Annotated in this window: 52 protein-coding genes, 1 rRNA gene, 5 pseudogenes and 1 riboswitch (1 of these 59 only partly in view); of the genes and pseudogenes, 36 read left to right on the plus strand and 22 right to left on the minus strand. The window is 71.2% G+C overall.

From position 1 onward, the window contains the following. The first annotated feature begins 115 nt into the window (after window positions 1–115). From rrf to B073_RS0124775, 11 genes are all read left to right on the plus strand, one after another. Window positions 116–232 (plus strand): 5S ribosomal RNA (gene rrf, locus B073_RS0124720). Window positions 233–382: 150 nt separating this feature from the next. Next, window positions 383–991: a CDP-alcohol phosphatidyltransferase family protein gene (locus B073_RS0124725; protein ID WP_018540767.1), complete on the plus strand. Its 609-nt coding sequence runs from the start codon at window positions 383–385 to the stop codon at window positions 989–991. Window positions 992–1,109: 118 nt separating this feature from the next. Then, the gene (locus B073_RS0124730) at window positions 1,110–3,605 is read left to right on the plus strand and encodes a mannose-1-phosphate guanyltransferase (RefSeq protein WP_026247698.1); all 2,496 of its coding nucleotides are present in this window, start codon (window positions 1,110–1,112) and stop codon (window positions 3,603–3,605) included. A gap of 77 nt (window positions 3,606–3,682) precedes the next feature. Then, complete coding sequence (locus B073_RS0124735; RefSeq protein WP_199788190.1) at window positions 3,683–4,615, plus strand: DUF881 domain-containing protein; 933 nt, start codon at window positions 3,683–3,685, stop codon at window positions 4,613–4,615. Next, a complete protein-coding gene (locus B073_RS0124740) occupies window positions 4,612–4,944 on the plus strand; it encodes a small basic family protein (RefSeq protein ID WP_016578706.1) in 333 nt (110 codons plus the stop codon). The genes B073_RS0124735 and B073_RS0124740 overlap by 4 nt, the downstream gene beginning before the upstream one ends. Before the next feature lie 5 nt (window positions 4,945–4,949). Continuing rightward, a complete protein-coding gene (locus tag B073_RS41020) occupies window positions 4,950–5,936 on the plus strand; it encodes a DUF881 domain-containing protein (protein ID WP_199788191.1) in 987 nt (328 codons plus the stop codon). A 118-nt stretch (window positions 5,937–6,054) separates the two neighbouring features. Next, a complete protein-coding gene (locus B073_RS44360; RefSeq protein ID WP_234025170.1) occupies window positions 6,055–6,903 on the plus strand; it encodes an FHA domain-containing protein in 849 nt (282 codons plus the stop codon). A gap of 16 nt (window positions 6,904–6,919) precedes the next feature. Further along, complete coding sequence (locus B073_RS0124760) at window positions 6,920–7,669, plus strand: MerR family transcriptional regulator (RefSeq protein ID WP_026247699.1); 750 nt, start codon at window positions 6,920–6,922, stop codon at window positions 7,667–7,669. Window positions 7,670–7,722: 53 nt separating this feature from the next. Continuing rightward, complete coding sequence (locus B073_RS0124765; RefSeq protein WP_016571419.1) at window positions 7,723–8,193, plus strand: bifunctional nuclease family protein; 471 nt, start codon at window positions 7,723–7,725, stop codon at window positions 8,191–8,193. Window positions 8,194–8,377: 184 nt separating this feature from the next. After that, window positions 8,378–8,983, plus strand: a complete 606-nt coding sequence (locus B073_RS0124770) for a MerR family transcriptional regulator (RefSeq protein WP_037812651.1) — start codon at window positions 8,378–8,380, stop codon at window positions 8,981–8,983. Window positions 8,984–9,051: 68 nt separating this feature from the next. Continuing rightward, window positions 9,052–10,491 carry a DNA polymerase IV gene (locus tag B073_RS0124775; RefSeq protein ID WP_026247700.1) on the plus strand — a complete coding sequence of 480 codons (1,440 nt, stop codon included), beginning with the start codon at window positions 9,052–9,054 and terminating at the stop codon, window positions 10,489–10,491. Here B073_RS0124775 and B073_RS0124780 read toward each other — a convergent pair. Next, complete coding sequence (locus B073_RS0124780) at window positions 10,401–10,796, minus strand: PRC-barrel domain-containing protein (protein ID WP_199788197.1); 396 nt, start codon at window positions 10,794–10,796, stop codon at window positions 10,401–10,403. The two genes, B073_RS0124775 and B073_RS0124780, sit on opposite strands and share 91 nt — an antisense overlap. Window positions 10,797–10,898: 102 nt before the next feature. Further along, window positions 10,899–10,996: riboswitch (glycine riboswitch) on the plus strand. A 188-nt stretch (window positions 10,997–11,184) separates the two neighbouring features. Here B073_RS0124780 and gcvP point away from each other — a divergent pair. Continuing rightward, window positions 11,185–14,070 (plus strand): aminomethyl-transferring glycine dehydrogenase, encoded by a 2,886-nt coding sequence (gene gcvP, locus B073_RS0124785; protein ID WP_018540777.1) that lies wholly within the window; start codon window positions 11,185–11,187, stop codon window positions 14,068–14,070. Window positions 14,071–14,161: 91 nt separating this feature from the next. Here the strand turns inward: gcvP and B073_RS0124790 are convergent, their stop codons facing one another. After that, on the minus strand, window positions 14,162–14,368 hold the full coding sequence (locus B073_RS0124790; RefSeq protein ID WP_018540778.1) for a DUF5999 family protein: 207 nt from the start codon (window positions 14,366–14,368) through the stop codon (window positions 14,162–14,164). Window positions 14,369–14,715: 347 nt separating this feature from the next. Next, window positions 14,716–15,300 (minus strand): hypothetical protein, encoded by a 585-nt coding sequence (locus B073_RS0124795; protein WP_018540779.1) that lies wholly within the window; start codon window positions 15,298–15,300, stop codon window positions 14,716–14,718. 562 nt (window positions 15,301–15,862) lie between these two features. Here B073_RS0124795 and B073_RS0124800 point away from each other — a divergent pair. Then, complete coding sequence (locus B073_RS0124800) at window positions 15,863–17,419, plus strand: glutamate--cysteine ligase (RefSeq protein ID WP_018540780.1); 1,557 nt, start codon at window positions 15,863–15,865, stop codon at window positions 17,417–17,419. A 66-nt stretch (window positions 17,420–17,485) separates the two neighbouring features. Here the strand turns inward: B073_RS0124800 and B073_RS41025 are convergent. Continuing rightward, window positions 17,486–19,012 (minus strand): annotated as a pseudogene (locus B073_RS41025) (substrate-binding domain-containing protein); the annotation flags it as partial. A gap of 187 nt (window positions 19,013–19,199) precedes the next feature. On the opposite strand from B073_RS41025, the gene B073_RS0124810 reads away from it, so the two are divergent. Continuing rightward, window positions 19,200–20,042, plus strand: coding sequence for a CPBP family intramembrane glutamic endopeptidase (locus B073_RS0124810; RefSeq protein WP_420706456.1), 843 nt, complete (start codon window positions 19,200–19,202; stop codon window positions 20,040–20,042). A 69-nt stretch (window positions 20,043–20,111) separates the two neighbouring features. On the opposite strand, the gene B073_RS0124815 is transcribed toward B073_RS0124810, so the two are convergent. Continuing rightward, the gene (locus B073_RS0124815; RefSeq protein WP_018540784.1) at window positions 20,112–20,933 is read right to left on the minus strand and encodes a PhzF family phenazine biosynthesis protein; all 822 of its coding nucleotides are present in this window, start codon (window positions 20,931–20,933) and stop codon (window positions 20,112–20,114) included. A gap of 307 nt (window positions 20,934–21,240) precedes the next feature. On the opposite strand from B073_RS0124815, the gene B073_RS0124820 reads away from it, so the two are divergent. Continuing rightward, a complete protein-coding gene (locus B073_RS0124820; protein ID WP_018540785.1) occupies window positions 21,241–21,867 on the plus strand; it encodes a PadR family transcriptional regulator in 627 nt (208 codons plus the stop codon). 54 nt (window positions 21,868–21,921) lie between these two features. Here B073_RS0124820 and B073_RS0124825 read toward each other — a convergent pair whose 3' ends face one another. Further along, complete coding sequence (locus tag B073_RS0124825; protein WP_018540786.1) at window positions 21,922–22,350, minus strand: SRPBCC family protein; 429 nt, start codon at window positions 22,348–22,350, stop codon at window positions 21,922–21,924. Window positions 22,351–22,653: 303 nt separating this feature from the next. Here B073_RS0124825 and B073_RS0124830 point away from each other — a divergent pair, with 303 nt between their 5' ends. The 3 genes from B073_RS0124830 (at window position 22,654) to B073_RS0124840 (ending at window position 25,598) form a co-directional block, all read left to right on the plus strand. Continuing rightward, window positions 22,654–23,187, plus strand: coding sequence for a Clp protease N-terminal domain-containing protein (locus B073_RS0124830; RefSeq protein WP_018540787.1), 534 nt, complete (start codon window positions 22,654–22,656; stop codon window positions 23,185–23,187). A 99-nt stretch (window positions 23,188–23,286) separates the two neighbouring features. Continuing rightward, window positions 23,287–24,420, plus strand: a complete 1,134-nt coding sequence (locus B073_RS41030; RefSeq protein WP_018540788.1) for an EamA family transporter — start codon at window positions 23,287–23,289, stop codon at window positions 24,418–24,420. Between the two features lie 206 nt (window positions 24,421–24,626). Then, window positions 24,627–25,598 carry a DMT family transporter gene (locus B073_RS0124840; protein ID WP_018540789.1) on the plus strand — a complete coding sequence of 324 codons (972 nt, stop codon included), beginning with the start codon at window positions 24,627–24,629 and terminating at the stop codon, window positions 25,596–25,598. A 64-nt stretch (window positions 25,599–25,662) separates the two neighbouring features. Here the strand turns inward: B073_RS0124840 and B073_RS0124845 are convergent, their stop codons facing one another. Beyond that, a complete protein-coding gene (locus B073_RS0124845) occupies window positions 25,663–26,397 on the minus strand; it encodes a hypothetical protein (protein ID WP_018540790.1) in 735 nt (244 codons plus the stop codon). A gap of 213 nt (window positions 26,398–26,610) precedes the next feature. Here B073_RS0124845 and B073_RS0124850 point away from each other — a divergent pair, with 213 nt between their 5' ends. Next, window positions 26,611–27,249: a TetR/AcrR family transcriptional regulator gene (locus B073_RS0124850; protein ID WP_026247702.1), complete on the plus strand. Its 639-nt coding sequence runs from the start codon at window positions 26,611–26,613 to the stop codon at window positions 27,247–27,249. A gap of 48 nt (window positions 27,250–27,297) precedes the next feature. Here the strand turns inward: B073_RS0124850 and B073_RS0124855 are convergent, their stop codons facing one another. From B073_RS0124855 to B073_RS0124865, 3 genes are all read right to left on the minus strand, one after another. Continuing rightward, a complete protein-coding gene (locus tag B073_RS0124855; RefSeq protein ID WP_018540792.1) occupies window positions 27,298–27,918 on the minus strand; it encodes a helix-turn-helix domain-containing protein in 621 nt (206 codons plus the stop codon). 121 nt (window positions 27,919–28,039) lie between these two features. Further along, on the minus strand, window positions 28,040–28,729 hold the full coding sequence (locus B073_RS0124860) for an FMN-binding negative transcriptional regulator (RefSeq protein WP_018540793.1): 690 nt from the start codon (window positions 28,727–28,729) through the stop codon (window positions 28,040–28,042). Between the two features lie 9 nt (window positions 28,730–28,738). Then, window positions 28,739–29,407 (minus strand): pyridoxamine 5'-phosphate oxidase family protein, encoded by a 669-nt coding sequence (locus B073_RS0124865; RefSeq protein WP_018540794.1) that lies wholly within the window; start codon window positions 29,405–29,407, stop codon window positions 28,739–28,741. 35 nt (window positions 29,408–29,442) lie between these two features. Here B073_RS0124865 and B073_RS0124870 point away from each other — a divergent pair, with 35 nt between their 5' ends. Next, complete coding sequence (locus tag B073_RS0124870; RefSeq protein ID WP_026247703.1) at window positions 29,443–30,780, plus strand: aminotransferase class I/II-fold pyridoxal phosphate-dependent enzyme; 1,338 nt, start codon at window positions 29,443–29,445, stop codon at window positions 30,778–30,780. A gap of 251 nt (window positions 30,781–31,031) precedes the next feature. On the opposite strand, the gene B073_RS0124875 is transcribed toward B073_RS0124870, so the two are convergent. Then, complete coding sequence (locus tag B073_RS0124875) at window positions 31,032–32,039, minus strand: DMT family transporter (RefSeq protein WP_018540796.1); 1,008 nt, start codon at window positions 32,037–32,039, stop codon at window positions 31,032–31,034. 75 nt (window positions 32,040–32,114) lie between these two features. Between B073_RS0124875 and B073_RS0124880 the strand changes: the two genes are divergently transcribed. Further along, window positions 32,115–33,044: a LysR family transcriptional regulator gene (locus B073_RS0124880; protein WP_018540797.1), complete on the plus strand. Its 930-nt coding sequence runs from the start codon at window positions 32,115–32,117 to the stop codon at window positions 33,042–33,044. Window positions 33,045–33,077: 33 nt separating this feature from the next. On the opposite strand, the pseudogene B073_RS49355 reads toward B073_RS0124880, so the two are convergent. From B073_RS49355 to B073_RS0124905, 6 genes and pseudogenes are all read right to left on the minus strand, one after another. Beyond that, window positions 33,078–33,263 (minus strand): annotated as a pseudogene (locus B073_RS49355) (hypothetical protein); the annotation flags it as partial. Window positions 33,264–33,354: 91 nt separating this feature from the next. Continuing rightward, window positions 33,355–33,816, minus strand: coding sequence for a tetratricopeptide repeat protein (locus B073_RS0124885; protein ID WP_018540798.1), 462 nt, complete (start codon window positions 33,814–33,816; stop codon window positions 33,355–33,357). Then, complete coding sequence (locus tag B073_RS0124890; RefSeq protein WP_018540799.1) at window positions 33,813–35,015, minus strand: hypothetical protein; 1,203 nt, start codon at window positions 35,013–35,015, stop codon at window positions 33,813–33,815. Before B073_RS0124890 ends, B073_RS0124885 begins: the two co-directional genes overlap by 4 nt. Window positions 35,016–35,592: 577 nt before the next feature. After that, window positions 35,593–37,014, minus strand: coding sequence for a carboxyl transferase domain-containing protein (locus tag B073_RS0124895; protein ID WP_078508169.1), 1,422 nt, complete (start codon window positions 37,012–37,014; stop codon window positions 35,593–35,595). After that, entirely contained in the window at window positions 37,007–38,524 is a 1,518-nt protein-coding gene (locus B073_RS0124900) for an acyl-CoA synthetase (RefSeq protein ID WP_018540801.1), read from the minus strand. The genes B073_RS0124895 and B073_RS0124900 overlap by 8 nt, the downstream gene beginning before the upstream one ends. Window positions 38,525–38,729: 205 nt before the next feature. Further along, window positions 38,730–39,161 carry a pyridoxamine 5'-phosphate oxidase family protein gene (locus B073_RS0124905; protein ID WP_018540802.1) on the minus strand — a complete coding sequence of 144 codons (432 nt, stop codon included), beginning with the start codon at window positions 39,159–39,161 and terminating at the stop codon, window positions 38,730–38,732. Window positions 39,162–39,520: 359 nt separating this feature from the next. On the opposite strand from B073_RS0124905, the gene B073_RS0124910 reads away from it, so the two are divergent. Beyond that, window positions 39,521–40,165 carry a cysteine hydrolase gene (locus B073_RS0124910; protein WP_018540803.1) on the plus strand — a complete coding sequence of 215 codons (645 nt, stop codon included), beginning with the start codon at window positions 39,521–39,523 and terminating at the stop codon, window positions 40,163–40,165. Window positions 40,166–40,189: 24 nt separating this feature from the next. Here B073_RS0124910 and B073_RS0124915 read toward each other — a convergent pair whose 3' ends face one another. Continuing rightward, window positions 40,190–42,523: a prolyl oligopeptidase family serine peptidase gene (locus B073_RS0124915; RefSeq protein ID WP_018540804.1), complete on the minus strand. Its 2,334-nt coding sequence runs from the start codon at window positions 42,521–42,523 to the stop codon at window positions 40,190–40,192. 595 nt (window positions 42,524–43,118) lie between these two features. Then, window positions 43,119–43,958 (minus strand): NAD(P)H-binding protein, encoded by an 840-nt coding sequence (locus tag B073_RS0124920; protein WP_018540805.1) that lies wholly within the window; start codon window positions 43,956–43,958, stop codon window positions 43,119–43,121. 138 nt (window positions 43,959–44,096) lie between these two features. Between B073_RS0124920 and B073_RS0124925 the strand changes: the two genes are divergently transcribed. Continuing rightward, a complete protein-coding gene (locus B073_RS0124925; RefSeq protein WP_018540806.1) occupies window positions 44,097–44,927 on the plus strand; it encodes a helix-turn-helix domain-containing protein in 831 nt (276 codons plus the stop codon). Here B073_RS0124925 and B073_RS49360 read toward each other — a convergent pair. Further along, a complete protein-coding gene (locus tag B073_RS49360) occupies window positions 44,828–45,217 on the minus strand; it encodes a TetR family transcriptional regulator (RefSeq protein WP_420706459.1) in 390 nt (129 codons plus the stop codon). The two genes, B073_RS0124925 and B073_RS49360, sit on opposite strands and share 100 nt — an antisense overlap. On the opposite strand from B073_RS49360, the gene B073_RS49365 reads away from it, so the two are divergent. The 7 genes and pseudogenes from B073_RS49365 to B073_RS0124955 all read left to right on the plus strand — a co-directional run bounded on the left by B073_RS49365 (window position 45,138) and on the right by B073_RS0124955 (window position 49,747). Then, window positions 45,138–45,521 (plus strand): hypothetical protein, encoded by a 384-nt coding sequence (locus B073_RS49365; protein WP_420706463.1) that lies wholly within the window; start codon window positions 45,138–45,140, stop codon window positions 45,519–45,521. The genes B073_RS49360 and B073_RS49365 overlap by 80 nt on opposite strands. Before the next feature lie 34 nt (window positions 45,522–45,555). Continuing rightward, on the plus strand, window positions 45,556–46,800 hold the full coding sequence (locus B073_RS0124935) for an erythromycin esterase family protein (protein ID WP_018540808.1): 1,245 nt from the start codon (window positions 45,556–45,558) through the stop codon (window positions 46,798–46,800). 195 nt (window positions 46,801–46,995) lie between these two features. After that, window positions 46,996–47,106 (plus strand): annotated as a pseudogene (locus B073_RS49370) (hypothetical protein); the annotation flags it as partial. A 140-nt stretch (window positions 47,107–47,246) separates the two neighbouring features. After that, window positions 47,247–47,660: a lyase family protein gene (locus B073_RS49375; protein WP_018540809.1), complete on the plus strand. Its 414-nt coding sequence runs from the start codon at window positions 47,247–47,249 to the stop codon at window positions 47,658–47,660. A gap of 70 nt (window positions 47,661–47,730) precedes the next feature. Then, window positions 47,731–48,111, plus strand: a complete 381-nt coding sequence (locus B073_RS0124945; RefSeq protein ID WP_018540810.1) for a VOC family protein — start codon at window positions 47,731–47,733, stop codon at window positions 48,109–48,111. 48 nt (window positions 48,112–48,159) lie between these two features. Beyond that, window positions 48,160–48,741 carry a GNAT family N-acetyltransferase gene (locus B073_RS0124950; protein ID WP_018540811.1) on the plus strand — a complete coding sequence of 194 codons (582 nt, stop codon included), beginning with the start codon at window positions 48,160–48,162 and terminating at the stop codon, window positions 48,739–48,741. A gap of 97 nt (window positions 48,742–48,838) precedes the next feature. Further along, window positions 48,839–49,747 (plus strand): alpha/beta fold hydrolase, encoded by a 909-nt coding sequence (locus B073_RS0124955; protein WP_018540812.1) that lies wholly within the window; start codon window positions 48,839–48,841, stop codon window positions 49,745–49,747. Between the two features lie 36 nt (window positions 49,748–49,783). Here the strand turns inward: B073_RS0124955 and B073_RS0124960 are convergent, their stop codons facing one another. Further along, window positions 49,784–51,604: a protein kinase domain-containing protein gene (locus tag B073_RS0124960; protein WP_018540813.1), complete on the minus strand. Its 1,821-nt coding sequence runs from the start codon at window positions 51,602–51,604 to the stop codon at window positions 49,784–49,786. Window positions 51,605–51,881: 277 nt separating this feature from the next. Between B073_RS0124960 and B073_RS0124965 the strand changes: the two genes are divergently transcribed. The 3 genes from B073_RS0124965 to secY all read left to right on the plus strand — a co-directional run bounded on the left by B073_RS0124965 (window position 51,882) and on the right by secY (window position 54,340). Next, window positions 51,882–52,388: a SigE family RNA polymerase sigma factor gene (locus B073_RS0124965; protein ID WP_018540814.1), complete on the plus strand. Its 507-nt coding sequence runs from the start codon at window positions 51,882–51,884 to the stop codon at window positions 52,386–52,388. 13 nt (window positions 52,389–52,401) lie between these two features. Beyond that, the gene (locus B073_RS41035; protein WP_018540815.1) at window positions 52,402–52,800 is read left to right on the plus strand and encodes a hypothetical protein; all 399 of its coding nucleotides are present in this window, start codon (window positions 52,402–52,404) and stop codon (window positions 52,798–52,800) included. A gap of 229 nt (window positions 52,801–53,029) precedes the next feature. Beyond that, window positions 53,030–54,340 carry a preprotein translocase subunit SecY gene (secY, locus tag B073_RS0124975; protein WP_026247708.1) on the plus strand — a complete coding sequence of 437 codons (1,311 nt, stop codon included), beginning with the start codon at window positions 53,030–53,032 and terminating at the stop codon, window positions 54,338–54,340. Between the two features lie 188 nt (window positions 54,341–54,528). Here secY and B073_RS0124980 read toward each other — a convergent pair whose 3' ends face one another. Next, the gene (locus B073_RS0124980; RefSeq protein WP_018540817.1) at window positions 54,529–55,056 is read right to left on the minus strand and encodes a DinB family protein; all 528 of its coding nucleotides are present in this window, start codon (window positions 55,054–55,056) and stop codon (window positions 54,529–54,531) included. Between the two features lie 177 nt (window positions 55,057–55,233). On the opposite strand from B073_RS0124980, the pseudogene B073_RS48155 reads away from it, so the two are divergent. The 3 genes and pseudogenes from B073_RS48155 to B073_RS0124990 all read left to right on the plus strand — a co-directional run. Then, window positions 55,234–55,467 (plus strand): annotated as a pseudogene (locus B073_RS48155) (IS5/IS1182 family transposase); the annotation flags it as partial. Continuing rightward, window positions 55,446–55,613 (plus strand): annotated as a pseudogene (locus B073_RS41040) (TerD family protein); the annotation flags it as partial. The pseudogenes B073_RS48155 and B073_RS41040, both read left to right, overlap by 22 nt. Before the next feature lie 99 nt (window positions 55,614–55,712). Then, a protein-coding gene (locus tag B073_RS0124990) for a DUF475 domain-containing protein (RefSeq protein ID WP_018540819.1) crosses the window boundary here: on the plus strand, window positions 55,713–56,211 show its 5' portion. It continues 650 nt past the right edge of the window; only the first 499 of its 1,149 coding nucleotides appear in the window; it begins with the start codon at window positions 55,713–55,715; its stop codon lies off the right edge, out of view.

Raw genomic sequence — 56,211 nt, forward strand, 5'->3', positions numbered from 1 at the left:
GGTGTGGAGTTGACTGGTACTAATAGGCCGAGGGCTTGTCCTCAGTTGCTCGCGTCCACTGTGTTGGTTCTGAAGCCATGAACAGACCAACGGTTGTTCTAAAGTTTCATAGTGTTTCGGTGGTTATAGCGTTAGGGAAACGCCCGGTTACATTCCGAACCCGGAAGCTAAGCCTTTCAGCGCCGATGGTACTGCAGGGGGGACCCTGTGGGAGAGTAGGACGCCGCCGAACTAATTTTGATAAAGCCTCGTTCCCCGAGTTTCGACTCGGGGAACGAGGCTTTTTTGCGTTGTGGTACGGGGACCCGTGGCGCCGCAGGGCCGGCGGGCCAGGTAAAGTCAGAGGCATCATCGGCATATTTTTCCCACAGGAGGCTTCCGCGTGGAGGTCCAGGAGACGCGGATCCAGACAGATCGCGTCCTCACCATCCCGAATATTCTGAGCATGGCGCGCCTGGTCGGTGTGCCGCTGTTCCTGTGGCTGATCCTCTGGCCGGAATTCGGCGGCCCGAAGGCCGATGGCTGGGCGCTGCTCGTCCTCGCGCTGAGCGGGGTCAGCGATTACCTCGACGGCAAGCTCGCCCGGCGCTGGAACCAGATCAGCAGCCTCGGCCGGATCCTCGACCCGGCCGCCGACCGCCTCTACATCCTCTCCACCCTCGTCGGCCTGACCTGGCGGGACATCCTGCCGATCTGGCTCACCGCGGCGCTGCTCGCCCGCGAGCTGATGTTGCTGATCGCGGTCGGCCTCCTCGGACGCCACGGATACGGGCCTCCCCAGGTGAACTTCCTGGGCAAAGCGGCTACGTTCAACTTGATGTACGCCTTCCCGTTGCTGCTGCTCAGTGACGGAAGTGGCTGGCTTCACACACTCGCTGCTATTTTCGGATGGGCGTTCGCCGGGTGGGGTACAGCGCTGTACTGGTGGGCAGGGATCCTCTACGTGGTCCAGGTCCGCCGGATCATCAGGGCGGACGCCACGGCCGACTGAGCTCGCCGAATCGGCAGATCGTGCCAAGGCCCAGCGCCCGCGCGGGGGGAGAAAAGTGGGCGCTCTGGACAAGTGAAGTCGGCAAGACCGTCGTCTCTTCGAGGAGGACGCTTCCGACATGAAGGCCGTTGTGATGGCCGGCGGCGAAGGAACACGCCTTCGCCCCATGACGTCCAGCATGCCCAAGCCGCTGCTCCCGGTGGCCAATCGGCCGATCATGGAGCATGTGCTGCGGCTGTTGAAAAGGCATGGTCTCAGCGAGACCGTCGTGACCGTGCAATTTCTGGCCTCGCTCGTCCGGAACTATTTCGGCGACGGCGAAGAGCTGGGGATGGAGCTCACCTACGCCAACGAGGAAAAGCCACTCGGCACCGCCGGGAGCGTGAAGAACGCCGAAGAGGCCCTCAGAGACGATGCCTTCCTGGTCATCTCCGGTGACGCCCTCACCGACTTCGACCTCACCGATCTCATCCGCTTCCACAAGGAAAAGGGCGCCCTCGTCACCGTTTGCCTGACGAGGGTGCCCAATCCGTTGGAATTCGGCATCACCATCGTCGACGAGGGCGGACGGGTCGAGCGTTTTCTGGAGAAGCCCACCTGGGGGCAGGTCTTCTCGGACACCGTGAACACCGGTATCTATGTGATGGAGCCGGAGGTCTTCGACTACGTCGAGGCGGATGTTCCGGTGGACTGGTCCGGGGACGTCTTTCCGCAGTTGATGAAGGACGGAAAGCCCATCTACGGCTATGTCGCCGAGGGCTACTGGGAGGACGTCGGCACGCACGAAAGCTATGTGAAGGCCCAGGCCGATGTGCTCGAGGGCAAGGTCGACGTCGATATCGACGGCTTCGAGATCTCGCCGGGCGTATGGGTCGCCGAAGGCGCCGAGGTGCACCCGGACGCAGTGCTGCGCGGGCCGTTGTACATCGGCGACTACGCCAAGGTCGAGGCGGATGTGGAGATCCGCGAGCACACCGTCGTCGGCTCCAACGTCGTGGTCAAGAGCGGTGCGTTCCTGCACCGGGCAGTGGTGCACGACAACGTCTATATCGGGCAGCAGAGCAATCTGCGCGGCTGTGTGATCGGCAAGAACACCGACATCATGCGCGCGGCGCGGATCGAGGACGGCGCGGTCATCGGCGACGAGTGCCTGATCGGCGAGGAGTCGATCGTCCAGGGCAATGTGCGGGTCTATCCCTTCAAGACGATCGAGGCCGGTGCGTTCGTCAACACCTCCGTCATCTGGGAGTCCCGCGGCCAGGCGCACCTGTTCGGGGCGCGCGGGGTGTCGGGGATCCTCAATGTCGAGATCACTCCCGAACTCGCCGTGCGGCTCGCCGGCGCGTATGCCACCACGCTGAAGAAGGGGGCCACGGTCACCACGGCGCGCGACCACTCGCGCGGTGCCCGGGCCCTGAAGCGGGCGGTGATCTCCGCGCTCCAGGCGAGTGCCATCGATGTCCGCGACCTGGAGAACGTACCGCTGCCCGTCGCCCGGCAGCAGACCGCCCGGGGCAGCGCCGGCGGGATCATGGTCCGGACCACGCCGGGGGTGCCGGACTCCGTCGACATCATGTTCTTCGACGAGCGTGGCGCCGACCTCTCGCAGGGCGGTCAGCGCAAGCTCGACCGCGTCTACGCCCGGCAGGAGTACCGGCGGGCCTTCCCCGGCGAGATCGGCGATCTCCACTTCCCGTCCAGCGTGTTCGACTCCTATACGGGAGCGATGCTGCGGGCCGTGGACACCACCGGCATCAGCGACTCCGGTCTCAAGGTCGTCGTGGACGCGTCGAACGGCAGCGCCGGTCTGGTGCTGCCCAGCCTCCTGGGCCGGCTCGGCGTGGACTCGCTGACCATCAACCCCGGTCTGGACGAGGCCCGGCCGACCGAGACCGCCGACGCCCGGCGGGCCGGCCTGGTCCGGCTGGGCGAGATCGTGGCGTCGGCCCGGGCCGCGTTCGGCGTGCGGTTCGACCCCGTCGGCGAGCGGCTCTCCCTGGTGGACGAGCGCGGCCGGATCATCGAGGACGACCGGGCGTTGCTGGTGATGCTGGACCTCGTCGCGGCCGAGCGGCGCAGCGGCCGGGTGGCGCTGCCGGTGACCACGACCCGGATCGCCGAGCAGGTGGCGGCGTACCACGGCACGCAGGTCGAGTGGACGACGACGTCTCCGGACGATCTGACCCGGGTGGGACGGTCGGACGGCACGGTGTTCGGCGGTGACGGCCTGGGCGGCTTCATCATCCCGGAGTTCAGCAGCGTCTTCGACGGCGCGGCCGCGTTCGTCCGGCTGATCGGCCTGGTGGCCCGTACGCAGCTCACGCTCAGCCAGATCGACGCGCGGATTCCGCGGGCGCACGTCCAGCGGCGGGATCTGGCGACGCCGTGGGCGGTCAAGGGGCTGGTGATGCGGCACGTGGTGGAGGCCGCCGGCGACCGCGATGTGGACACCACCGACGGCGTACGGATCGTGGAGGCCGACGGGCGCTGGGTGCTGGTGCTGCCCGATCCGGCCGAGGCGGTCACCCATCTCTGGGCGGAGGGCCCGGACGACGCCTCGGTCCAGCAGCTGCTGGACGAGTGGGCGGCCGTGGTGGACAGCGCCGGCCGCTGACCGACGACCCCGCCGGCGTGCCCCCAGAGGGGTGCGCCGGTGGGGCCATTGGGAGACCGCGTCGCCGACATGGGACGATGTGCGGCATGTCGCAGCAGCGCCCCGTTCGGAGCAGCCCCCACCCTTCGGCCGCGCGCCCGGATGCTTCGATGTCGCTGCTGACCAACGTGATGGACCACAGCCTCGACGACGGGTACGCCGAGGCCGCCGCGCGGAAGTCCGAGGCGGGCGTCGGTGGTCTGCCGCGCACGCTCCGGGCGAAGTTGGGGCTGGCGGCGGGTCTGGTGCTGGCGGCGCTGGTGGTGACCGTGGGGGCGGCGCAGGCGCGGGTCTCGGCGCCCACGCTGGCCAAGGAGCGCGAGGAGCTGATCAACCGCATCCAGAAGGGCACCGCCGAGGCCGACACCCAGCAGCAGCGGGTGGACGCGGCCCGGGACGAGGTGGACCGGATGCAGCGCGAGGCACTGAAGCAGCACGGTGACGGCAAGGCCGACCTGCTGGCGCTGCTGGCCGGTTCGACCCAGGTGTCCGGGCCGGGCGTGAAGCTCGTGGTGGACGACGCCAAGGGGGCGGAGGCCGGCACCGGAGGTCCGCGCGAGAGCAGTGACTTCTCGGACACCGGGCGGGTGCGCGACCGTGACCTGCAGCGGGTGGTCAACGGCCTGTGGGCGTCCGGTGCGGAGGCCATCTCCGTCAATGGGCAGCGGCTTACGTCCCTGTCGGCGATCAGAGCGGCGGGAGACGCCATACTGGTCGACAACAAGCCGCTGGTGCCGCCTTATACGGTGCTGGCGGTGGGGGACGGGCAGAGGTTGAGCACCGGGTTCCAGGACAGCGCCGACGGCCAGTATCTGCACGTGCTGCAGGAGAACTACGGCGTACGCGCCAGGATTTCCGTGGAGAGCGAGGTCACGCTGCCGCCCGCGCCCAGTTTGACCGTACGTACCGCAAAGCCGAAGGCCGGTGCCGCGAAGGCGGACGGCGCCGACACAGGGAAGGGCACATCGTGATCGCCGTACTGGGCCTCATCGTGGGAGTCGTGGTCGGAATCGTCGTCCGACCCGTGGTGCCGACGGTGGTCGAGCCCTACTTGCCGATCGCTGTCGTCGCTGCGCTTGACGCCGTGTTCGGTGGTCTGCGGGCGATGTTGGACGGCATCTTCGACGACAAGGTCTTCGTCGTCTCCTTCCTGTCGAACGTCGTGGTCGCCGCTCTGATCGTCTTCCTCGGCGACAAGCTGGGTGTCGGCGCCCAACTCTCCACCGGCGTCGTGGTGGTGCTCGGTATCCGCATCTTCTCCAACGCTGCCGCGATCCGCCGGCACGTGTTCCGGGCGTGAGGCCGATGGCAGCGGACGGGACCCCGGAGCCGGAGCGCACTCCGGACGAGCGGCCGGAGGCCGGCCCGGCGCGGGAAGGCGGTGCGGACCACCCCGCGGGGCGGCGGCCGATGCCGCCGGAGGCACCTCATCGGCCGGGGTATACGGAGCAGCGCGCCGCAGGCTCGGATGCCGAGCGCGAGGAGCAGGAAGCAGGACAGAAGCGGACCGAACCGGCGGTTGGTGATGGTTCGGGCGCGACGGCGGACGGGGAGTCGGCGGCGCCGGCTCGATTGACCGGTCGGCAGCGGCTGCGGGCCAGTCTGTGGCCGCCGCGGCTGACCCGGGCTCAACTGATCGTCGCGTTGCTCCTGTTCATTCTCGGCCTCGGCCTCGCGATTCAGGTACGTTCCACAAGTGACAGCAGTGCGCTGCGGGGTGCACGCCAAGAGGACTTGGTGCGCATTCTGGACGAACTAGACAATCGCTCCCAGCGGTTGACGGGTGAGCAGCGGCGCCTGGAGGGACAGAAGACCGAGTTGGAGAACAGCTCGGACCAAGCCGAGGAGGCCCGTAAGCAGACCGTGGAGAAGGAACAGCAGCTGGGCGTGCTGGCCGGTACCGTCGCGGCGCAAGGCCCCGGCATCAACCTGACCATCGACGACCCCCACCACTCCGTGGAGGCGGACAAACTGCTGGACACCATCCAGGAACTGCGGGCGGCCGGAGCCGAGGCGATCCAGGTGAACGACGTGCGCGTGGTCGCGAGCACCTCCCTCTCGGATCTCCGGGGCGGGGTGCAGATCGACGGCAAGCGCGTCACGCAGCCGTACCGCTTCAAGGTCATCGGCAAGCCGGAGGACCTGGAGCCGGCGCTCAACATCCCTGGCGGAGTGGTCCAGACACTGGAAAAGGAGCAGGCCAAGGTGTCTGTGGCCCGTGAACAGAAGATCGTTGTGGACGCCTTGCGACAGGCGAAGCGGCCTGACTACGCTCGGTCGTCATCCCGGTGAGGCGTCTACGTATGGTGATGGCCCGGCGAGGGCATGAGGTAGCGGGGGGTCGACGCACCGTGCGTGTGGTGTGTGGTGGAAACTGTCTGAAGGCCACGGACGTTCACAGGATGTCCGGATCGGCCGGTGTGTGCATCGAGGGTTCGTCCTGCCCCACGGGCGGGTCTGTGTCGTACAAGGGGAATCGCCCGTGAAGTTGTTTGGAAAGCTGTTCGGCAAGAGCGCGCGCAAGGAAGGCGACGGCGGCTCCGCACGGCACCGTGCGCCGCGCCGGCCGGAGGAGGACGCCGCGGCCGGTGACCGTCCGCTGTTCCGTGATGAGGTGGGCGGTCCGTCCGGGGGGCATGGCGCGGGTTCTGTTGACCCTTCCGGTGCCGGCCGCATAGGTTCCCAGGAACCATCAGCCGCACACACGGGTGGAGGGTCGACCTTGCCGGTTTGTACGAGGTGCGGGCACCGGAACGCCGAGGCGAGCCGGTTCTGCTCCAACTGCGGCGCGCCGCTGCGCGCGGGCGCCCAGCCCGAGCGGGCCTCCGAGACGACCTCGACGATCTCCATCTCGGGGATCGAGGCGTACGACGCGGAGACCACCGGGCAGAATTTGTCGCCGGCGCTCTCCCCGGAGGCCCAGGCGGCCGTCGACGCCCTTCCGCTGGGCTCGGCCCTGCTGGTCGTCCGCCGGGGCCCGAACGCCGGCAGCCGCTTCCTCCTGGACGGCGAGCTGACGACGGCGGGCCGGCACCCGCAGGGCGACATCTTCCTCGACGACGTGACGGTCTCCCGTAGCCACGTGGAGTTCCGCCGCGGTGCGGACGGCCGCTTCACGGTCACCGACGTCGGCAGCCTGAACGGCACCTACGTCAACCGCGAGCCGATCGACTCCGTCGTCCTCTCCAACGGCGACGAGGTGCAGATCGGCAAGTACCGGATGGTCTTCTACGCCAGCCAGCGAGGCGTCGGCATCTGACCGCCAGGGAAGGCATATGCGCCATACACCGACAGGTGGTGCCGGCTCGTCCGGCACCACCTCCTCGGATCGCAAACCGATGAGCATCGGCACGGTGCTCGGGGTTCTGCGCGAGGAGTTCCCCGAGGTCACCATCTCCAAGATCCGGTTCCTGGAGGCCGAGGGGCTGATCGAGCCGCAGCGCACGCCTTCCGGATACCGCAAGTTCACCGCCGAGGACGTCGAGCGGCTGGCGAACGTGCTGCGGATGCAGCGGGACCACTACCTCCCCTTGAAGGTCATCAGGGACCATCTCGACGCCCTGGAGCGCGGTGAGCAGGTCTCGCTGCCGGCGCCGGCAGCGCCGTCGCGGGATCTCGTCGAGGGTGTGTCCGAGGTGGACGGGGAGCGCCCGACGGCCTCCCGGATCGGCCGGGCGGAGCTGCTGGCGGCCGCCGAGGTCGACGAGGCGGCGCTCGCCGAATGGGAGTCCTACGGACTCATCGTCCCCCACGAGGACGGGGGATACGACATCGAAGCGGTGGCCGTCGCCAAACTCGTGGCGGACCTCGGCGGTTTCGGACTGGAGCCGCGGCACCTGCGGGCCGTGAAGGCGGCCGCGGAGCGCGAGGCGGGGCTCGTCGAACAGGTCGTTGCACCCCTTCGGCGGCACCGGAACCCACAGACCCGGGCCCATGCCGAGGCCACCGCCACGGAGCTGGCCACGCTGTCGGTGCGGCTGCACGCGGCCCTGCTGCAGAGCGCCCTGCGAGTCCGGGTGCCGTGACCAAACGAGTGCCCGACTACCCAAACCGACCGAGCACGGCCTAGGGTTGCTGTGTGAACGAGCTCGACGTCGTGGGTGTCCGGGTGGAGATGCCTTCCAGCCAACCGATCGTGCTGCTGCGGGAGGTGGGAGGCGACCGCTACCTGCCCATTTGGATCGGGCCGGGCGAGGCCACCGCCATCGCGTTCGCCCAGCAGGGCATGGTCCCCGCCAGGCCGCTGACGCACGACCTCTTCAAGGACGTGCTGGAGGCCGTGGGGCAGGAGTTGACGCAGGTCAGGATCACGGATCTGCGCGAAGGCGTCTTCTACGCGGAACTGGTCTTCGCCAGCGGTGTCGAGGTCAGTGCCCGGCCGTCCGATGCGATAGCGCTGGCGTTGCGCACCGGGACCCCGATCTTCGGTACCGACGGTGTGCTGGACGACGCGGGGATCGCCATTCCGGACGAGCAGGAGGACGAGGTGGAGAAGTTCCGCGAGTTCCTCGACCAGATCTCGCCGGAGGACTTCGGCACCAATCAGTGATCGGCCAGGCAACCGCCTGTTTCCAGCCAACCTGTGATCCCTTCCCCGTGGCAAGTCACGAGAAACCACTCGTAGGGTGATTATCACTCGGCGTGGCGAGCGCGGCGATCGTTGACGCACCCCGAGTGACTGCATACCGTCGATATGGCAGGTCCCGTCCGGGACGTGGAGGACGGAGGGCGGCGTGGCAATCACCGGCGACGGTACGGCGGCGGAAGGGGCATTGCCGCTCCACAGGGGCGCGGCGGCGAACCGCAGCCCGGTACAGGCCGCTGCGATGTCGGGGGAGCGCGAGCCGGACAGCGTCGGCTACCGCGGACCGACCGCCTGCGCGGCGGCGGGCATCACCTACCGACAGCTGGACTACTGGGCACGCACGGGGCTCGTGGAGCCCAGCATCCGGCCGGCCTACGGATCCGGCACCCAGCGGCTCTACAGCTTCCGGGACGTCGTCGTCCTGAAGATCGTCAAGCGGCTGCTGGACACCGGGGTGTCGCTGCAGAACATCCGCACCGCCGTCCAGCACCTGCGGGCGCGGGGCCTGGACGATCTGACGCGGATGACGCTGATGAGCGACGGCGCGACGGTCTACGAGTGCACCTCGCCCGACCAGGTCGTGGACCTGCTCCAGGGCGGCCAGGGCGTCTTCGGCATCGCGGTCGGTGTGGTGTGGCGGGACGTGGAGGGCTCGCTGTCACAGCTCCACGGGGAGCGGGTGGACACCGGCGAGACGTTGGTCGGGAAGAACCCGCACGACGAGCTGGCGCGGCGGCGCAACCGGGCCGGCTGACGGTCGACGGGCGGTTCCCGGCCCGGGGGTCGGGCCGATTGTCAGTGGTGTGCGGCAGCATCAGTGGTGTGAGACGTGCGCCGACGATCCTGCATCTGGACATGGATGCGTTCTATGCGGCCGCCGAGCAGGCGGCCAAACCGAGCCTGCGGGGAAAGCCCGTGGTCGTCGGCGGGATCGGGCCGCGCGGTGTGGTCGCCACCGCCTCGTACGAGGCGCGGGTCTTCGGGGTGCGCTCGGCGATGCCGACGGCGCAGGCGCGCCGGCTGTGCCCCAACGCCGCCTATCTCAGTCCCCGGTTCACGCTGTACCGCCAAGTGAGTGATGCGGTGATGGAGCTGCTGCGGGCGCTCTCGCCGCTCGTGGAGCCGCTGAGTCTGGACGAAGCCTTTGTGGATCTTGAGGCGGGCGGGGTGCCGGCGGAGACGGCCGCGGCGCGGGCCGTGGGGGAGCAGCTGCGGCGGGACATCAGGGCGGTCACCGGGCTGACGGGGTCGGTGGGGCTGGCCGGCGCCAAGATGCTCGCCAAGATCGCGTCCGAGGCGGCGAAACCGGACGGTCTGGTGGTGATCGAGCCCGGTACCGAGCGGGAGCTGCTGGGGCCCATGCCGGTGCGGACGCTGCCCGGGGTCGGGCCGGCGACGGCCGAGGCGCTGCGCCGGGCCGGGATCCACACCGTCGCGGAGACCGCGGAGGCCGGCGAGGCCGAGCTGGTGCGGCTGCTGGGCAAGGCGCACGGCACCGGGCTGTACGCGATGGCGCTCGGCCAGGACGAGCGGCCGGTGGTGGCCGAGCGGGACGCGAAATCGGTGTCGGTGGAGGACACCTTCGAGGTCGATCTCACCGACCGGACGCGGGTGCGGATCGAGGTGCTGCGGCTGGCCGACCGCTGCGTCCAGCGGCTGCGGGCGGCCGGGCGGTCCGGGCGCACGGTGGTGATCAAGGTGCGCAACTACGACTTCTCCACGCTGACCCGGTCCGAGACGTTGCGCGGGCCCACCGACGACCCGGCCGTCATCAGAGAGGCCGCCGTGCGGCTGCTGGAGACGGTGGACACCACGGGCGGGGTGCGCCTCCTGGGCGTGGGGGTGAGCGGGCTGGCCGACTTCACACAGGAGGATCTCTTCGCCCAGATGGCCATGGAGCGGGAGACGGAGGAGGTGGGCGGGGTGGTGGAGCCGGAAGGGGAGACGGCGGGGGAGCCCGAGGCCGTCGTCGAGCTGCCGCGGCGCTGGTATCCGGGGCTGGACGTGGTCCACGAGGAGTTCGGCGCCGGATGGGTGCAGGGCAGTGGCGTGGGGCGGGTGACCGTACGGTTCGAGACGCCGTGGTCCGCACCGGGGCGGGTGCGGACCTTCGTCGTCGACGATCCGGCGCTGCGGCCCGGCGAGCCGCTGTCGCTGCTGGGCGGACCGGATCAGTCGTCCGCGCCGGCGATCCGCCCGAAGTCCGAGTCAGCGGGGGGCGCGGCGGATTCCGCGGCCGGTGCGGAGATATCGAGGCGGTAGTGGTGGTAGAGCTGGAGCTCCTGCTCGGGGGAGAGGTGCCGGCCGACGCCGAAATCCGGGGCATCCTTGATCAGCTTGCGGTCATAGGGGATGTGCAGGCAGTCGCCGACCATCTTGCTCGGCTCCAGGGGGACGAACGCATCCCTGCTGAACAGGCCGGTGCGGACGGCCGCCCACTCCGGTTCGCCCGTCGCGTCGTCGAGGTAGACCTCGTCGACGGTCCCTATTTTCGTGCCGTTCCGGTCGAACGCTTTGCGGCCGATGAGGCTCCGGGGATCGATATCGGCTTGCACGGTCCCTCCAATTGGTCGCAACTGCCTTGTGACAACAACGAAACGGCACATTTCATGCCTCGGCCACTCGAAGGATCGTTCCGGCGGTGCGCTGGTAGGCTGGCGAATGGCCGTCGACCCCATGCGGGAGAGTCCTTTGTCGTTCGCGACCAGGGCGCCGAAGGAGCAAATCCTCCCCGGAATCTCTCAGGCACACGTACCGCATGGACGAGGTCACTCTGGAAAGCAGGGCGGGCCACGGACAGGCACCATGCCGGAACCCCTCCTCACCGACGGTGAAAGCCGGACCGCGGTCGCGGGCCGGTGAAGCTCTCAGGTTGAGATGACAGAGGGGGAGGCCGTCCGGGCACCAGCGCCGTGGTGCCCCTCGTAGGTCGCACTGACCAGGAGGCCCCCGCAGATGACCACCCACCGCATCTCGCTGACCGAGCTGGAGCGCGGCATCCCGTTCGAGGACCGGCACATCGGCCCCGACGCCGAGGCCCAGGCCAAGATGCTCGCGCAGCTCGGCTTCGGATCACTGGACGAGCTCACCGCCACCGCCGTCCCCGACGTGATCAAGAGCGCCGAGGCGCTGGGCCTGCCGCAGGGCCGCACCGAGGCCGAGGTCCTGGCGGAGCTGCGCGCGCTCGCCGACCGCAACCAGGTCCTGTCGTCCATGATCGGACTCGGCTACTACGGCACGTTCACCCCGCCGGTGATCCTGCGCAACGTCATGGAGAACCCGTCCTGGTACACGGCCTACACGCCCTACCAGCCGGAGATCTCGCAGGGCCGCCTGGAGGCGCTGCTGAACTTCCAGACCGTCGTCGCCGACCTGACCGGACTGCCCACCTCCGGTGCCTCCCTCCTGGACGAGGGCACCGCCGCCGCCGAGGCGATGGCGCTCTCCCGCCGGGTCGGCAAGGTCAAGCAGGGCGTCTTCCTGGTCGACGCCGACTGCCTGCCGCAGACCATCGCCGTCCTTGAGACCCGCGCCGAGCCGACCGGTGTGGAGGTCGTGGTCGCCGACCTCGCCGACGGCATCCCGGACGAGGTCGCCGAGCGCGGCGTCTTCGGTGTGCTGCTCCAGTACCCGGGCGCCTCCGGCGCCGTGCGCGACCCGCGGGCCGTCATCGAGCGGGCCCACGAGCTGGGCGCGATCGTCACGATCGCCGCCGACCTGCTGGCGCTGACCCTGCTCACCTCGCCCGGTGAGCTCGGCGCGGACATCGCGGTCGGCACCAGCCAGCGCTTCGGCGTCCCGATGGGCTTCGGCGGCCCGCACGCCGGCTACATGGCCGTCCGCGAGCAGTACGCCCGCAGCCTGCCCGGCCGCCTGGTCGGTGTCTCCGTCGACGCCGACGGCAACAAGGCGTACCGCCTGGCGCTGCAGACCCGCGAACAGCACATCCGCCGCGAGAAGGCCACCAGCAACATCTGCACCGCGCAGGTGCTCCTCGCCGTGATGGCCGGCATGTACGCCGTCTACCACGGCCCCGAGGGGCTGCGGACCATCGCCCAGCGCACCCACCGCTACGCCGCGATCCTCGCCGAGGGCCTGAAGGCCGGCGGCGTCGAGATCGTCCACGACGCCTACTTCGACACCGTCACCGCCCGGGTGCCCGGCCGGGCCACCGAAGTCGTCGCCGCGGCCCGTGAGGCCGGCATCAACCTCCGTCAGGTCGACGCCGACCTCGTCGGCATCGCCTGCGACGAGACCACCGGACGGGCCCAGCTGGCCGGCGTCTGGGGCGCCTTCGGGGTCCAGGGGGACATCGAGGCCCTGGACGCGGCAGTCGCCGACACCCTTCCGCAGCCGCTGCTGCGCACCGACGACTACCTCGCCCACCCGGTCTTCCGCCGGCACCGCTCCGAGACCGCGATGCTGCGCTACCTGCGCACCCTCGCCGACAAGGACTACGCGCTGGACCGAGGCATGATCCCGCTCGGCTCCTGCACGATGAAGCTGAACGCCACCACCGAGATGGAGCCGGTCACCTGGCCCGAGTTCGGCCAGCTGCACCCCTTCGCCCCGGCCGACCAGGCCCAGGGCTACCTCACGCTCATCCGGGAGCTGGAGGAGCGGCTCGCCGCGATCACCGGCTACGACAAGGTGTCCCTCCAGCCCAACGCCGGCTCCCAGGGCGAACTGGCCGGTCTGCTCGCCGTCCGCGCCTACCACCGCGCCAACGGGGACGAGCAGCGCACCGTCTGCCTGATCCCGTCGTCGGCGCACGGCACCAACGCCGCCAGCGCCGTGATGGCGGGTATGAAGGTCGTCGTCGTCAAGACCGGCGAGGACGGCGAGGTCGACAGCGACGACCTGCACGCCAAGATCGAGAAGCACCGCGACGAGCTGGCCGTCCTGATGGTCACCTACCCGTCCACCCACGGCGTGTTCGAGGAGCACATCACCCAGATCTGCGCGGCGGTGCACGACGCCGGCGGCCAGGTCTACGTGGACGGCGCCAACCTCAACGCGCTGGTCGGCCTGGCCGAGCCCGGGAAGTTCGGCGGCGATGTCTCGCACCTGAACCTGCACAAGACGTTCTGCATCCCGCACGGCGGCGGTGGCCCCGGCGTCGGCCCGGTGGCCGTCCGCGCCCACCTGGCGCCCTACCTGCCCAACCACCCGCTGCAGCCCACCGCGGGCCCGGAGAGCGGCGTCGGGCCGATCTCCGCCGCCCCCTGGGGCTCCGCGGGCATCCTGCCGATCTCGTGGACGTACGTCCGCCTGATGGGCGGCGAGGGCCTCAAGCGCGCCACCCAGGTCGCGGTGCTCGGCGCGAACTACATCGCCAAGCGCCTGGAGCCGCACTACCCGGTGCTCTACACCGGGCCCGGCGGGCTGGTCGCCCACGAGTGCATCATCGACGTCCGGCCGCTGACCAAGGCGACCGGTGTGAGCATCGACGATGTCGCCAAGCGGCTCATCGACTACGGCTTCCACGCGCCGACGATGTCCTTCCCCGTGGCCGGCACGCTGATGATCGAGCCGACCGAGAGCGAGGACCTCACCGAGCTGGACCGCTTCTGCGACGCGATGATCGCCATCCGCGCCGAGATCGAGAAGGTCGGCTCGGGGGAGTGGGACAAGGACGACAACCCGCTGCGCAACGCCCCGCACACCGCGGCCGCGCTCGGCGGCGAGTGGAACCGCCCGTACAGCCGCGAGGAGGCCGTCTTCCCGGCGGGCGTCCAGGCCGCGGAGAAGTACTGGCCGCCGGTGCGCCGCATCGACGGTGCCTTCGGCGACCGCAATCTCGTCTGCTCCTGCCCGCCGCTGGACGAGTACGACGCCTGATCATCGCTAGCCGCCGGTGACCGGTGGCAACATCAAGGGCCCTCGGCCGATGCGCCGGGGGCCCTGGTGTACGTGCCGGGCGATCGCTGGATCACGCGGCGGCGGTCACCCGTGGCGTGCCGACCGGCCGGTGCGGGGCGATGACCTGCCCGTCCGGCAGCAGCTCACCGGTGTCCTCGAAGAGCAGGATGCCGTTGCACAGCAGGCTCCAGCCCTGCTCCGGGTGGTGCGCCACCAGGTGGGCGGCCTCCCGGTCGCTGGAGTCGGCTGACGGGCAGGGTGGTTGATGCAGGCACATGGAAGTTGTCTTTCGCTGCGGAGTGGTGAACGTCGCACGGCTCGACGAAGTGGTCATGGCCGTTCCCCCGTTTCATGTCGGTTCCAGTCTTGCCCTACGGACGGGAATCCGCAGGGATTTCGCAGCAGCGGTGCACACTCGATACGGACGTGTCACCCGTGCGGGCGGTTGCTCCCAAGTCGGCGTGTGACCCCGGGGGTTGACGCACTACCGGCGCACGGGGCGGACGGCGCCGTGCGCCCCGCGGCCGGGGAGGCCAGGGGGCGCACGGTTGCAGGGCGGTCGCGTGGTGGTCGGCGTCCTCCTGTTCGGGCCGGTGGGAGCGGCGTCGGCGCTGGTCGGGGCGGTCAGGCCGGTTCGCGGAGCAGTGGCGCCGGGCCCAGGCGCCGGGCGAGGCGGGGCAGCAGGTCGGCGAGCCGCTGCGGGAGGTAGGAGGCGATCCCGGGCGGGGCGGGCGCCAGCGGCACCAGGAGGTCACCGTCGGCCGGCATGCCGTCCGCGCCGTCCGCAGTGAGGTCGTGGTGCAGCCACAGGGTCAGCATGTACAGCTCAGGGACGGACAGCAGGCGGGGCTGGTAGGGCGCGGCGAGCGACTCGGCCTGCTGCAGGGCCCGTTCCGTCGCGGCGACATAAGGGCCGTCGCAGAAGTGCGAGAACGCCCAGCCGTCGGCGGTGAGCCGGGCCTCGGCGGCGGCCACGGCGCGCTCGCCGCCGCGGATCAGGAACCGCCAGCCCACGAGGCGGGTGCGGGGCGGGCCGGCCTGGCTGACGTCGTCCCACACGTGTACGGGCAGCGGGTGGTCGGGGCTCAGCGGCCCCTGATGGGTGCGGAGCGCGGAGGCCGGGGCCTCGCGGACCGCGGTGGGGGAGCCGAGGGCGCTGAGAACGCTGCGCAGGGCGGGCGCAGGGGCGGGAGGAACGTGCAGCGGCATGGCGGGTCGCCTCTCACTCAGGAGACACGGTGGAGCGTGGCAGTGCGGACGGCGCTGTCTGCGGGCGGGTCAGAGCCTGGCTGACCGGCCTGCGGACCGGTGGGTCGGACGCAGTGCCGGGGCACCGGTGGAACACCGCCATGCGGGGCGCCAAATCTCTGCCTCGTCAGCGAAGTTTATACGACAGTTGTTCTGGAAGTGTTTCGGCTACTCGCCTTGCGGATTTCCGGCAAGGCGGAATCCGGTCCGCTGTCCGGGGTGATTTTCGCCGCTTTGTGCGGGAATTGGAAGGCGCCACCTCGCCATTTATCCGTGAAACGGTCGGCCAGAACCCGTCGGTGTTTTTTACGAGCGGAAAGCGGACGGTGCCGGTCGGCTGGATATGCCTGCGGAAAATGCCCCGCAAGGCTCCTCTCCGAGCGTAGCGCTACCGGCACGCCCCTGACGCGTTATCGATCAGATTGCCGGGGCATCATCGACCGTAGCCCGTACGCCAGGGGCGCCGGGGCGGCGCCCACCAGCCCGTGCTCCGCGAGCAGTTCACCTGAGGAGGGACCCGCCGATGGGGGAGAAGGTCGCCGCGGCCGGGAACGACCTGGCGGACCGGGAGCGTTATCGAAGAAAGCTGTACGACTGTCTGGAGGGATTGCAGCGGCTGCTGGCGGAGAAGCGGTTCGACCGTCCCAAGAATCTCATGGGTCTGGAGATCGAGCTCAATCTCGCGGGCGCCGACGGCCTCCCTCGCATGCTGAACTCCGAGGTCCTCGAAAGGATCGCCAGCGGCGATTTCCAGACCGAACTCGCCCAGTGCAATCTCGAGGTCAACATCACTCCGCACCGATTGTCCGGACGCGTTCTCGACCAACTCACCGAGGAACTGCGCACCGGACTCGGCTATGCCGAGAGAAAAGCCCGGGAAGTCGCCGCCCGCATCGTCATGATCGGCATCCTGCCCACCCTGCACGCCGACGACCTCACCGTTGCCAGCCTCTCCGCCAACGATCGCTACGTCCTCCTCAACGAGCAGATGCGGGCCGCCCGCGGCGAGGACTTCGCCATCGACATCCAGGGCGTCGAGCACCTCGTCACCCGCTCGCCCTCGATCGCCCCCGAGGCCGCCTGCACCTCCGTCCAGCTGCACCTCCAGGTGACGCCCGGCCGGTTCGCCGCCGTCTGGAACGCGGCCCAGGCGATCGCCGCCGTCCAGATAGCCGTCGGCGCCAACGCCCCCTTCTTCTTCGGCCGGGAACTGTGGCGCGAGTCGCGGCCACCGGTCTTCCAGCAGGCCACCGACACCCGCGCGCCGGAACTCCAGGCCCAGGGCGTGCGCCCGCGCACCTGGTTCGGCGAGCGCTGGGTGGACTCCGCCTATGACCTCTTCGAGGAGAACCTGCGCTTCTTCCCGCCGCTGCTGCCGCTGTGCGGGCCGCAGGACCCGCTGCGCGTCCTCGACGAGGGCGGCGTGCCCGACCTCGCCGAAATGGTGCTCCACAACGGCACGATCTACCGCTGGAACCGCCCCGTCTACGCGGTCGCCGAGGGCGTCCCCCACCTCCGCGTCGAGAACCGTGTCCTGCCGGCCGGCCCCACCGTCGCCGACGTCATCGCCAACACCGCCTTCTACTACGGTCTGGTCCGCGCCCTGGCCGAACAACCCCGCCCCGTGTGGACCCGGCTCCCGTTCAGCGCCGCAGCCGCCAACTTCGACACCGCCTGCCGACACGGCATCGACGCCACCCTCCGCTGGCCCCGGCCCGGCCGCGCCGGCGGCCTCACCGAGCTGCCCGCCGTCCGCCTCGTCCGGCAGGAACTGCTGCCGCTGGCGGCCGCCGGGCTGGACGCCTGGGGCGTCGAACCGGCCGACCGCGACCACTACCTGGGCATCATCGAGGCCCGCTGCGCACGCCGGGTCAACGGGGCCTCCTGGCAGGCCGGGGCCTTCCACCAGGCGCTGCGCCAGGGGCTGTCCCGGGACGCCGCGCTGGCCGCGATGACCCGGCGGTACAGCGAGCTGATGCACACCGGGGAACCGGTGCACACCTGGCCGGTGCCGTGGGCGCCCGGCGCGGTCGTCGTCCCGGCGCAGCGGCGCAGCGCGGCCGGGGGCACCGTGTCGTGACGGGCGCCGCGCAGCGCCTGCGACCGGCTCCCGTTCACCGGCTGGCCCCGTGCCCGTCCACCGGGGACCGTGCCGGCCCGCCGCCATGACGGCCTCGAGGATCACCTCGTGGATCTGGGACGGGTCGTCGACCCGGTGCGCGGAGCCGCCGGTCGGGGCCACGATGCGACCCGGCGCCGCCTGGTCCGTGTGCGGGCCGATCCCGGCGGCGATCAGCGGGACCGGCCGCTCGGGTACGTCGCGGACGCCCGCTGACAGGCGGCCAGGGTGGTGTCGTAGAGGCCGGTTGCGCCCCGTGGCACCGGGGTCAGTGCGCCGAGGGCGGCGGAGAGTTCGTCGCGGTGGGTGCCGCCGGCCGCGCCGCGTCGCCAAGCCGGCCGGTCGGCGTCAGCTCTGCGTAGTCCCGGTCGGCGGCGAGGCGTCCACGGCAGTGGTGGTCCGGGTGCTCTGCACCGTGACGGTCCACCTGCCCAGCAGCGCCTGGAGTTCCTTGGCCGGCGGCGGATCGGCGGGGGCGGCGGCGTACGGCTGCGGAGCGCGGGCACCGGCCTGGCCGGCCAGGCGCGCGTCGGCGCGGCCGTCACCGGCCCGGAAGCCGTGGTCGCGCAGGGTCCGCTGCCCAGGGGTGTCGTCCAGCAGGGTCAGGAAGCGGTTGGCGGCGCGGCTCTCGTCGGCGGACAGGGAGTCCTGGTCGACCAGGGTGTACGGGTAGGTGAGCTGCGCGGTGCCGTCCGTCGGGTAGAAGAGGTCCAGCGCGGGACTGCCGTCCGCTTGGATGTTGTGGGCGTACGCGGCCTGTTCGGAGAGGACAAGCGCCTGGTTGCGGCGCGGATTGTCCCGTTCGGCGCCGGAGTCGTCGCGCGGCAGGGTGGACAGGGCCTGGGCGTCGCCGTCGGTTGTCCGCTCGTTGAGCAGTTTGGCGGTGGCGGCGGTGCGGGCGGCGGCGTCGTCCCCGCTACCGGCCTCCTTGTGGCCGGCGGCGGCGATACGGGCCAGGGCGAGCAGCCCGGTGGCGCTGCGCGCCGGGTCGGCGATGCCCAGGCGTAAGGCGCTGCCGGAGGTCGCGGCCCGGGTCAGCGTGGTCCAGGAGTACGTCCTCCCTGGCCAGCCGAGGGCCTTGGCGGCACTGTGGACCGCGCCCAGCGCGATCGGCGAGGAGGCGAGCGTGCTCACGGAGGTCAAGGAAGAGCCCCGTTCGTCGGTGACCCGGTCCACCCACAGGTCCGAGTCGGGCACCCACACCTGGAACTCCGGGTCGGCCGGCCGCTGCGCGAGCGAGTCGGCGACCTCGGAGGACGGCTGCGCATTGACCGTGACGTCCAGGCACTTGCCGTCGGTGCGGACCCCGTCCTCCCGGGCGCGGTCCGCCACCGCGGTCAGCGCCGGCGCCATGTCGGGCGAGGCGACGACTTTCAGCCGCACGGAGTCGCCGTCGCACGGCGTGCCGAAGGGGAGTCCGCCGCGCAGTGCCACGACCGAGCCGGCGGCGACCACCACGACGACGGCGGTGGCCAGGACGAGCGCCCGGCGGCGGGCGCGGGGGGACCCCGTGGGCCGTGGTGCGGAGTCGTCGGGCAAGCTGTGACGTCCCATGCGGTAGCGCCCCTCCTGATCTCGGAGGTTCGGAACCCGGACCTCCATCGGGATCGATGCGGACGGGAACACCCCACGAGGAGGGCGCCCGTTGCCGGCCTGTCGCGAGCGATCTTCGTACCTGCTTTCGAGACCCTAGCGGGGCGGCGGCGGTGCAGAGGCGGTATTGCGGAAGTGGAGGAACCTTTTGCAGTCGGAAACAAGTCCCTTGGGGAACACGGGCGTTCCGGGCGCGGGGAACGGCTCGGGGCGGCTCGCCGGGGCGGCCGGTGAGCCCGCCCGCGGCATGCTGCGGAACGAGACGCTGATCGTCCTGGCGCTGTCCCTGGGGGCCAGCGCGGTCTCCGCGCTGATCAGCTTCATCGGTTCGCTGACGAAACCCGGCGGCCTCGCGCACCAGGCGGCGACGCTCAACGCCTCGCGCGCCCCCGGCCGGCCGTGGCTGGATCTCGCCTGGCAGCTGTTCGGGATCGCAACGGCGTTGGTGCCGGTCGTGCTGGTGGCCCATCTGCTGCTGCGGGAACGCGCCGGTGGGCTGCGCGCGATCGGCTTCGACCGGCGGCGGCCCTGCTTCGACCTGGGGCTGGGCACCGGGCTGGCCGCCGCCATCGGGGGCAGCGGACTGCTGCTCTACCTGGGCGCGCGGGCGGCCGGGTTCAATCTGACGGTGGTGCCCGAGGCGTTGCCCGACGTGTGGTGGAAGCTCCCGGTACTGATCGTCTCCGCGGTGCAGAACGCCGTCCTGGAGGAGGTCATCGTCGTCGGGTATCTGCTGCGCAGGCTGGGACAACTGGGATGGGCGCCGTGGGCCGCGGTGGCGGCCAGTTCGGTGCTGCGCGGCTCGTACCACCTCTACCAGGGCGTCGGCGGCTTCTTCGGCAACATGGTGATGGGCGTGGTCTTCGCCCTGGTGTACCGGCGCTGGCGCCGGGTGGGACCCCTGGTCGCCGCGCACGCACTGATCGACATCGTGGCGTTCCTGGGGTACGCACTGCTCGCGGGGCGGGTGTCCTGGCTGCCCACGATGTGAGCGGCGCGGTGACGGCGGTGCGGGGCGGGTGGCCTGGTGGCCCCCGCCCCGCACCGCGTCCGGGTGCCGTCAGGGGGTGGCGAGCAGCTCGCCGTCGATGACGGTCACCGCCGAGCCGGTCAGCAGCGTGCGGTCGCCGCACAGCGTGGTCCGCACGAGGCCGGTCCGCGCACCACCCTGGAGGCCGACCAGGGTGTCGCGGCCCAGGCGAGCGGACCAGAAGGGAGCGAGGGCGGTGTGGGCGCTCCCGGTGACCGGGTCCTCGCCGATGCCCACGGAGGGGAAGAAACCGCGGGAGACGAAGTCGTAGGCGCCGTCGGGGTCTTCGGCCGGGGCAGTGACGATCACGCCCCGCGAGCGGTACCCGGCCAGCAGGGCGATGTCGGGCGACAGGTCCCGTACGGACTTCTCGTCGGCCAGCTCGACCAGCAGGTCGCCGATGTCCGGCCCGGTGTCGTGGCAGGAGCGGATCTCGGCGCCGAGTGCCCGGGCGACGGCGTCCGGCACGTCCGTGGGCGTCAGCGGGGAGGTGGGGAAGTCCATGGTGATCGAGCCGCCCTCGTCGGCGGTGGTGATCAGCACGCCGCTGCGGGTGCGGAAGCGGACGGGGCCGGTGGCCGTGCCCGTTGTGTGCAGCACGTGCGCGGTGGCCAGGGTGGCATGCCCGCACATGTTCACCTCGGCGGCCGGGGTGAGCCAGCGCAGCGCCCAGTCGGCGTCGCCGCCCGGCGGGAGCGGGTGCGCGAAGGCGGTCTCGGAGAGATTGACCTCGGTGGCGACGTGCTGGAGCCACGCGTCCTCGGGGAACGCGTCGGCATCCAGCAGTACGACCCCGGCGGGGTTGCCGGCGAACGGGCGCTCGGCGAAGGCGTCGACGATGCGGATCCTCATGGCCGGGCAGCGTAGGCCGGCCACAAGGCCACCCACCAAGGCCAATCCCGAGAAATTGGACCTGCGGAGGCGCGGCTCGGGCGGGCCATTGGGCCGTACGCCGCCGCGCTGCTCGCCAAGTGCGCTGAGGCGTAAGCCGGTTGAGGCGCGTCGTGATCCGGGCGGGGCCGACGAAGGAAGCAAAGAAGTCGCGAGAAGCCCCTTGCTAGCCGAACGCTCTCGATATATCGTTGAGGCATCGCGATCGATCAACGATGGCGAGCGATAGCAGTGTGTGCGTGAGCACCGATGACGAGAGGAGGACGCCATGCGTTCCCACGGATTCGAGTACGGGCCCGAGCGCGGGCGTGAGCAGTTCGGTCCCGGTCGCCACGGCGGCCGCGGGGAGTTCGGCGGCGGTTTCGAGCGGCGCCGGGCCGCCTTCGGCGGTTTCGGCCCACCCTTCGGGGGGCCGCCCTTCGGCGGTGGCCGGGGGCGCGGCGGGCCGCGCGGCCGGGCCCGGCGCGGCGATGTGCGCGCCTCGATACTGGCGCTGCTCAAAGACCGTCCCATGCACGGTTACGAGATGATCCAGGAGATCGCCGAGCGCAGCGGCGGGGCGTGGAAGCCCAGCCCCGGCTCGGTCTATCCCACCCTCCAACTGCTGGAGGACGAGGGGCTGATCACCAGTGCCAGCGAAGGCGGCAAGAAGCTGTTCTCGCTGACCGACGCCGGGCGCGAGGAGGCCGACAGCGGCTCCGACGCCCCTTGGGAGGACGCCGGCCGCGGCGTCGACTGGGAGGCCATGAACGAGATACGGAAGGCGGGCGGCGGCCTGGTCGAGGCGTTCCGCCAGGTATGGGCCACCGGCAGTCCCGAGCAGCGGGAGAAGGCCATGGCGGTGGTCAACAAGGCCCGCAAGGAGCTGTATCTGATCCTCGCCGAGGAGGACTGACGCGGGCAGGCCGGGGCGGCGGTGCGACGGCGCGCGGTCGCCCCGGCCGGCGGCTCAGGTCACCAGGCCGGCGAGCTTGCGCAGGGACTCGTCCAGCGCGGCGCTCGCCGAGTCCTTGAGCTTGGCCGCCATCAGGGAGACCGCGGCGCCGGTGAAGGTGCCGTCGATCCGGACCGCGGTCGCCTCGCCGTCGGGCGTCAGTCGATAGCGCATGCCGAGGCTGACGCCCATCGGGCCCTTGCCCTTGACGGCGAGCAGCCGCCCCGGCTCCAGCTCCTGCACGGTCCAGATCACCTCCGCCGGGAAGCCCATCAGCCTCATTTTCTCCTCGTAGGCCGCGCCCACCTGGAGGGGCTGGGGGCCGCCGTGCGGGAAGCCGGTGTGGGTGGCGTTCCACTGTCCGTAGGAGTCGAAGTCGGTCAGCCGAGCCCAGACCTTCTCGGCCGGTGCCTCGATCCGGGTCTGGGCGGTGACATCGGCCATGCGAGCACCCCTTCGGGGACGGTGTCCTGGCTGGTGCGCGGAACGTAGCGGCGCGGAAGCGAAGGCGCAAGGGCGACGGCGGAGCCGTGCTGATGGGGCGTCAGGAACTCGGTCCGAGCGAGGGGCATATGGGGCGATCGAACGAGAGTGCACCTGTTTGCGACGGGATGCCCGGCCTCCATGATCTCTCCGCATATCCTCCGTAAGGATGAGACCGTGTGCGGGCTTCCCCAACCAGGGTGGGATGCGCAAATGCTTCCCGCCGGGGATGCTCCCGCCCTTCAGGACTGGTGGGGTTGGGCTGTGCAAAACCGTACTGCGTACAGCGGCGGGGACCGCTCCGCCCAGGAAGACCCCGACAGTCAGCTCACCGTGGAGCTCGCTTCGGTGGTTTCCGCTGCCCGCAGACGGGCCACCCGCGACGGCGACCGGCAGGTCGACACCGCCCACCTGCTCCACGGACTCCTGGAATGGGACCCCGCGGTCCGCGAGGTGTTCGACGGCGGCCACCAGGTCGCCCGGCTCCTCGGCTACCTCGTCCAGCGCAGCATCGGCTACGGCCTCCAATGGCACGGTACCGTCGAGGACTCCGGCGCCGTCCCCCTGGTCGCCGAGGGCGGCGCCCCCGGCTGGTCGCCCGCCGCGGCCGCCGCCATGGACGGCGCCCTCGACCGCGCCCACGCTCGCTACGCCACCCGCGCCGACTGCCTCGATCTCCTTGCCGCACTCGTCGACGACCCCGAGTCCCGGGCCGTGGAAGTCCTGCGCCGCGCCTCCGTCGACACCGCCCGGCTCGCCGCCCGCCTCGACGGCGACCAGCGCCCCGTGCCGGACTGACCGGGACACCGCGCACCGCGCCCGCCCGGCCCCGTATCGCCTGTTGAGACAGGGGTTTCGGGAGATGACGCTGCTGACCGCGGCTGCCATGATGACCCGATGCACGCCTCATCGGGGAGCCCGGCAGGTCGCCCGACCGGCCCGGCCCAGGGAGCAACCGGGTCCGGCGCGACCCGGCGTCCGGCCGCCCTCGACCCGCACTCCGCCCGCCGCACCGGACGCGGCGCCGGGCTCGGCATCGCCCTGCTCTCCGCGCTCGCCTTCGGCGGCTCGGGAGTCGCCGCCAAACCCCTGATAGCCGCCGGCCTCGAACCGCTGCACGTCACCTGGCTGCGCGTCACCGGCGCCGCGCTGGTACTGCTCCCCGTCGCCTGGCGCCACCGCGACCTGCCCCGCCGCCGGCCCGCACTGCTCGCCGGATTCGGACTGTTGGCCGTCGCCGGTGTGCAGGCGTGCTACTTCGCCGCGCTCTCCCGTATCCCCGTCGGCGTGGCGCTGCTCATCGAGTACCTCGCCCCGGCCCTCCTTCTCGGCTGGGTGCGCTTCGTCCAGAGGCGCCCCGTCACCCGGGCCGCCGCCATCGGCGTCGTCCTGGCCGTCGGCGGACTGGCCTGTGTCGTGGAGGTCTGGTCCGGCCTCAGGTTCGATGTGCTGGGCCTCGCCCTCGCGTTGGGCGCGGCCTGCTGCCAGGTCGGCTACTTCGTCCTCTCCGACCACGGCGGCGACACCGAGGGCGACACGGCCCCGGACCCCGTGGGCGTGATCGCCTACGGCCTGCTGATCGGCACGGTCGTCCTCACCCTCGTCGCCCGCCCCTGGGCCCTGCACTGGTCCGTGCTGGCCCGCACCGCGGACATGAACGGCATCCGCGTCCCCGCCGTGCTGCTTCTCGCCTGGATCGTGCTGGTCGCCACGGTGGCCGCCTACCTCACCGGCGTGGTGTCGATCCGGCGGCTCTCCCCGCAGGTCGCCGGTGTCGTCGCCTGCCTGGAGGCGGTGATCGCCACCGTCCTCGCCTGGGTGCTGCTCGGCGAACACCTCTCCGCACCCCAGATCGCCGGCGGTGCGGTGGTCCTGATCGGCGCCTTCATCGCCCAGACGGCCAAACCGCAGAGCCGACCGAAAGAGTCCGGCACCGTCACCGTGGCCACCGGGGGAGCACTCGCCGCGGACGCCCCTCGGGACGCGGGACTCACCGCGGAACGACGGTCCCACGGCACTCCTCGACAATGATGTGGCGGCCGGCGCGCCCACGCCATAGGGTGACGATCATGCATTCGACTGTGCTGCCCCCTCCCGCCGCGTAAGGCGGGCGGCGGCCTCCGAGGAAGTTCCGGCCCGGGCGGAGTCCCGAGCCGGTCGACGCTGCCCGCATACGGGACCACGCGACCATGCGACGGCGCCCCGCGCCGTCCTGGACTTCCCGGAGCACACCTCCCATGCACAGCACATCCCACTCCGCCCTGCCCGTGGGCCGGGGGCTCGTCTACGTCTCCCTCGCCGCGACCGCCTGGGGCACCGCCGGCGCGGCCGCCGCCCTCCTCTACCAAGGCAGCGGACTCGGCCCCCTCGCCCTCACCTTCTGGCGCACCTTCGGCGGCCTGCTGCTCCTGCTCGCCGTACGGGCGGCGCGCCGCCGGGGCACCGCCGGCGCGGCCGACACCACCGTCGTTGCCACCGAGCCGCTGCGCCGGCGCGGCGCGCGGGTCGCGGTCACCGGCCTCGCGCTCGCCGTCTTCCAGGCGGCCTACTTCGCCGCCGTCGAAACCACCGGCCTGGCCGTCGGCACCGTCGTCACCATGGGCGCCGGCCCCGTCCTCATCGCCATCGGAGCCCGTCTCACCATGGGTGAACGGCTCGGCGCCGGCGGCATCCTGGCCGTCGCCGGGGCACTGACCGGACTGCTCGTCCTCGTCCTCGGCGGCGAGGGCACCGCCACCGTCCGCCCCGACGGCGTCGGTTACGCCCTGCTCTCCGCCGCGGCGTGCGCCGTGATGACCCTGACCACCCGCCGCTTCGGCCGGGGCGGCGGCAGCGATCCCTACGCCTCGACCCTCGGCGCGTTCGCGGTCGGCGCGCTGTGCCTGCTGCCGTTCGCCGCGGTCGAGGGCCTCTGGCCGCACCTCCACGACCTGGGCCGCAGCCTGCTGCTGCTCGGATACATCGCCGCCATCCCGACCGCGCTCGCCTACGGCCTGTACTTCGCCGGACTGGCCGTCGTGCGGGCCGCGACCGCCTCCGTGATCTCCCTGATCGAACCGGTGTCGGCGGCGGCCATCGCGGTGCTGTTCCTCGGTGAACGGCTCAGCGCGTCGACCGCGGTCGGTACCGCGGTGCTGCTCACGGCGGTCGCGGCGCTGGCGGTCACGGAGGCCCGCACCAGCGCCGTCGATCGCGGCCGGGTCGGGTAGCCGCCCGGTGGCTGGTCCCACGGGACGGCGCTCCTACGGGGCGGACCTCCCAGGGGCGGCGGATCTACGGGACCAGCCGCCAGAACTGCCGCTTGTCCCGGTCCCGGACGACGACCCCCAGCCGGGCCAGCTCGTCCCGCAACTCCCGGGCCTCCTCGGCCGTTCCGGACTTGCCCAGGGCCCGTTCGCGCGCGGTGAACAGGGCGTTGGCACCGACCGGCAGGCCCGGGGTCTCCGGGACCCAGCGCCGGAAGGCGTCCTCGTGCGGATCGCGGTCTGCCCAGTGGTAGCCGTGTGCGCGGAACGCCTCGGCGAGGCGCGGGGCGCTCAAGGTGCAGCCCTCCCGCGCGAGTTCGGCGGTGTCCGGGCCGAGGAGGACCAGTTGCTTGTGGTCCCGGAAGGCCACGTCGACCTGTTCGCGCGGGAACGCCCGGGGCTTCGCCCGTCGGGTGAGGACCACCTCGTCGTCGGCGACGCGGACGGCCAGCTCCTCGTATTGCCCGTAGAGCGCCGCCGCCAGTCCCAGCGCCGCACCCACGGTCAGCAGACCGACCGTCAGCCAGGGTTCCGGAATCGAGGTGAGCAGCCGGGCCGGGCCCTGCCAGGGTGCGTGGTCCAGTGTCACCAGCCACTTCGCGAGCAGTCGCACCAGCCAGCCGAGGCCGGCGCCGAGCGCCGCGAACCCCACGCACACGGCGACCACCTGCGCCGGCGAGTCGGCCAGGACCGTGGGCTCGGTCGTCCGGCCCGGCTTCGGTCCGGCGAGGCCGGGAGCGGACTGTGGTTTCGCGGTGTCCATGTGACGGATCCCCCTGTGCATGCGGTGCGGAGTGCGTCCGGTGCGGACGTGTGAGTCGACTGCGATCCGCGTAATGAGTCGGCCGCAATGATAAACCGAGTACGCGGTCTATTATTGGCCATGGGGACCGTCGGCGCCGGCCACGACGGCAGCACGGCAGCGGCCCCGCGAAGCGAGCGGTTGCAGGGCCACGGGCAGGGAGACGGCAGCGGCATGAGGAAGATCGATCCGGCGAAGCACCGGGCCCGACGCCGGCACATCGTGCACATCGCCGCCCAACTCTTCGCCACCAAAGGCTTCGAGCGCACCACGACGGCCGAGATCTGCAAGGCCGCCGGCATGAGTTCCGGCAACCTCTTCCACTACTTCCCCAACAAGCGCGCGATCTTCCATGCGATCTTCGAGGACGACGAGGGAGGGGAAGCGGGCGAGAGCAAGGCCGAAAGGCTCGCCCGGGCACAGATGGGCGAGGACCCCTGGGGAGCGCTGCTGGAGGTCGTGGACCTGCTCACCGCCGACGCCATGGACCCGGTGGCCCCGCCGCTGGTCATGGAGGCCGTCGTCCAGGCGCACCGCGACCCCGAACTCGACGCCCTCCTCGGCCGGGACAACGCCCGGGAACACGCGGCCGTCACCGCCCTGCTGACCAAGGCGGCCGCCGCCGGCCAGATCGACTCCACCCTGGATCCGCACGCCACCGCTTCCTGGGTCCTGGCCCTCGTCGCCTCCCTCTACACCGGCGCGGCCGGCGACCCCTCGTTCAAGCCCGCCGAGCAACTGCCCCTGTTGCGCCTCATCCTCCAGCGCTTCCTCCAGGCACCACCGCTCGGTGACGCCGCCCCCGGGGCGTGACGGGCATCCGGACGCCCTGAGGTCCGACGGGCATCTGCCGACGTGCGCTCAGTGCTCCTCGGCGTCGGTGCCGGCGGCACGGGACCGGGGCTTGGCCCGCACGTGCATGCGCTCGCCCTGGCGCCCGAAGAGACTGAGGATCTCCACCGGGCCGTCGCCGGTGCTGCCGAACCAGTGCGGCAGCCGCGTGTCGAACTCCGCGGCCTCGCCCGCCCCCATGACCAGATCATGGTCGGCCAGCACCAGCCGCAACCGCCCCGCCAGCACATACAGCCACTCGTACCCCTCGTGGGTGCACGGGTCCGGTGTGCTCCTCGTGGCCGGAATGACCATCTTGAACGTCTGCAACGGGCCCGGGTGACGGGTCAGCGGCAGCACCGTGGAACCGTGCAGGACCTGCGGCTTCAACCGCACCCGCGGATCACCGACCTCCGGCGCCCCGACCAACTCGTCCAGCGGGACCTGATGCGCCTGCGCAATGGGGAGCAGCAGTTCCAGACTCGGCCTGCGCTGACCGGACTCCAGCCGCGACAGGGTGCTCTTGGAGATCCCGGTCGCCTCGGCGAGCGCGGACAACGTGATCCCGCGCTCCGTCCGCAACCGCTTCAGACGCGGTCCGACCTCGGCGAGGGCCTGGGAGATGGCAGATGAGGGTTCCACAGTGCCCATTGCACCGCGCCGTTCCCGGAATCGGCAATACGGATTGCCGTGGAGTGATGCGGGATTCAATGATGAGAGTTGCTGCGCCCGACGCTCCCGGCTGCTGGCCGTGGCTCCCTGCCTTCTGCCTCTACCGTTGCCCGGTCGTCTGGCCCGTGGACGGGGCTGGGGCCGTGGCCGGGCCGCTGGCGGCCGCGAGGCGGCGCTGCTGGTGGCGGCGTGCGGCGGCATCGCCGGGACCGGCCCGTTCGGCGAGGCGTTCCGATATTCGGTGCTGGACGGTCTCGCTCCGCTTGCCGCCGTACTTGAACTTGGCGCGCACCTCGTGCACTTCGAGGCGCAATCCGCGGATCCCCGACAGCTGCCGTCCGTACGGGGCCGCACCGGCGACGACCGGGGCCGAACCGCCGTCCGGCTGGAAGTGCGTGACCTGGCGTTGCAGCAACTCGGCCTTGGCGTCGGGATCGTCCACCACATGCGCGGTGCAGACGAGCTGGACCGCGGCGTAGAAGCTGGTGGGCACGCCGTGCTCGGGGGGTTGGTCCACCTCGGCCTGCCAGGGGCCGGGGATGAAGGTGTAGTCGTCGACCACGCTCAGCAGGACCGTCGGCCGGTCGAGCAGGGTGGGCCAGATGGGGTTGGGGCGGGCGAGGTGGGTGAGGGCCTCGTGGCGGGCGGGGTCGTAGGCGAAGTGGAGCGGCTGCACCCACGGTGGTTCGCCGGCGGAGCCGTTGGCGGCCAGCTGCCCGAAGTCGTGGGTGGTGAGCCACTCCTGCCATTCGGCATCGTCGGTGGGGGCGTCCCAGGGATGGATGAGCATCGGCGCTCCTCAGAGGGCGGAGAGGTAGGCCGGGGCGGGGATGCCGGGGGCGAGGTCGTCGGCCGGTATCGGAGTGCCGTACACGGGAGAGACGGGGAGGACGCCCGTCCAGTGGGGGAGGGTCAGGTCCTCCGGCTCGTCGTTGGGGCCGCCGGTGCGGATCTTCGCGGAGACCTCGCACAGGTCGAGGCGGAGGACGGCGGTGGCGGCCAGTTCCTTGGCGTTGGCGGGCCGGGAGTCCGCTGCGCGGCCGGGCAGCACATGATCGACGAGGGCGTCCAGGGCGGCCTTCTTCTCCTCCTGGTCGGTGACCTGGTGGGCGGTGCCGTGGACCACGACGCTGCGGTAGTTGATGGAGTGGTGGAACGCGGACCTGGCGAGCACCAGCCCGTCGACATGGGTCACCGTGACGCAGACCGGAAGGCCCGGGTCCGCGCTCCGCCGGCCGGCCATCCGCAGCGGGCGCGAACCGGTCGAACCGTGGACGTAGAGGCGGTCACCGACCCGGCCGTAGAGCGTCGGCAGGACGACCGGGGCGCCGTCGCGCACGAATCCGAGGTGGCAGACGTAGCCCTCGTCGAGGATCGCGTGCACCGTCGGCTCGTCGTACCGGGCCCGCTCGCGGGCGCGGGTGGGGAGGGTGCGATCCGTCGCGGCGAAAGACTTTTCCTCGGCCATTGCGAACTCCATTGCACTAGTGCATAATCAACTTTGTGCTAGGAGAGTATCGGATCGAAGGGCGGCGCGCATCGGAGATTGCCGCAAGCGTCGAGCGAGCCATCGGTGCGGGCGAGCTCCAACCAGGCGAAGTCCTGCCCCCGCTAAGGGAGTTGGCTGTCTATCTGGAGGTGAATCCCAATACGGTCGCGGCCGCGTACCGCACGCTCCGCGACCGTGGAGTGATCGAAACGGCGGGCCGGCGCGGCAGCCGCGTCCGTCCGAGACCCGCCAGCACGCCCCGCGAAGCACTGCGGGCGGTGGCGCCACCCGGCGTCCGTGACATCGCCGACGGCAACCCCGACCCTGCGCTGCTCCCCTCGCTGGAGGAAGCCCTGGCCGAAGCCGCCGCGCGCTACAGGCGGCGCCCCGTCCTCTACGGCATGCCCGCCGTCGACGACGACCTCGAAGCGCTCGCCCGGGCGGACTTCACCCGGGACGGAGTGCCCGAGGGGCCCATCGCCGTCACCAGCGGATCACTCGACGCCATCGAGCGCGTCCTCGCGGCACATCTGCGCCCCGGAGACGCGGTGGCGGTCGAAGACCCGGGCTGGGGCAGTCTGCTGGACCTCATCCCCGCCCTCGGACTGCGCCCGGTGCCCGTCGGTGTGGACGACGACGGTCCGATCCCCGAGCGGATGGCGGCCGCGCTCAGCGGCGGCGCCCGCGCGGTCGTCGTCACCGGCCGGGCCCAGAACCCCACGGGCGCCGCCCTCAGCGGCCCCCGCGCCGCCGAACTCCGCACCCTCCTGGGCAAACACCGCGGAGTGCTCCTCATCGAGGACGACCACGGTCACGGCATCGTCGACCTGCCGCTGCACCCGCTCTCCGGCGTCACCGACCACTGGGTGCTGGTCCGTTCGACGGCCAAGGCGTACGGGCCCGATCTGCGCCTCGCGGCACTCACCGGCGACGTGATCACCATCGACCGGGTCCGTGGACGGCAGCGCCTCGGCCCCGGCTGGGTCAGCCATCTCATCCAGCACGCGGTCGTGCACCTCTGGCGCACCCACGCGATCGACCCCAAGGAGATCGCCGGCGCTTATGGCGAACGGCGCGACGCACTGATACGCGCCCTGCACGAGCGCGGAGTCCCGGCACGGGGGCGCAGCGGGATGAACGTCTGGGTACCGGTCCCGGACGAGACGGGCGCGGTGGCCCGCATCCTGCACTCCGGCTGGGCGGTCGCCCCCGGCGCACGCTTCCGTATGCAGTCCCCCCAAGGCATCCGGATCACCGTCTCCGGCCTCGCTGCGGACGACATCACCCCTCTGGCGAAGGCGGTAGCGGAGGCGCTGGGGGCGGGAGTGGGTGAGGTGGGGAGGTATGAGTGAGGGGGTGGAGTAGGGAGGGCTGGGGGTGGGCGGGGCGGGGGGAGGGGGGAGCAGGGGAAGGTGCGCCTCGGTGGGGCGTACTGAGTGACCGCTGGGCGGGGGCCGGGGGCAGGGCGGTTGTTCGGCCCCCGAGGGGTTCGGGGGCCGAGCGAAGCCGGGGTGCCCGGGTCTTCGTGCCTGGTGTCTGCCTGGGGCTCGGGTTTCGTTCCGGGCGCTGGGAGTGCTTGGGCGCGTTGGGGTTGGAGCCCCGGCTATGAGGTGCGGGGTTTGCTTTGGGTGAGGGCGGCGCCGGCCAGGATGACCAGGGCGCCCACGGGGGTGTTCCAGGTGAGGTGCTCGTTGAGGAGGGCCACGCCGGCTGTGGTGGCGATGACGGGGACGAAGTAGGTGACCATCTGGGCGGTGGTGGGGCCGACTTCCTCGACCAGGCCGTACTGGAGGAGGAAGGCGACGCCGGTGCCCAGGGCGCCGAGGGCGAACACGGCGAGCAACGGCACGAGCGGGAAGGAGGCCGGCACCGGGGTGAACAGCGCGGTGGCCACGGCCAGTTGGAGGGTGGCGAGCAGGAGTTGCGTGCTGGACATGGCGAGGTGTGAGTGCCGGCCTCGCGCGACGGTGCGGCGGACGTAGATCCAACCGATGGGGTAGCTGAGCGAGGCGCCCAGGGCCATGGCCGTGCCCGTCAGGTCGGTGCCGGAAAAGCCCTGCCAGGCGCCGAGCACGGTGAGCACGCCCAGGAATCCGATGCCGAGCCCCGCGACCCGGCGCCGGGTGGGGCGGTCCTCCGAGAGTGCCACGACCGACAGCACCATGCCCCACAGGGGCGAGGTGGCGTTGCAGATGCTGGCCAGTGTGGAGGGGATGGTCAGCTCGGAGTAGGCGAAGAGCGAGAACGGCAGCGCGTTGAGGAGGAACGCGGCGACCGCGAGGTGGCCCCAGGTGCGGGCCGAGCGCGGGAGCCGTTGGCGCTTGACCGCGAGGATCGTCAGCAGCACCAGCGCGCCGAACCCCACCCGGCCCAGCGTGACCTGCAGCGGCGCGAAGCCCTCGGTGCCCACCTTCATGAAGAGGAAGCTGAATCCCCACACCAGGCTGAGGAAGGCGAAGCGGATCTGCCAGGCACGGGCGCGGCGTGGTGTGGGCGCGTCCCGGGTGGGGCGGGAGTCGGCCGTGGCCCCGGCGGGCTTCGGTGCGGGTGCGGGTGTCGGGGCCCCGGTGGCGGAGGTGGCCGCTGTGGCGGGTGCGTTGGTCGTGCTCATGGCGACTACGATGCCGGGATCTGAATTCGTAGCACAAGCGAGAATTGATGGCAGGTATCGCTTAGCATTGCTTACATGTTGAACCTTGATCGTCTCCGTACGCTGTGCGCCATCGCCCGGCACGGCTCGGTCAGTGCGGCCGCCGGCGGGCTGCATGTGACGACCTCTGCGGTCTCGCAGCAGATCGCCAAGCTGGAGCGCGAGACCGGTCAGCAGTTGCTGGCGAAGAACGGGCGGGGGGTCCGGCTAACCGACGCCGGGCGGCTGCTTGCCGATCATGCGGCGCGGATTCTCTCCCAGGTGGAGCTCGCGCAGGCCGAGTTGGAAGCGCATCGCGGCCAGCCCGTGGGTGAGCTGCGACTGAGCTCTTTCCCGACCGCGGCGCGTGGTCTCTTCCCGTCTGCGCTCGCCGCGTTGCGCGCCGAGCATCCGCAACTCCGGCCGCGACTGCGGGAGATGGAGCCGGACGACTCGGTGCGCGGAGTGGTTCGCGGTGATGTCGATCTGGCCGTCGTTCTCGACTGGTACAACCGGCCGTTGTCACTGCCCGAGGACCTGGCGAAGGCGCCGCTGCTCGACGACCCGTCCGATGTGGCGATGCCGTCGGATCATCCGTTGGCAGGGCGGCAGTACGTGGAGTTGGAGGAGTTCACGGATGACGAGTGGATCTCCTGGCCGCAGGCGGGGTTCTGCCATGACTGGTTGATGTTCACCCTGCGCAGCAAGGGCATCGAGCCCCGGATCGCGCATCTGGCCGAGGAGCACCACACCCAGCTTGCCCTGATCGCGGCCGGGTTGGGGGTCGCGGTGGCGCCTCGGCTGGGGCGCGGGCCGGTGCCGGAGGGGGTGAGCGTGGTGCCCGTACGCCATCCCATGCGGCGCCATGTCTACGCCATCTGGCGCGCGGATGCCGATCGCCGGCCCTCGATCCGGGCGGCCGTGGCGGCGCTCCGGGAGGCCGGCGAGCGTGTCGAGGCCGGGATGGGGGTGGAGGGGGAGGGGTGAGCGCGTAGGGGGTGCGGGCCGGTCACGGCGGCCGGCCGCGTGGTAGGTGGCACCGAGGTCGTTGAGGACCTTGCTCTCCGCGCGCCGTTCGCCCGTCCGGCGGCTGAGGGCGAGCGCCTGTGCGTGGTGGTCGACGGCCTCACTCAAGTGTCCCCGCTGCCGGTAACTGGTGCCCGTGTTCGTGAGGGTGAGGGCCTCCCCCCCCCACGGGTCACCGATTCCCGGTAGCGGTCAAGCGGCCGCCGGTGGTGGTCGAGGGCCTCCACGGCCCGCCCGAGCCGGGCGTAGACCGCGCCCAGGCTGGTCAAGCTCAGGGCCTCGCCCCAGGGGCGTCGATGCCGCTGTAGAGGGCCAGGGCCTGCTGATGGAGGTCGATGGCCGCCTCGCTCTGCCCCAACTGCCCTTGAGCGATACCGAAGTTGGTGAGGATGACGGCCTCGCCCCACGCGTCGCCGATCTCCTGGCACAGGGCCAGTGCCTCCAGCCCCCGGTTGAAGGCGTCCTCGTGACGCCCCGCGTGCCGGCAGGCTACGGCGAGGCTGGTCAGGATCTCGGCACGGGCCAGGCGGTTGTCGAGGTCCGCTGTGACGGTCAGGGCGAGTTCATGGGGGTTGACCCAGTCCAGGGTGCGTCCCCGGATGTCGGAGAAGTGCTGGGCGGCGTGGACGCTGATCCTGCCGCCGTCCTCCGGAGCACCCGCCCGGCCGGGCAAGCCCGGGCCCGACAGCCCGGAAGCCCCCGCCCAGGCATCGGCGGGGGCGTCCGCGTTCACACCTGCCGGGTGTGCTGCCGCGCTTCCGCGCTGCGCGCCATTTCGAGCAGGTCCTCCATCTGCCGGCGGAGTTTCGTCATCTCCGGGGAGGGGTTCTCCCGTTCCAGCTTGCGCATCTTCTCCAGCTGCTGCTCGATCTCGGCGGAGCTGCCGCCGGCCGAGTCCTCGCCCTCACCGGCGTCGCGCTGCTCGGCCGACTGCAGTTGGCTGACGGCCCGCTCCAGGTCCTTGGGCTTGACCATCTTGGCGTCGGACGGAGCCTGGAACGCGGTGGCCTCGCCCTTGAGCTCGATGGTCAGCGGCAGCTCTCCGCCCACCTTCTTGTCGTCGTCAGCGAACTGGGCGAGATTCAGCGTCAGTTCGGAGACGGCGCCGTCCTTGAGGGCGATGTCGAGCGCGATGTCCTTCTCGGGGACGTCCTTGACGCTGTCCTTCAGGGAGCCGAAGGAGGGGTTCTTGTCCGCGAGCGGCTCCAGCCCCTTGGCCAGGGCCGTCATGGCCTTCTTCGCGGGCACGGTGGCCGTCACGTGGTCCGCGCCGCCCTTGCTGCCCGCGTCCTTGAGGTCGGCGTTGTCGAGGAACGCCTCCTCGAAGGCGTCCATCACCTTCTTCTGGTCCTCGACCGTGAGCTGGGCGGCGGGGCCGGCGCCGGGGCCGCCGAGGCCGGGCTGCTTCTTCTTCGCGAACTCCTCGAAGTCCTTGACGTCGTACGCCACCCACTGCCCGCTCATCATCTCCTTGAGGGGTGACGGCAGCTTGTCCAGCTCGCCCTTCTGGCGCGCGAGGTTCGCGCTGCCCTGAGGCGTCAGCTTGGCGAGGCGCTGGAAGTCCATGCGCTGGTACATCTTCTTGCCGTCGGAGCGGATGTCCACGACGGGCTGCCCGCCCTCCACGGCGAACGCGAATCCGTTCGGGATGTGGACGTTGGCCTCCGGGTTCTTGAAGACTTCCTCGACCGGCTTGTCGGGGGCCGTCCACATGGAGAGCCTGAGGCCGGCCATGATCTTGGCGTAGTCCCGCTGGAAGCCCTTGGAGCCCTTCAGCGCGGACCAGATCTGCTGCTCGTTCGCCGAGATCCGGAACTCCGCGGTGAGCGCCTTCCGCTCACCCAGTTTCTCGAATCCCCGCTGGACCTTGGTGCCTGCACTGACCTTCTCGAACGGGCCGCATGCGGCCGACGCGGTGGATATCAGGGCCACACAGCCGATGGCGGCCAGACCCTTGCGGTTGATGGAGATGCTTCTGCTCCTGCTCGGTACGGTTGATGCCGGTATGGGAGACCAGAGTGGAAGCAGGAAGGTTGTACGCGCCAGCGAATTTCGTCAGGCGCGCGGCGCACCATATTGGCGCCACCCCGACGCACGATCCGCTGCAACCGCTGCCCTTCCTGCCTTCTTGCCTTCTTGAACGGTCAGTCTGCCTGCCCGGATGGCCCTGCCACCGCGCCTCTCCTGCCGGATCAGACGTCCCCTCACATCCAACCGACCCGGCTCGGCCAGCACCCCGACGAACCTTCCCGGTCAACGCTCCATGAGCCGGACAGGGCGCGCCCTGGCCGGCAGCGCCCGTATCGACGCCGTCATCAGCAAGCACCTCTCGCCCCCGCCCCCACATGCGCACGCCCGGCACCTCTACCGCTTCACGCACTGGCCAGTGTCAGTACGGCGGCAGATCATCGGCTCACCCACATCGCCGTCGTACCGTCCGGATTGCTCGCCCGCTGTGCCCCGGCCCGCCTCCGTCCCCTCAAGGTGCTGCCGGCTCGGCCCCCTGCTCCTACCCCAGACCGGGCCCTGGGGTGGTGATGGCCTGGATGATGCCCAGGTTGAGCAAGTCCTGGGGGCGGAGGTGGAGTTCGTCGGCGGTGTGCTGGGTTTCCGAGGGGGTGCGTTTGAGGATGGCGGCGGCGAGTTCGGGGGCGATGACGGAGAAGTAGCTGTCGGGGGTGGCCCACAGGCGGTTCGGCGCCGACAGGGCCAGGGCGCCGCCCGAGCCGCCTTCGCCGATGAGGAGCGAGGTGACCGGGACGCGGGCGGTGGCGAGCGCGGTGAAGGTGTCGGCGATGGCCGCGCCGGCGCCTGCGCGCTCGGCTTCCGCGTCGTTGGCGGCGCCCGGGGTGTCCACGAGGGTGAGGACCGGGATGCCGAGGCGGTCCGCGAGGCGTATCAGGCGGGTTGCGGTGCGGAATCCGGCGGGGCGGGTGGCTGTGCCGCACTGAGCGGCGAAGGCGATGGTGCGGCCGTCGCGGTGGCCGAAACCACAGCGCATACCGGGGTCGCGTCCGCCGCAGCGGTCGCCGCTGATCTCTTCCCAGTCGTCGAAGTAGGCCCGTAGATACGTCTCGGCGCGGGGGCGTTGGGTGGCGCGGGCCCGGAGCACCGCGTCCCAGCCGGTCTTCGCTAGCTCGGCAATGCCCAGTGCGGAGGGGACGGGAGCCGGGTGGGGTGGTTCGGCCGGTGGGGGTTGGGGGCTGCGAAGGAGATGGAGCCAGCGTTGGAGGGTGGCGCGGAGTGTGTCGGCGGGGACGACGGCGTCGACCTGGCCGGCCGCGAACTGGCCTTCGGCGGAGTAGGCGTGGGGGTCGGCGTCCGGAGGGCGTACCCGCGAGCCGGCGAAGCCGATCTGGGCCCTGGGGAGGGCGAGGATCACATCGGCTCCGGCGCCCAGTGTGGCCCAGCCGCCGCCGGTGGTCGGATCGCGGAGTACCGCGATCTGCGGGAGTCCCGCGGCGCGGTTCAGCGCCGACTGCCGGGTCACCCGCTGGAGTTGGGACAGTGCCCGCATCCCTTCCTGCATGCGGCTGCCGCCGGTGGCGATCAGCGACACCAGTGGCAGGCGCCGCTCGCGGGCCTCGGTGTAGGCGGCCTCCAGCCGGTCGCCGGTGCGTTCGCCGAGGGAACCGCCGAGGAAGCCGAACTCGAAGGAGAGCACCACGGCCTCGGTGCCGCCGACCGTGGCGAGGGTGGTCAGCACCGACTCCTCCTCGCCGGTGCGGGCGCGGGCGCGTTCCCGGGAGGCGTCGTAGCCGCGCCAGCCGAGTGGGCCGTCGGGGGGAGGCGAAGCGGTGCCCGCGGACGGGATGGCAGGAGCGGGGTGGGGGAGTTCGGTGAAGGAGTCGGTGGCGGCCGCCAAGGCTTGACGGGCCGTCAGGCGTTGGCTGGGCGGTGGCGTGGTGGGGTGCGGTGGCTGCTCATGCATGGCCGGCTCCAGCCGGGGGTGCCGGGGCCCGGAGGTCGCGCTTGAGGATCTTGCCCATGTCGTTGCGGGGGAGGGCTTCGAGGAAGTGCACGATGCGGGGGCGCTTGTGGGGGGCCAGCTGGCTGGCGACGTGGTCGGCCAGTTCCTGGGAGGAGGGGGGCGGTGCGGCGTCGGGGCCGGTCACGGTCACGGGCACGATCCAGGCGACGATTCGCTCGCCCAGGTCCTCGTCGGGCTCGCCGGTGACCGCGGCTTCGGCGACCCCGGGGTGCGCCAGGAGGGCGTTCTCGATCTCGCCGGCGCCGATCTTGTAGCCGCCGCTCTTGATCAGGTCGGTGGCCCTCCGGCCGACGATGCGGTAGTTCCCGGCGGGGTCCCGCACGGCCATGTCGCCGGTGCGGAACCAGCCGCCGTCGAAGGCCGCGGCGGTGGCGTCGGGGCGGTTGAGGTATTCGGTGAAGAGGTTGGGGCCGCGCACCTGGATCTCGCCGACCGTTTCGCCGTCGCTCACCTCCAAGGCCTGCCCCGCGTCGTCGACGAGGCGGACGTAGACCCCGGGGAGGGGGCCGCCGACCGTGCCGGTGGCGTCCGGGCCGTCCGCGCGCACGCTGGTGTTCATCAGCGTCTCGGTCATGCCGTACCGCTCGATCACCCGGCGGCCGGTGGCCGCCAGGAGGCGTTCGTGATCCGTGAGGGGCAGCGCGGCGGAGCCGGAGACCAGCAGCCGGGCGCGGCCCAGTGCCTTGGCGAGGGCCGGATTCTCGCCGGCTTCGAGGGCGAGACGGTGGTACATCGTCGGGACGCCGAAGAGCATCGTGCCGTCCGAGGACAGCTCCCGGGCGACCCCTTCGGTGCTGAAGCGGCCCAGGTGGTGGACGCTGCCGCCGCGGCGCAGCGGACCCAGGACGCCCAGGATCAGGCCATGGACGTGGAACAGTGGCAGGGCGTGCACCAGGACGTCGTCGGCCGTCCACTGCCAGGTCTCCGCCAGCGCGTCGAGGGTGTGGGCGAGGGCACGCCGGGGGAGGACGACGCCCTTGGGCGCGCCGGTCGTGCCGGAGGTGTAGACGATCAGGGCCGGGGACTCGTCGCCCGGCTCCAGGGGGAGCGGGTGGGGAGTGGTCTCCTCGGAAGGCTCGGCGGGGATCTCCACGTCGAGGCGGGGGAGCGCGGCGAGCGGGCCGGGCAGGGCGGCGTCCGGCTCGGTCAGGACGAGGGCGGGGGCGCTGTCCGCCAGGATGTGCGCCAGCTCGCGCTCGCCGATCTTCGGGTTCACCGGCACCGCGGCCACTCCGGCGAGCAGCGCGGCGACGACTGCCACGGACGTCTCCAGCGTCGGGGTCGCCCAGACCGCGATGCGGGCCGCGCCGCCGCCCGGGGCCGCTGCGCCGATCCGTTCGGTGAGCGGGCCGACCACCGCGGCCAGTTGGCGATAGTCGAGCGCGCGGTCGCCGAAGCGCAGTGCGGGGGCGGGCGAGCCGTCGCGCAGGGCGGGGAAGAGCACGTTCACCGGGTCTCCTTCGGTCTCGTCGGCTGCCGGCCGGGTCGGCCGGGTGTCCCGATCCCGCACGCGCCGCCGCGCGGAACGGGCTGACGAAGACCACTCTCGCAGAGACCGCAGGCTTTGTGATCGACACGCTGCCCGCCTGTGGATAACTCGGTTCGCGCGACGGCGGGCGGCGTGCCCGCCGTCAGAAGCGCCCTAGGGGCAGCGCTCAGCCCGGGATCTTGCGGAAGTCCCAGGACACCACCGACTCCGGCGTCAGGCGCAGCCAGGCGTGCCGGCCGTCGTGCGGCATTTCGTCGAGTCCGAAGTACTTCTCCGCGAACAGCCTTTCCGGAGTGGCCAGTTCCGGGCAGATTTCTCCGGTGCGCGGAGCCTCGCCGACGAACTCCGCGCGGCCGGTCAGTTCGGCGCCGCGCAGCTCCGCGTAGGAGTGTCCGTCGTCGACGAGCACCGAGAGCCGCGGGTCCTTGCGCAGCTGTGCCCAGCGCTTGCTGCGGGTGATCGAGTACAGCCAGAGTGCCGTCCCGTCCCAGGCGAACCACAGCGCGCCCACGTGTGGAGTGCCGTCCCCGCCGACCGTGGCGACCCGGCACGTTCGCTGTGCCGTCAGGAAGGCGTCCAGCTCTTGCGGGGTCATCATGATGCGGCGGCCGTGGCGCTGGGGTGTCGGCGCGGGCTTCCTGGAGGGGCCGTGTGTGCGGGGGGGCCCGGGTGTGCCGGCTGTGTCGGACGGGCCGGCTGTGCTGAGTGTGTCAGGTGTGTCCGGTGCGACAGGTGTGCCAGGTATGCCGGGTGCCCTGGGTGCATCGGGTGTCCTGGGTGTCTCGGGTGCCTCGGTCATCTTTGCCGCCCCTCAACGAATCTGATGCTGTGTCAGAAATCATCGGGGCTCTTCCTGGCGGACGCAATGGTCGGTACCCTCGCGCCTCCCGGCCCGCCGTCCCGCGCCCCGTCCCGTATCCGCGGGCGCCGGCGCGACTTCCGCAGAGGGGAACGCCGATGTCCACGGACGCCCGGCTCGTCGAGCAGCTGGACCCGGACACGACGGTGCTGCTCACCGTCGAATGCCAGCGCGGCGTGATCGGCCCCGACAGCGCGCTGCCCGAACTGGCCGAAGAGGCGCGCACCTCAGGGGCGTTGATGCGGATCGCCCGCCTGGTGGCCGCCGCCCACGACACCGGCGTCCAGGTGCTGCACGCCATCGCCGAACGCCGTCCCGACGGCCGCGGCGCCAACCGCAACGCCCGCCTCTTCCGGGCCGCCGAGCGGCTGCCGGTGCGGCAGGTCATCGGGTCCACCGCGGTGCGCGTCGCCGACCCCATACCCGTGTCGGAGGACGACCTGGTGGTGCGCCGGCTGCACGGGCTCTCGCCGCTCGCCGGCACCGACGTCGACCCGCTGCTGCGCAACTTCGGCTGCCGCACCCTCGTCGTCACCGGGGTCTCGGCGAACGTGGCGATCCCGAATGCCGTGTTCGACGCGGTCAACCTCGGCTACACGGTGGTGGTCCCGTCGGACGCCATCGCGGGGGTGCCCGCCGACTACACCCCCGCGATGATCCGCAACACCCTGGCGCTGGTGGCCACGGTGACGACCACCGAGGACGTCCTCACCTGCTGGCGGCGTCCGCGGCGCGCTCACTGACCCGACCCTGGCGCCAGGGATGCGCTACCTCGCCGCGGTGGCACCTCCTGGGGCGGGCAGGGCGTCCTTGAGGAAGTCGCGTTGGACGCGCAGGAGATTGGCGTTGACCGCGTCGTCGGCCGGCATGTGTGTGGCGCCCGGCAGTGGCAGCACCGTGTGCGGCCGGCCCGCTGCCAGCAACTCGGCCGAGAAGCGCAGGGTGTGCGCGGCGGCGACGTTGTCGTCCGCCAGCCCGTGGATGAGCATCAGCGGGCGGCGCAGTAGATGGCCGTGGCCGGCAAGGGAGGAGCGCGCGTAGTTCTCCGGGTGCTCATCCGGGTGGCCCAGGAACCGCTCCTTCCAGTGCGTGTCGTACATCCGCTGGTCGGTGGGCGGCGCACCGGCGACCGCGGCATGGAAGACATCCGGACGGTGCAGCACGGCGGCCGCGGCCAGGAATCCGCCGAACGACCAGCCACGGACCGCCACCCGCCCGAGGTCCAGATCGGGGAAGCGCTCTCCGGCCGCGCGCACCGCGTCCACCTGGTCCTCCAACGCGGGCCCCAACTGGTCGCCGTGCACGGCCTTCTCCCAGACGGGCCCCCGCCCCGGAGTGCCCCGCCCGTCCGCCACCAGGACCGCGAAGCCCTGCTCGGCGAACCACTGGGACACGCAGCCGGTCCAGCTCCGCGCCCGTACGGCGAGTTGCATACCCGGGCCCCCGTACGGGTCGAGCAGCACCGGCAGCCTCGTGCTTCCCGGCTGGTGCCAGGACGGGAAGTACAGGGCTGCCCGCAACTCCCGCTTCCCTAGGGAGAGATGCATCGGTCGCGGCACGATCACCGGCTCCTCGGCGAGCGAGGCGATGGCCTCCGGATGCCGCCGTGCGGGCTCGTGGGCGGGCTCGTGCGCGGGTCCGTGTGCAGGTTCGTGGGAGGAGCTGCGTGCGGAGTCGTGTGCGGGCCGCTGGGCGGGTACCGAGGTGGGTCCCTGGGCGGCCGGAGCGTCGTCGTCCCGCAGGACGTGCACCTGGTGACCGTGCGGTGTCAGGCCCGCCAGGACGGTCGTGCCACCGCCTCCGGTTCCCGTCCAGACGCCGGGATCCCAGCTCAGCCGACGGCAGCCGGCACCCGGCTCGTGGCACCACACATGGGTCTCCACCGGATCGTCGCTCGCCGTGAACAGCACCCGCTCGCCCTCGACGCCCAGTACAGCGGCCAGTTGCAGCCCGTCGGGCGTGACCCGCCGCCCGCCCACCGTCAGCCGGCGGGTACCGTCCGCGTCCTCCGGGAGCACCAGGGCGCCGGAGGCCGTACGGGACGGGGTGCCGGGCACCAGCTCCACCCACGCGGGATCGGTCCGCTCGTGCCGCACCTCCGTGGCACCGCTCTCCGGATTGACCGCGAGCGTCCGCACCACCCTCTGGTCCCGGCTCTGCACCGCCACAAACGGGCCGTGTGCGTCCCAGCCCGCATCGACCACGTACTCGTACGCCGCGCGGTCCCAGGAGAGCTCGGTGCGGACGCCGTCCAGAGTGAGCAGATGGAGCGTCACCTCAGCGTTGGCGGTGCCCGCCGACGGATAGCGGATCACCTGGGGCGGGCGAGAAGGGTCCGCCGGGTCGCTGAGGTAGCGCCGCGCCACCGGGGAGGTGTCGACCCGCGCCACCAGGAGGCGGCGGCCGTCCGGCGCCCACCAGTAGCCGCGCGACCGGCCCATCGATTCGGCGGCGACGTACTCGGCCAGCCCGTAGGAGACCTCAGGCCCCTCTGCCCCCGCCAGTTTCCGGTCGCCACCGTCCAGCCCGACGACGTACAGCGAACGCCCGCTCACATACGCGACGCACCGCCCGTCCGGCGACGGCCGCGGATCGACCACCGGCCCGGCCGCCGGCACGGAGAACGGCGCACCGCCGTCCGTACGCACCACCCACAGTGCGCCCGACAGGGCGAACGCCACCACCCGCACCGCGGCGTCGGTCGCATACCCCACCACCCCGACGGAGCGCTCCCGCGCCCGCTCGCGCCGCAACCGCTCCTCCTCGGGGACGTCCTCTGCGCCCCCGCCCACCAGGAGCGCCGGATCGGCCAACAACCGCTCCTCGCCTGCCTCGTACTGCCACAGTCGTCCGACGGGATCGCTGCCCGACCCGGTACGCACGAACAGCACCCGCCGCCCATCAGGGGAGACGGTGAACTGCCTTGGCACACCGAGGGAGAAGCGCCGGGTGCGGGCGAACTGTTCGGGGAAGGCGGCGGTGTTGGTGCTGCTGTTGCGGGTGGTCAGGTTGGTGCCGGTGCCGGTGCCGGTGCCGGTGCCGGTGCCAGTGCCGGTGCCAGTGCCGGTGCTGGGGTCGGGGTCGGTTATCTGGTGTTTCACGGTGGTCTCCTCCTTGGAGCGGTGATGCGAAGGGCAGGCGGCGCATGCAGGCTCGTAACGGGGTGTACGGCGTGCAGAGTTTGCGCACGCCGCAGGGCAGGCGTCACCAGGCGGGTGGGTCTGGATGGATATGGGTGTGCGGGCGGTCCGGTCGCAGAGCCGGGAATTCGTAGCGTGGTACCGGTGGTTGAACCGGGTGCCGGGTGCCGGGTGCCGGGTGCCGGGTGCCGGAAGTCGTTGCCGGGGCCCGGGCGTGGGAGGCCGTCCTCGGCGTGTTGCCGTCCTGCCGGGCGTCTGCGCGGGGACGACGGCGGCCTGTGGCGATCGGACAGGCGACGGTCGATTCAGAGTCAACGGATCATACCCGGATGGCACGGTCGGCCGCAGCGGAATGCAACAGAAGGGCAGAGCGGAACGGCAGCGGAGGGGCGGCATGACGGTGACAGAACCCGGCAGCCCGCGGCCGTGCGGAGGACGGCACGGCAACGGTGCGCGGCAGGGCAGCGGTGAATGCACGGCAGCGGTACACGGGGCGGCAGCGGTACACCGCACGGCTGGCGGTGGGCGCCGAAGTCGGTCGGCCCGCCCGGGATCCTCAGCGGAAGTCGTCGGCGTGGTCGAGGGCCCATTGGGCATAGGTGCGTCCCGGCCTGCCCATCAGGTCCTGGTACGTCGAGTGCACCGTCGCCGGCCGGTTGTCGGCATCGGAGAGGTGGCCGAGCAGGGTGTCGACCATCTCCTCGTCGCCCCACTGGTGCAGCGTCGCGCGGTACTCCTCAGGGCCGATCTCCGCCAGGACGATCTTGCGGCCGGTGGCCGCGGAGAGACAGTCGACCTGCTCCTGCTGGGTCACCGAGGCCGGGCCGGTCAACGGATGGACCCGCCCCCGATGGCCGTCCTCGGTGAGGGCGAGCACGGCGACGTCAGCGATGTCGGCCTCGTGGACGGAGGCGGCGTGCGCCAGAGGGTAGGGAGCCTCGACCGTTCCCGTGGCGCGGATGGCGGGCGCCCACTGCAAGGTGTTGGTCGCGAAGGCGCCGGGCCGCAGGAACGTCCAGGCAAGTGCGGACCGGCGCAGTGTGTCCTCGGCCGTGTGGTGCATCCGCACGATCGGGTCGCGGGTGTGATCGCCCCCGTCCGCGCCCAGTGCCGACAGGAGCACGACATCCGGGGAGCCGGCCGCCTCGGCCGCCGCCACGAATCCGTCGAGGCCGCGGGCATCCGCGTACAGGAACACCTTGCGCACGCCCTCCAGGGCGGCCGACAAGGTCGCGGGGTCGGCCAGGTCCGCCCGGACCGTCTCCACCCCGGACGGCACCATCGCCCGCTCCGGACTGCGGCTGGCCACCCGGACCCGCTCTCCGGCCGCCAGCAGGCCGCCGACTACCGCTCGCGCCACGTGCCCGCGCCCACCTGTCACCAGAATCGTCACCATGACCCCTTTCCGTGTTGGCTGGTACGGAAGCAGTCTTTCCGGGTGGATGAACGAGGGGGAGGGGACGGGGAGTCCTACCCGGGGGCAGCGGCCGGGCCGCATTCCTGGGGAGGCGCGGCGATCCGGCATCCTTGGGGTATGAACGCCGCAGAGCTGGCCGGATTCCTCCGAAGCCGTCGTGCCCGCGTCCAGCCGGCGGACGTGGGGCTGGACGACGGCGGGCGGCGCCAGACCCGCGGGCTGCGCCGGGCGGAGGTCGCCGACCGCGCGGGCGTGTCGCTGGACTACTACACCCGGCTGGAACAGGGCCGTCGGCTCCGGCCCTCCCGCCAAGTCGTGATCGCGCTGGCCCGGGCGCTGCAGCTCTCCGACGGCGAATGCAACTACCTGCTCGGCCTGGTCGGCGAGGCCGCCCTGCCGGCGCCCGGCTCGCGGACGCCCCACGAGGGAGCGCTGCGCCTCCTGGGGCAGCTCGACGCCCTGCCGGCCATGGTGCTCAACTCCCGCTACGACGTCCTCGCCTGGAACCGGATGACGGACGCCCTGGTGGCGGACCTGGCGGACCTTCCCGACCGCGAACGCAACACCCTGCGCTGGCTGTTCACCGGGCGGGCCGACGCGCTCGCCCCGCCCGACCGGGCGCAGCTGGCCCACCGCTTCGTCGCCGACCTCAGGGGATCCGGCCGTTACCCGGACGATCGCGGCGTCCGGCACCTCGTCGCGGAACTCTCCCGGGAGAGCGGGGAATTCGCCGCCCTGTGGGCGCGCCATGAGGTCGGCGTCAACCGAACCGTCACCAAGACCGTGGACCACCCCGTCGCGGGTGTCCTGCAACTCAGCTGCGAGGTCCTCGCCGTTCCGGATTCCGATCAGCGCGTCATGGTGTACACGGCGGTCCCGGGCACCGGCACGGACCGTGCCCTGCGGGGTCTTCGGGAGCGGGTCGAGGAGCGGACGGCGGGCTGCTGAACGCACGCCGGTCGAAGGCACGAAGCCGCCGCTCGGAGCTGGCCAGTTATGGCGCCTCGGCGGCCTCCGGCCCGGTCGTCGTCCTCAGCCCGTCGAACACCAACGGCAGCAGACGGGTGATGATGCCGTCGCCTTCCGGTGACTGCTCGGCGGCCGTCGGTGGCGAGCACTTCCCGAGCGTGGGTGTGGAGGGCGTCGATGGTGTCGCCGATGACCGCTGCCAACAGGGCGTCGCGGTGGGGGAAATGGCGGTACAGCGTGCCCGGCTCGACGCCGGCCCGCCTGGCGATGTCGTCGAGGGAGGCGTCCGCCCCCTGCTCCTGGAAGGCCGACTGGGCCGGTGCCAGGCCGGTGCGGGTGAACGTGGCCACGAGTGCCGGTTCGTCGGCCGACCCGGTCGATCACGAGCGCGACCACGACCACGACCGTGCCGAGCAGTCCGGTGATGTCCTTGGTGCGCGGCTGCGTCGTCCGTCGAGAGGATCGAGTGCTCCGGCTTGCGCAGCACCAGCCGCGCCGCAGCGCGGTCGGCACGTCGAAGCCGGCCGCCGACAGGCCGTGGTGCTCGATCGACGCGGATATGCGCCGCCTTGACCTCAAGTCGACTTGAGGTACCAGGCTGGATGTCATGATCGATGACATCGAACTTTCCCAGTCTTCTGCCGTCGGGCCCGCCGCCGCTCCCGAACTCCGCGACCCCGCCCCGCTGTCCGGTGTCGCACCGCTGTCCGACCCCGCACCGTTGTCCGGCGCCGCGCTCGACGAACTGGCCGCGAGCCTCGCGGAGGGCACCACGATCGTCGGTATCGGTGAGTCCACCCGCTCCGCCCGGGAGACCTTCGACGTGCAGGACCAGCTCTTCCGCCGGCTGGTCCGGGAGCACGGTTTCCGGGCCCTGGCCGTTCAGGACAGCGTCGACACCGCCGCTCGACTCGACCGGTTCGTGACCACCGGTGAGGGCACGGCCGCTGCCGCCCTCGACGGCGCCTGGCGCCCGATGCGCACCGTTGAGACGGCCGCCGCCCTGGAGTGGATCCGGGACTTCAACCAGGAGCATCCGCACGATCCCGTCCGCATCTTCGGCGTCCAGCCGACGCGGGCGCGCGCCGAGGACTACGACGCGGTGCTGGCACACGTCCGCGCCACGGCCCCGGACCGGCTGGCGGAGGTGGCCGCCCACCTGGAGCCGATCCGCACCGCCCACCGCGTCGACGAGCATGTGCAGCGCGCCCAGGGCATCCACCCGGGGCGCCCGTTCGCCGAGCACGCCCGGGACGCGCTGGCGCTGCTCCGCTCGTTGCCCGGCGCCGGGCAGGACGAGCGTGTCCTGGCCCGGATGCGCCGGATCGTGGAGTTCCACGAGCACAGCGTCGCCGGGCGCGGCAGCTACGCGGGCGAGGCCGCAGTGTGGGCCGACGTCCTCGGCGAGCAGCAGCGCCGGACCGGGCTGCGCGTCGTCTACTGGGACGGCATCGCCCACACCTCGGCCACCGGGGGAACCATGGGCCTGTCCTCCGAGCGCGGCCCGCAGCCCAGCACCGGCAGCCTGCTGCGCGAGCGGCACGGCGCGGGCTACGCCTCCGTGGCCGTCGGCTTCCATCACGGGGACCTCGGCGTCGTCACCGTCCCCGAGCCGGCCGGCGACTTCCTCGACGCCCGGCTCGGCGCGGTGGACCTGCCCGTCCACTGGCTGGATCTGCGCCGTGCCGACGTCCGCCGCCGCTGGGACGGACCGGCGAAGCTCCGGGTCATCAGCGGTGTCTACGACCCGTCCCGGGACGCCCGCGAACACCTCGCGGTGGCCTCCCTCGCCGACGCCTTCGACGTGCTCGTCCACGTCCGCCGGGCGACCCCGGTGCAGTGGCTGCCGTAGTCCGCGCCATGCTTCCCGGACGTCCGCGAGGACACTTCGGCCCCGGCCAAACGGAAATTCCGCATACTGGGATCAGGGCAGCCGGTACGCACGCCGTGCCGGCGCCCGCGTCAGTCGGCCCGCAGCGCAGAGGGTCCTCTCCCGGCCGGTGCGCCGGGTCCGTGGCCGTCTGTTCGCCCTGGGCTGGGTACCCTGATGGGCCCGCTCGACGGCCGCCAGCACCCGCACCAGTACCCGCCCGAAGTCCTCGCGGAGGCCGCCGCGCTGGGGCCGGACCCGTACCCGACCCGCCCCTCCTACGGGCACTACCTGCGCTGGGTCTTCCAACGCGTCGTGGACACCGCGCCGGACCACGTCATCCGGTACTGCCCTGGCGCACCGCGCGCCCCCCCTGCCCGGCTCGGCGCGGTGCTCGCCACAGTTACCGGGCGCTCGGCAAGTTCGCCGTGGGCGTCCAGAGCCTCTCCCGCGCCGAGATCGCCGAGGTCGCCGAGCCGGCCGCGGTGGGCCGGGGCGTCTCGTCCGCGATGCCGCACAAACGGAACCCGGCCTTGGCCACTCTCGTCCGGTCGGCTGCGCTCCAAGTCCCCTCGATCTCCCTGGTGTTGGCCCGGGTGATGCTGGCCGAGGACGAGCGGCCGGCCGGTGCCTGGCACGCCGAGTGGCAGTCGATGCGGGACTGTCTGCGCCTGGCCGGCGCTACCGCAATCCGCCTCACCACCGAAACCCATGGGCGCGACCTGGACCACACCATCGCCGCCGCCGAGCCTGAAAAACCACTGGCTGGCTCAACCGCCCGACGGGAAGATCGCTCGGGGTACGCGTCGCCGGAGGGCCGTACGCTCACGTGTGCACAATGACCGCCCGCCACCGCCCGCCCGGCTCGTCCAACGGTGGGTGAGCCGACAACGTACGTACGGAGGAAACACCATGGCCCTGATCACCCTGGGAGTCGTCGCCGTGGACTGCCCGGACCCCCGGGCCCTCGCCCGCTTCTACGCGGCCGTGCTCGACTGGGAGGTGGTGGACGACGGCCGCCTCGACTGGGTGGAGGTCGCCGGCCCGGACGGGCGCACGCTCGCCTTCCAACGTGCCGAGAACTACCGTCCGCCGCAGTGGCCGGGCCAGGAGGTGCCGCAGCAACTGCACCTGGACTTCGATGTCCGCCGCGAGGACATCGAGGAGGCCGAGCGGAAGGTGCTCGCACTGGGCGCCCGGCCCGTCCCGCACGAGGAGGGGGAACGGGACTTCCGGGTCTATCTGGACCCGGCCGGTCATCCCTTCTGCCTGTGCCTGTGCAAGGCGGAGTAGGCGGCACCTCCTGGGCTTCGCACCAGGCCGTAAGGGACCATGCCGCGCATGACCCTAGCCATCGCACCCGCCATCCAGGCCGGGACCCTCTCGGTCACCGCTCAGCCCGTCCTCCCCTCCCGCGACGGTGACGTGCTGCTGCGCCCCTGGGAGGCGGAGGACGCTCCCGTCCTCCAACGCGCCTACGAAGACCCGTCGATCCGGCGCTGGCACACGCACCATGTGACCTCGCCGGCGGAGGCCCGGGACTGGATCGCGGCTGCCCGCCGATCCTGGGAACAAGAGCAGGCCGCCCAGTGGGCCGTCATGCGGGGCGGCGACGTCCTCGGCCGGATGGACCTGCGCTGGCTCGACCTCGTCCACGGCCTCGCCGAGTGCGCGTACTGGGTCCTGCCGCGGGCCCGCGGCACCGGCGTCGCCCCGCGGGCCCTCGCCACGTTGGCGGCCTGGGCGCTGGACGAGGCCGGCTTCCACCGCCTCGAACTCGCCCACTCGGTCGCCAACGAAGCCTCCTGCCGGGTGGCCGCCAAGTCCGGCTTCGCCTGGGAGAGCACCCGCCGCAGCGCACATCTGCAATCGGACGGCTGGCACGACATGCACGTCCACGCGCGCGTCCAGGGCGATGCCTGAGCCGTTCCCCACTCCGGAAAGTTAGCTTAGGCTTTCCTAAATAGCGCTATGCTCAAGACAACAGGCGCAAGACCGGAATCCGCATCGGGGGCCACCTGTGGCACAAGGACGGCAGAACACCAACGCCACAGGCGGCCAGGCACATCCGCACAGTCAGGGCGTGCCCGGCCTCGCCCCCACGCGCGACGGCCGTCGGCTGTACTACCAGCGTCTGGCGGCCGTGGGCGGTCCGGCCCAGGCACCCACCATCGTCTGCGAAGGCGGCCTGGCGGCCTCGCGTTCGTACTGGGCACCCTTCCAACAGGCGGTCAAGGGCGTCGCGTCGAGCGTGGTCTACGACCGCAGCGGTCTCGGCCGCAGCGCCCCCGCCGCCGGCTCGCGACGCCTGGCGGCGCTCGCCCGGGACCTCAACGACCTGCTGGACCATCTCGGCCCGGGGCCCTTCGTCCTGGTCGGCCACAGCTGGGGCGGCCCGCTGGTACGGCTGGCTGCCGCCGAACGACCGGATCGCATCGCCGGCCTCATGCTCGTCGACCCCACCGACGAGGCATGCCCCTTGCTGCTCCAGCCGTCCACGCGACGCCAGGAACGCCTGGGCCAGTACCTGAGTGCGGCGCTGGCGCGCCTCGGCCTGCTCGGTTTCGCCTACCGCTCCCTCACCGCCGCACTGCCCGCGGACGCCGCCGCGGACATGCGCGCCGAAGGCTATTCCTTGCGCGCGCTACGCACCCGGGCACGCGAACTGGAAGACATCGAGGGTGACTTGAGATCCCTCCTGGCCGGCCCTCCGCCGCTCCCGGACATCCCCCTCACCGTGGTCTCGGCGGGCCGCACGTCCATCGGCATGCCCCGCCGCGTCCGCGCACAGGCCACCGCCTCGCAACTGCACCGGGCGCGCCAGTCACCGCGCGGCCGCCACGTGGTGATCCCCCACGCGGACCACATGGTGCCGGTCACCGCCCCCACCGAACTCGCCGAGGAGGCCACCCGGCTACTGGGCCGCTGACCGGCGACGTGCACCGTCGGTTGCGGCCCTCGCGGTTCACTGCACGCCCCCTCGCTCCAGCGCCGTGACCCGCTCCGCGGGCAGGGCCTGGTCGAAGACCTGCACGTTCTTGATGCTGCCGGAGAAGAAGTCGACGGGCCGACCGCCGAACGTGGCGCGGCCGATCATGAGGGCGCCGGGCTTGGTGTCGGGACGGGTGTCGGTGGCCGTGCCCTGCCGTCTGCCGTTGACGTAGAGGTGGAGTCGGTGGGCGGCGGCGTCACACACCCCCACCAGGTGGGTCCACGTGTTCAGCACGGGTGGTTCTGCCCCGAGCGTCCGGACGCCCGGCCGGGAGAACGCCCACCGGTGGTCGGAGCCGGAGTACTGGAGGTAGAACGAGCTGCTGTCGGCGGCGCCTTGACTGACGATGGTGGCGAAGCCGCTCGCGCTGGTGAGGTAGACCCAGGCGGAGACGGTGAAGCTGTGCCCCGGGGCGGTGTCGAGTACGGGGCCGCGCGTGGTGATCTGACTGCTGACGCCGTTGAAGAGCGCGGCGCCGCTGTTGCCCACGCCCCAGCGGACATCGGACGCCGTGCCGTCATGGGCGCCCACCGCGTCCGCCGCGCGATGGCCCGAGTGCTCGTCAAGTCGCCATGTCCCGACGGGTTTTGGTCCGGTGGGCCGGGCCGGTTCGTCCCCCGGAGCGCTGTCGTGGCTGGCCGTGAGGGCCATGGGAATGCCCACCGCGGCGACGGCCGCCGCCGCGGCTGCCGAGATCAGAAGCGTACGCCGGGTGGCGCCGCGCCGGCCCGAGCTCCCGGCCGGACGCAGCTGCGCGTCCGTCATCTGTGCCCGTCCGGGAGCCGGCAGAGCGCCCGCTGCCGGAGTCCGATGGACACTCGGCGCCGGAGTCGGAGCGGCGCCGGGCAGGGGAGTTCCGGGGGCGGTCGGCGCCGCCGGCAGCCCGCCGCCGGGCCGGCGCCCCGGAGGAGGGGCTCCGCCCGGCGCACCAGGATGCACGGAGCTCTCGGCCCCGGACGGTGCGGCTGCGGCCGGTCCGACTTCCGCCCCGGCACCCGCACCGCACCGGCCGAGGATCTCCCGAGGCGTGGGGCGCCGGGCGGGATCCTTGGCCAGGCAGTCGGTGATCAGCGTGCGCAGCGCGGGGTCGGTGACCGTGTCGAGGTCGGGGGTGTCGTGGACGACCCGGTAGAGGAGGGACGCCAGATGGCCGTCGCCGAACGGGTTGCCGCCGGTGGCCGCGTAGGCCAGGACCGTGCCGAGGGAGAAGACGTCGCTGGGCGGTCCGATCTCCTCGCCGTTCGCCTGCTCCGGCGACATGAATCCCGGCGAGCCGAGCGCAAACCCGGTCATGGTGAGGGAACTGCCCTCGACGACCCGGGCTATCCCGAAGTCGATGACCCGCGGCCCGTCCGTGGCGAGCAGCACATTGGAGGGCTTGAGGTCGCGATGGACGAGGTGCGCTCCGTGGATCGACACCAACGCCTCGGCGAGGCCGGCGGCCAGGGCGAACACGCGAGCTGTGGGCATCGGCCCCCAGTCGCTGACCGCACGCTCCAGTGACGGTCCGGAGATGTAACTGGTCACCAACCAGGGTTCGGGCGCGTCCGGATCCGCGTCGATCACCGGCGCGGTGAACGCCCCGCTCACCGCGCGTGCGGCCTGCACCTCCCGGCGGAACCGGGAACGGAAGTCCGGTTGATCGAGCAGCGCCGCGTGCACGACCTTGACCGCAACTTGCCGGCCGCCGGGCGAGCGCCCTAGGAAGACCCGCCCCATGCCACCGGCGCCGAGCCGTTCCAACAACTGGTACCCGCCGATGGACCGGGGATCGTCCGGATCCAGCGCTGCCACAAACCCCTCCCGCGCGGTCGACCCGGCCACTTCCGCCCGGGCGGCCTTCCAGCATAGGGGCGGCCGCATACCGCCTCGGCGCGCCCTCTGGCCTCGTCCAAGGGCAGCGCAGGAGAGGGGCTCGACGGCTTCGTAGCCGGGTCTTCCGGGTGCTCGCCTACGTACCGGGCTGAGGCGGGTGCGTGAGGCAGCTCACGTCTGAGGACTGCATAGCGGGACGTGGGTCAATGCCTTTGTAGGGGTGTAGGCGAGTGTCGAGAGGCGGGGGACGGCGTTGATGGGGCAGTTGCGGGCCGATGCGTTCGACCGGTTCGTGGCGGCTCGTTGGTCGGCGCTGCTTCACCTGGCGCATCTGCTCACTGGTGGAGATCGGCATCGGGCCGAGGATCTGCTGCAGGAGGCCCTGGTGAAGCTGTGGTTCGCATGGCCGAGGGTGGCCGAGCAGGCGCCGGAGGCGTATGTGCGCCGGGTGCTGGCCCGTGCGGCGGCTCGCGCGGCGCGACGTCGCTGGTGGGGCGAGCGTCCGGTGGAGCGGTTGCCGGAGCTTCCCGAGGCCGGCGACGAGGCCGCTGCCGTGGAGGAACGGACGCGGTTGGAGGCCGCGTTGGCACTGCTGCCGGTGCGGCAGCGCGCCGCGGTGGTGCTGCGCTACTACCAGGACCTGTCCGAGGTGCAGGTCGCCGAGGCGCTGGGGTGTCCGGTGGGCACCGTCCGGTCCCTTACGTCCCGGGGCGTGACGCGGTTGCGGCAGGTCCTGGGTGATGCCGTCGAGCCGGTGAAGTGAAGGAGGAGACATCATGGAAGACTTTGAACACCAACTCGCGCGGATGATGCGCGATACCCAGGCGAACACCCCCTTTGAGGACCAGCACCGGCAGCGGCTGCAAGCTGGGGTCCGTGCCCGTCGGCGCGCGCGGACGGTCTGGATGGCCACCGGCTCGGCGCTGACGATCGCCGGGCTCGGTGTCGGGCTGGAAGTCCTGCCGAGCGCTTCCGCTCAAGGCGGGCCCACCGTTCCTCAGCACCAGCCCACCTCTACGACCGCACCGGTCCCGGTCCCGGCCCGCACCTGCACCACCGTGCCGGTCCCGATTCTTCCCACCTACACCTCAACGACCGTGCCGGTCCCGATCCCGACCCGCACCTGCACGACCGTGCCGGCCCCGTTCCCGGCCCACACCTCAACGATCAAGTAGCGGTGGCCGAGATTCAGGCGCCCTGAGTTCCATCCCATGACTGCACGTCAGTCCTTTCTGCACTCAGAAACCTGCTCCTGGCCGGCGATGACAGCTGCCTACAACTGGAATGTTGAGGCGCATCCAGATCGACAGCGGTCATCCAGATCGGCAGCGGTCATTGGCAATGAGTCGCGAAGACAACCCTGCTCGGCCCTATCAACTTGCGAGTTTAAGGACGACTTGAAAAGTGCCTTCCGTATTCGTCAGAGTCCTCAAAGCGTCCGGCCTTCGCAAAAAGATACTCTTCACGCTGGGAGTCTTGCTTCTCTACCGGTTGGGGCAGAACGTTCCGGTCCCTGGGGTGGATTACCGGAACGTTACGCAGTGCATCAAGGAGGGTGTCGGCGACGGTGGCCTCTTCGGTCTGATCAACACGTTCAGCGGTGGTGCGCTGCTGCAACTCACCATCTTCGCCCTGGGGATCACGCCGTACATCACGGCGAGCATCATCCTTCAACTGCTGACGGTGGTCGTTCCGCGCCTGGAGGCGCTGAAGAAGGAGGGCCAGGCGGGCACCGCGAAGATCACCCAGTACACCCGGTACCTGACGCTGGGCCTGGCAGTGCTCCAGGGCGCCGCCCTGGTGGCCAGAGCCCAAAGCGGTGGTCTCTTCCCGACCTGTCAGGTCCGCACCCAGATCGTCCCGGACACCTCGATCTTCCGGACCTCCGTCATGGTCGTCACCATGACCGCCGGCACCGCCGTGGTGATGTGGCTCGGAGAGCTGATCACGGACCGCGGCATCGGCAACGGCATGTCAATCCTGATGTTCACCTCCCTCTCCGCCAGCTTCCCGGCCAACCTGTGGGGGGTCAAGAAGTCGGGTAAAATCCTGAGCGGCTGGGGCGAGTTCGCCATCGTGATCGCGGTCGGTCTCTGCATGGTTTGCCTGGTGGTCTTCGTCGAGCAGGCGCAGCGCCGGATCCCGGTCCAATACGCAAAACGAATGATCGGCCGTCGTTCCTACGGCGGCAGTTCGACCTACCTCCCGCTGAAAGTGAATCAGGCGGGTGTAATTCCCGTCATCTTCGCCTCATCGCTGCTCGCCATCCCCAGTTTGATAGATCTCGGTGGTAACTCGGCATCAGGATGGGCCCGGTGGATCGCCACCAATCTCGCCAGGGGCGATCAACCGATCCATCTGGCACTGTACTTCCTGCTGATTGTTTTCTTCGCGTTCTTCTACGTCACCATCTCCTTCACCCCCAAGGAAGTTGCCGACAACATGAAGAAGCATGGCGGATTCATCCCCGGCATCCGGGCCGGCCGACCCACGGCTGACTACCTGGGCTACGTGCTCAACCGGATCACCTGGCCGGGAGCGCTCTACCTGGGGCTGATCGCCCTGGTGCCCACAGCGGCGCTGGTGCTGTTCAACGGCAGCAATTTCCCGTTCGGCGGCACGAGCATCCTCATCATCGTGAGCGTCGGATTGGAGACAGTGAAGCAGGTCAAGAGCCAGCTCCAGCAGCGTCATTACGAAGGGTTCCTGCGCTGACGCGCATCGCCCTGGCTGCGATGGCCACCGTGGCCAGGACGCACAATCCAGGTCCGGATCAGCAAGCCGGGGCAGCCGCTTTGCGACACCGCGAACCACAGTGATCGGGAGCTGCAGTTGAACTCCCAACCCCCGTCACCTTCGCGGCGATCCGCCTTGTGGCTTCCCCCTGTGCTACCAGCGGTGCATCACGCGCCCGTGACGCCGTCAATACACTCCCGGATCAGGTCGGCGTGACCGTTGTGGCGTGCGTACTCCTCGATCATATGAACCAAGATCCAACGCAAGGAGACTCTCCGGTCTCCGACGTGGCCCGCTTCCTGGTCCGAGAGCTCGCCGGAGTCCTCCAGCGACGCGTCGGCGATCAGTTCGCGGCCCCGCGCCACTTCCGCGCGCCAGGCTGCCAGCACCTCATCTATCCCGCGGTCCGGGACCAGCTCGAAGCCGTCCACCGTGCTCTCTGCATACACCGTCGGCACGTCATGGCCGGCGAACACCCGCTGGAACCAGTTGCGTTCCACCTCCGCCATGTGCTGGACCAGGCCCAGCAGGGTCATCGACGACGGCGCCACCGCAGCCAGACGCAACTGACGATCGTCGAGCCCCGCGCACTTCAACGCGAGCGTTGCGCGGTGAAAGTCCAGCCAGCCTTCGAGCGTGGCGCGTTCATCGGCATGCGGGGGCGGAATGCGGCGTCCATCCGGTGTCATAACCATGCACCCCACCCTTGCACAGGCCACTGACAGGCTCAGAAGAAGCCAGCCCAGCGATGGGCCAGGGAAGACACCGAGAATCACCACACGCACCGCGGTCTTGCTCGAGCCGGAAATAGAGGGCGGACCGTCATCGACGGGCTGTTCGGAGGGGAGCGGGAGGGGCACGCGCCAGTCGAAATGCGGCAGCTCGCGCCGCTCTTTGGATGCTCATCGGTGACGGTATGCCGGGCCATCCAGCGGCTGCGACCTCTCCTGGCCAGCGAACCTGCCAGTCAGCCCGCTGACACAGTGGAACGGCAATGGATCGTGGACGGTACCTGGGTTCGGGTCCGCGACCGTGCAGTTGGGGCCTCTTCACGCAACTGCCTTTTCTCAGCGAACGTACAGGTTTCGGCCAGGTCGGCAACGCGATCACCCGCGTGGTGAACCAGGCCGACGGCCAGGAGCTCGCCCGCTATGACCTCAGCGAAGACGCGTCCACGGAGACGGCGATGATCTCCGCTGAGGTCTACCGGCACGGCGGCGAGTGGAAGTTCCGCGCCATCGGCCCGGGGTAGGTGTCAGGGCGGCGAGGCATCGCTCTAGACTTCGGGGTCAATGTTTCGCAAAGTCAGGTACGGCGCGGGGGAGCCCCGTACAAAATGATTGGGTAGCCAGTGCTTCTGAGAACGTTCGGCTGGTCGTTCGCGGTCACCGCGCTCGGCCTCTTCGCAGCGGTGTTATACGGGGGGTGGACCGGCTTCGGGATCGTGGCGATCCTGTCCATCCTCGAGATCTCGGTGTCCTTCGACAACGCCGTGGTCAACGCCGGGATCCTGAAGAAGATGAACGCCTTCTGGCAGAAGATCTTCCTCACCGTCGGCGTTCTTATCGCGGTCTTCGGCATGCGCCTGGTCTTCCCGGTCGTGATCGTCGCCGTCAGCGCCAAGATCGGTCCGATCGAAGCGGTACGGCTTGCGCTCGACGATAAGGACAAGTACCAGCAGTTGGTGACCGACGCTCACCCGTCGATCGCCGCCTTCGGCGGCATGTTCCTGTTGATGATCTTCCTTGACTTCATCTTCGAGGACCGGGAGATCCAGTGGCTCGGCTGGCTGGAGCGTCCGCTCGCCAAGCTCGGCAAGGTGGACATGCTGTCGGTTTGCATCGCGCTGA

It is taken from the genome of Streptomyces sp. MspMP-M5 (assembly GCF_000373585.1).
Taxonomy (GTDB): Bacteria; Actinomycetota; Actinomycetes; order Streptomycetales; family Streptomycetaceae; genus Streptomyces.

Bases quoted from the DNA above. Each gene is read 5' to 3' on its own strand.
- B073_RS0124730 (WP_026247698.1), top strand. From the start codon at position 1,110: ATGAAGGCCGTTGTGATGGCCGGCGGCGAAGGAACACGCCTTCGCCCC.
- B073_RS0124735 (WP_199788190.1), top strand. From the start codon at position 3,683: ATGTGCGGCATGTCGCAGCAGCGCCCCGTTCGGAGCAGCCCCCACCCT.
- B073_RS41020 (WP_199788191.1), top strand. From the start codon at position 4,950: ATGGCAGCGGACGGGACCCCGGAGCCGGAGCGCACTCCGGACGAGCGG.
- B073_RS0124760 (WP_026247699.1), top strand. From the start codon at position 6,920: ATGCGCCATACACCGACAGGTGGTGCCGGCTCGTCCGGCACCACCTCC.
- gcvP (WP_018540777.1), top strand. From the start codon at position 11,185: ATGACCACCCACCGCATCTCGCTGACCGAGCTGGAGCGCGGCATCCCG.
- B073_RS0124790 (WP_018540778.1), bottom strand. From the start codon at position 14,368: ATGTGCCTGCATCAACCACCCTGCCCGTCAGCCGACTCCAGCGACCGG.
- B073_RS0124795 (WP_018540779.1), bottom strand. From the start codon at position 15,300: ATGCCGCTGCACGTTCCTCCCGCCCCTGCGCCCGCCCTGCGCAGCGTT.
- B073_RS0124800 (WP_018540780.1), top strand. From the start codon at position 15,863: ATGGGGGAGAAGGTCGCCGCGGCCGGGAACGACCTGGCGGACCGGGAG.
- B073_RS0124815 (WP_018540784.1), bottom strand. From the start codon at position 20,933: ATGAGGATCCGCATCGTCGACGCCTTCGCCGAGCGCCCGTTCGCCGGC.
- B073_RS0124820 (WP_018540785.1), top strand. From the start codon at position 21,241: ATGCGTTCCCACGGATTCGAGTACGGGCCCGAGCGCGGGCGTGAGCAG.
- B073_RS0124825 (WP_018540786.1), bottom strand. From the start codon at position 22,350: ATGGCCGATGTCACCGCCCAGACCCGGATCGAGGCACCGGCCGAGAAG.
- B073_RS41030 (WP_018540788.1), top strand. From the start codon at position 23,287: ATGCACGCCTCATCGGGGAGCCCGGCAGGTCGCCCGACCGGCCCGGCC.
- B073_RS0124840 (WP_018540789.1), top strand. From the start codon at position 24,627: ATGCACAGCACATCCCACTCCGCCCTGCCCGTGGGCCGGGGGCTCGTC.
- B073_RS0124845 (WP_018540790.1), bottom strand. From the start codon at position 26,397: ATGGACACCGCGAAACCACAGTCCGCTCCCGGCCTCGCCGGACCGAAG.
- B073_RS0124850 (WP_026247702.1), top strand. From the start codon at position 26,611: ATGAGGAAGATCGATCCGGCGAAGCACCGGGCCCGACGCCGGCACATC.
- B073_RS0124855 (WP_018540792.1), bottom strand. From the start codon at position 27,918: ATGGGCACTGTGGAACCCTCATCTGCCATCTCCCAGGCCCTCGCCGAG.
- B073_RS0124860 (WP_018540793.1), bottom strand. From the start codon at position 28,729: ATGCTCATCCATCCCTGGGACGCCCCCACCGACGATGCCGAATGGCAG.
- B073_RS0124865 (WP_018540794.1), bottom strand. From the start codon at position 29,407: ATGGCCGAGGAAAAGTCTTTCGCCGCGACGGATCGCACCCTCCCCACC.
- B073_RS0124875 (WP_018540796.1), bottom strand. From the start codon at position 32,039: ATGAGCACGACCAACGCACCCGCCACAGCGGCCACCTCCGCCACCGGG.
- B073_RS0124880 (WP_018540797.1), top strand. From the start codon at position 32,115: ATGTTGAACCTTGATCGTCTCCGTACGCTGTGCGCCATCGCCCGGCAC.
- B073_RS0124895 (WP_078508169.1), bottom strand. From the start codon at position 37,014: ATGCATGAGCAGCCACCGCACCCCACCACGCCACCGCCCAGCCAACGC.
- B073_RS0124905 (WP_018540802.1), bottom strand. From the start codon at position 39,161: ATGATGACCCCGCAAGAGCTGGACGCCTTCCTGACGGCACAGCGAACG.
- B073_RS0124910 (WP_018540803.1), top strand. From the start codon at position 39,521: ATGTCCACGGACGCCCGGCTCGTCGAGCAGCTGGACCCGGACACGACG.
- B073_RS0124920 (WP_018540805.1), bottom strand. From the start codon at position 43,958: ATGGTGACGATTCTGGTGACAGGTGGGCGCGGGCACGTGGCGCGAGCG.
- B073_RS0124925 (WP_018540806.1), top strand. From the start codon at position 44,097: ATGAACGCCGCAGAGCTGGCCGGATTCCTCCGAAGCCGTCGTGCCCGC.
- B073_RS49365 (WP_420706463.1), top strand. From the start codon at position 45,138: ATGACCGCTGCCAACAGGGCGTCGCGGTGGGGGAAATGGCGGTACAGC.
- B073_RS0124935 (WP_018540808.1), top strand. From the start codon at position 45,556: ATGATCGATGACATCGAACTTTCCCAGTCTTCTGCCGTCGGGCCCGCC.
- B073_RS0124945 (WP_018540810.1), top strand. From the start codon at position 47,731: ATGGCCCTGATCACCCTGGGAGTCGTCGCCGTGGACTGCCCGGACCCC.
- B073_RS0124950 (WP_018540811.1), top strand. From the start codon at position 48,160: ATGACCCTAGCCATCGCACCCGCCATCCAGGCCGGGACCCTCTCGGTC.
- B073_RS0124965 (WP_018540814.1), top strand. From the start codon at position 51,882: ATGGGGCAGTTGCGGGCCGATGCGTTCGACCGGTTCGTGGCGGCTCGT.
- B073_RS41035 (WP_018540815.1), top strand. From the start codon at position 52,402: ATGGAAGACTTTGAACACCAACTCGCGCGGATGATGCGCGATACCCAG.
- B073_RS0124980 (WP_018540817.1), bottom strand. From the start codon at position 55,056: ATGGTTATGACACCGGATGGACGCCGCATTCCGCCCCCGCATGCCGAT.